This window comes from Snodgrassella communis, assembly GCF_914768045.1.
Classification (GTDB): domain Bacteria; phylum Pseudomonadota; class Gammaproteobacteria; order Burkholderiales; family Neisseriaceae; genus Snodgrassella; species Snodgrassella communis.
On the sequence record NZ_CAJZCD010000005.1, the window covers coordinates 1 to 57671 of the forward strand.

Genomic DNA, 57671 nt, shown 5'->3' on the forward strand with positions numbered 1-57671 from the left:
TATTGGTACAATCATAAACGGTTACATTCGTCGTTGGGCTATTTGCCTCCGGTAGAATTTAACAAACGGCTACCCCTTAATTTTGTTGTTTGAATAGGTGTTGCCATTCCAGTAGGTGGTCTCGCCGTTTACGGTTTTGCTGATACGCCGACCAAACGGGTCATATTTGTAGCTGGCTATTTCTCCGCTGGTGTTGCTGACTTTACTCAGTCGCTCTGCGGCGTTATAGCTAAAGTTTCAACTTTAAATTAAACATTTAAAAATTATCCCGCAATATAGTAAATATTGCGGGATAATTATATTTAATTTTCAACTAAAATATACATCTCTTTAATCTATTAAAAGTTTTTCTTTTTAATAAGTTAAAATTAGGGTTTGTTTCAGAATAATGAATTAAACCGGCAACATCAGTATCTATCATTATTCCAACTTTACATAAATATATCCATTATTCATAATAAAATTTAAGAAAATAATCTTTTTAATCAAATAGCATAATAATAGACCAGTCATTTCTCCTTCTAAACTAAATGTATTTCCTACCTTTATTTCATTATCATCTGGATAATTCATTTTATCTCCTGTTATAGTCACTCAACAATATTTATAAAAATTAATAATTATATATTAAATTAATACTTAATTATTTTTAACCCGATCTTTTTTATTATCCTGTCAATTTTTCTTTTTAACAAAATCTTGTTCTTTTGAATCAAAAATTGGTGTGTTAAATCATATCCAGTAGTAGTGATACAGCCCAATGATGGGTAAGTCAATATACATAGTTTTTTTTCTTTAAGAATATTATTTATTAAGTACATATAATTGTTAAATGATTCAATTTTCCTAGGTCTTTCATCAATTATAGCTATTACATTTCCTTTTGATAATTTAAACAAAATTTTATATATAAAAACAAATTTTCTTTTGATTCTATTAAATAGAATTTTCTTCTCTATATTATTTCTAGTATCTGCATAAGAGACTAAATATGCATTAATATATTCTTCTTCATTCAGAATGTGATCAAAAATAGAGATACTAAAAATAAAATAATCTTTTAATAAGAAATCAAAATTTTGAAAATCAATTTTTATTAATTTATCAATTGCATTTTTCATTCTCTTAAATATTTCCCTTCTTTACTAAGTGTACCAATTCTAACACCTTTTTTATTATATAGCTTCCAATAACTTCCACCATGTCCCCTATCTCTAGCCTTATCTGGTGAAATTTTCCATCCTGTTTTCGGGTCAGTATAATCGTCACCTTTTAGTCTTTGATTAAATCTTTTCAAATCAATTTTATCTCTTTTTCTTAATTTCTTTTTATAGTCTGTATATTTATCATCATCAGGGTCAGGCGAATTTGGTGCTCCTTCTATATTTGCATCATTTATTTCAACATAGCAACAATCAATAAACCCACTTTTTTTAAAAAGTAGGTTTATTGATTTACTAATTTGTGAGATATATATTTTTATCAGTATACATTAAAATCTATATCAGCACTGATACTTGCTATGAATTTCAATACATCGGGTTTTAACCGCATTACAGGATATTCATCATTTTCCAAACGAATAACTACATCAAAAAGCATATCTATATTTAGCTCAGACCTTATTCGATTTAGAATATCTTCTTTATCTTGTATTAAACCAATTATTTTTTTTAATTGGATATTAATATCGTCTGATTTTTCATAGCCAGTGTCTATAGACCACATTGTTTCTACTGCCGGCCAATTTTTTCCTTCAGGAACAATCCCCTTGATTATTGTACTATTTGGAAGAACATTTAAAAGATCTGTTATAGCACTCGGTTGAAAATGTTCACCATAAATGTCAAAAGCAACTTTCACGGATGTCGTTTCCATATTTAAATACCTTTATAAAATATAACCTGTAGGGATGCCACTTTCTTTACTTCCTTTATTTCTTTTTTCTTAAAATCCACAACTTTCCAGATTTTTTATCGACATATATATCATAGCGTTTAATCTCTGCGTTGCGTCCTAAAAATTCCTGTTTTATTTCATGACCATTATGACCTCTTTGCTTAAGATATTTGTCATCAACTTTTTTAGGTCTTTAGGTTTATCCTCTCCATTATCCTGATCATCAGGATCAGGCGGATTTGGTGCCCCTCCTATTATATTATGGCTACTTGCGTCATTTATTTCTACATTTTCATCTCTACAGTCATCATCTGCCTTATCATTAAATATTGGGGGTGTAATTAAACTTTTAGCACCCCATCTGATTGCTTCTTTTGCCAGATATCTGCAAGCTGGATTGGCTGCACATAGTCGTATCCCTGCTGTTGCAACTCCTGCTCCTGCAACTACCGCCGGAGCAATCTCCCCAGTCGGATCACTGTATACCAGTGGATTCCCACCTACATAACCATAGGTGTTTATTCCTCCCGCCAGCCCTATCGGATCACTCTGGATATACCGCCCAGTCTTCGCATCGTAATCACGGAAGTAGTTATATGACAGTCCGGTCTCTGCATCGTAGTATTGTCCCGGAAACCGCAGGTTCATGGTGATCTGGTTGTTTGCGTCCAGTTCGCTGTTGCCAAATGCATCGCTATTGATTTTCCAGCTCTGTTCTCCGGCGCTGTTTATGGCCAGTTGCGGGGTGCCCAGATGGTCGCTTATCAGGTAGTGATAGCTGGCATTTTTCAGGGTCTGACCTTCGCTCAGATTAGCCTGCCATAAGGGGCTGGTACCCCAATCGCTGTCTGGCTTCCAACCGTACGCTACGCGCATTTTGCCATTCTGATCCAGTTCGGCTAGCAGGCCTTCGCTGCTGTAGATATAGTAGGTGGTCTCGCCGTTTACGGTTTTGCTGATACGCCGCCCAAACGGGTCGTATTGGTAGCTGGCTATTTCTCTTGTGTCGTTGCTGACTTTGCTCAGGCGTTCGGCTGCGTTGTAGCTGTAGCTGAGTTTTTTATTGCCACTTTCTTCTGTGGACAGTTGACCATTGGCGGTATAGGTTAAGCTGGTCTGTTGTTTGCCTTCTCCCCATTTGATTAGCTGGTTGAGGTCGTTGTACTGCCACTCGCCTGCCTGCTGGGCGCTGCCTATGCGGTTTCCGATGGCATCGTAGCTGTAGGATTCGGCGCGCTGGTTGGTGGTTTCGCTATCCGGTTTGACTTGGGTTAGTCTGTCCAGTGGGTCATACTGGTAGCTGCTGCCGCCTTTTTCGGTCTGGATGCGGCTGATGTTGCTTACTTTGTCGTAGCTGTAGTTACGTTCCAGTAAGGTCTGCCCTTTGCTGCTTAGTTTTATTTGTACTGGCCGCTGTAAGGCATCGTAGCTGTTGGTTTGTTCTGCCTGTGGATAGGTGATGCTGCGGGGTTGGTTCCACTGGTAGTTACGCCAGTTGATTTCTTCTCCGTTGGGCAGTACGGTTTTTTGTAGTTGGTCGTTGGCATAGCTGTAGCTTGCGGTGCTGTTATCTGGATAGGTGATGCTGGCCAGATTGCCATCGGTATCGTAGCTGTATTTGAGGGTTTGTTTGAGGTTGCCATAGCTGATGGTTTCCTGCACTACTCGGCCTAATGCATCGCGCTGATAGGTGAAGTGGCTGTTGGTGTGGCCACTCTGCTGTACGTCTATCAGTTGGTTGTTGGCGTTATATTGGTAGCTGACTGTCTGTTCAGCTGTGTCTTGTCCAGCGGCGATGTAGTTTTGCTGGCTGATGTTGCCGACAGCATCGTATTGATACTGTATGCGATTGCCATTGGTCTGTTTCTGTTCTATCAGCTGGTTGGCTTGGTTGTAGCTGTATTCAATATTGTTGCCCAGTGTTTTGGTTTCTTTGATCAGGTTGTTGTTCTGATCATAGGTGAAGTGATACTGGTTGCCATTGGGGTCGGTAAGGCCGGTGAGGTTGCTGAACAGGTCGTATTGGTACTGGGTTTTTCCAGATAGTGCGTCTATGTTTGCGCTAAGCTGTCCTAGGGCGTTGTATTCGCTCTGGCTGGTACGGTTGGCGGCATCTGTCTGGCTGATGAGCTGTCCCAGTTGGTCGTAGCTGCTATGGCTGCTCAGTTGGGTGTTGTTGTCCAGTAGCTGGGTTACGCTGATGGTGTTACCCATGTTGTCGTAGGTATAGTTTTCGCTATAGGTCGGGTAGTTGATTTTGGTCAATAGGCCGGCCTGGCTGGTACCAGCGGTACTATATTCATACTTAAACTGATTACCACTGTAATCCGTCTGTTGAGTTAATCTACCTTTACTATCATAGCTTTTAATTCTTTCTAACCCAGATGGTATTATTTTCTTTACTGGTCTATTCGATATATCATAATAATAACTAATAGTTTCACCTAATGCATTAATTTGCTTAATTTCTTCCCCATTCTGATTAAATGAGTAAATATATTGAGTTAGATTATTCAAAGGGTCAACTACTTTGGTAACCCTCCCCATCATATCCCGAGAAAAACTAGTTGTATGATTCAAGGGATCTGAAATAATGGATAGATGACCAGCTGCGTCATAACCCAGTTGCCATTTCTGCTGTAATGGGTTCTGTATTTGGGTTGGCTGTCCCTGGATGTTGTAGCTGTAGTGGTATTGCTGCCCTTTGCCGTCGGTATAGCTGGCTATGTTGCCGTAACGGTCGAAGCTCTGTTGCAGGCTGATGCTCTGTTTGCCGCTGGCTATGGTGGCTTTGGTCTGCTGCCCCAGACTGTCGTACTCGAAGTTGACTACGCGCTGTTCGGGTTTGCCGGCTGCATAGGTGATTTTGGTCGGCTGGTTGGCTGCGTTGTATTCAAAGGTGATGCTGTCGCCTTTGGCGTTGGTCTGTTTTATCGGTTTGTTGGCCTGGTTGTATTGATATTCTTCGGTGGCTCCATTTGGATAGGTGATTTTAATCGGGTAGTCGGCCTGGTTATACTGGGTGGTGGTTACTTGTCCACGTTCGTCGGTGTATTTGACGATGTTGTTGGCACTATCGCGCTGATAGCTGGCAGTGAGGTTGCCATTGATGCTTTCGCTCAGTACGCGCCCGTTGCTGTCAAATACGGTGACGGTTTTTTGGCCTGCCGGATCGTTTACGGTGATGGTGTATTGTTTGTTTACGCGGTTGTATTCGGTGTTGTAGACGGTTACTGCTCCGGTTTTGCTGGTGATTTTGCCTACCCGCGCCAGTTTGTTTTCATGATCGGCTGCGCCGGTGCTGACTACGGCACTGTGCGAGACAACGCCTCCGGCTTTGCCGCTGCTCATGGCTATTCTGCGGGTGGGTACGGACAGGACGTAATCAATTTTGATAACGCCGCCATCGGGATCGGTGCGACTGGTGAGCTGGCCGTTGTTGTCGTAACCATACTTCCACACATTACCCATAACATCGGTAACCTGAGTCAGGCGATCTCCTGACCAGTTATAGCTAATTTAAATACTCTGTTGATTAATAATAGAATTTTCTATTTTTATACAGTACTATTTTAGGGGATAGGGCTAATATATAAGTTACAAATTATTTATTATTCAAACTAAAATCCCAGTACTTAAGTACTGGGATTTTAAAACTACTAATTTTTATGTTTCTTTTATATAACGATCAAGATCACAAGATCCTGGAGATTCTTCAATATATAATCTTTCACAAGATGGACATTTATAGACTTCAAAACTCTTACTGTTAAAAGCACTTAAAAAATCTTCTGATGTAAATTTCTCATTCTTAGACCATGTATCAATTATATTCCATAAATCATTATCAGAAATTAAATCATAAACGAAATCTTCCTCCAACGTATGAATACGCATAATAAATCCACATCTACACTGAACTTTTGGCATATACTAATCCTCATCCTTTAAGACTCATATCAATTTATAAACTAGGCCATTATTGTTCATTAGAGTTGTTCATGATAAAAGCTCATATAAAGTTCTGTGACAATAATTTTAAATAGCTTATATCATATTAATCCCAGTTTTAAACTGGGATATGCCTAAAACATGTATTAAGATTTAATTTATTAATAACTCTGATTTCATTCTATTTGTGATATGGTAAGAGCTCCTGGTTGAATTGTTGCCGGCAGTTTATGTATTATATGTCTCACATCCATTGGTAATTCTAACAATGTTAATGGAGTAGTTGGTTTCGCTACTAAAAAATAAGTATTTGTTTCAAAGTCAATATCATAGCTAAATAAACCTTTCGATGCAGCTTCAACATACGAATGCAAACAAGCTTTTTTTCTTTCTTCTATATCTTTAAGTAAAAATGCACCAGGTTCAGTAAAATCAGGTAAATGACTTTCTATAATATCAACTTTACAATGATTATCTAAATTATCGAAATAATCGAATAATTTATCATAATTAATTTTAGATTTTCTTACTGTTTTAGGAACTGCACATGTACCTCCTGAAGTAAAATGGGCTAAATAGTTGTTATTAAATACAGCATACCAATCTAAATCCCATATATCCCATCCATCCCATCCATCAACAGAATTTTCTATAATTTTCATATTCATAACTCAGGTCCAAACATAGCTGTACAATTATCACACCGTTTTACAGGCTTCAATTTCCTAGGGCGCCAAGCCCCAGAAATATCAATGTCCTTTGCTTTAAGCCGAGGGTTTTGTAGCATTAAGTCATTAGCAGCACGAAATTCGGCGCAACGCCCTACTATGTTACCACATTTAGTTTTTGTTCCCAATCCTCCCAATTTATCCGCCATGTCTTTTAATTCGGGAGCTACTTTTTCTGGGATATCGCCATTTGTATTCAAAGCATGTTTTCCTGTATTTTTATCCACGGCTACAACTACTGCTGCAGGCTTTTCTTTAGTATTTTTTACATAATTTAAAAATTCTTTATTTGCTTTCCCATAACCTCTATAAATTTTTACAGCACGCCCGAACCCAAATGCAGCACGCCCTAACGTAACTGCATCCTGTGCCATACCAATATAAGTACAATATCGATATGCATCTGAGCATTTGTCTACACCACCTACATTAGTTTTATCTCTCAACCATTCGGTTGCCCCAAAGCTCATGTAGTCCCAATATCCTGCAAGACAATCTACAAGTCCTTGAGAGGGCACCCAACCAGTAGTATCGTAAATAAATCCCCAAGTGTCATCCATACTCCATAAACCATATGGGTCGGCATACTTCAATGGATTAGCATTGGCATAGCCATACAGATTCAATCCTCCTATTACACCTAGTGGATCTGCTTCTATATAGCGACCTGTCTGCGGGTTATAATGTCGGGCTAAGTTGTAATATAAGCCGCTTTCCTGATCATAATACTGCCCAGGTTGACGCAAATTCAGGGTAATCTGGTTATCTGGATCCAGTTGGGTATTACCAAAGGCATCGGCAATACCTTTCCATGTCTGCTGCCCTCTTGAGTTTACTGCCAGCTGCGGGGTACCCAGATAATCGGTTATCAGGTAGTGATAGTCTGCGTTTTTTAAGGTTTGGTTATTGTCCAGACTGGCCTGCCACAATGGGCTGGTTCCCCATACGGTATCCGGCATCCAGCCATACGCTACTTGCATTGTGCCATTCTGATCTAGCTCGGCTATCAGGCCTTCATCGCTATACAGGTAATAGGTAGTTTCACCATTTACTGTTTTGCTGATGCGGCGGCCAAACGGGTCGTACTGGTAGTGTGCTTTTTCTGTATCATTGTCCTGAATACTGATCAGTTGATTGATACTATCGTACTGATAACTGCGCTGTTTACCATTTAGCTGTTCGCTAATTAAGTTGCCGGTGGCATCATAGCTCAGTGCTGTCTGCTGCTTACCTTCGCCCCATTGGGTTAGCTGGCCATTGCTGTTGTATTGCCATTCTCCTGTCTGATGGGCACTGCCGGTACGGTTACCGGTGGCATCATAGCTATAGGATTCTACCGGCAGGCCTTTTTGTTGCAGGCTCTGATCCGGATTGATTTGGGTTAAGCGATCCAATGCATCATAGCGATAATCGATAATACCTTGTTCAGTATTACTCTGAATAATATTGCCAGATTTGTCGTACTGATAGTCACGCTGGAGCAGAATTTTGTTATCTGCATTGGTAACCCGTATGCTCAGTGGCTGCTGTAATGCGGTATAGCTTATGCTGGTTTGGCTGCCCGGAGTGGTAATACTTTCAGGCTGATTCCAGCGATAACGATCCCAGGTTATTTGTTCGCCATTGGGTAGCTGTACTTGTTGCAGTTGTCCCTGTGCATAATGATATTGAACTACGCTGTTATCTGGATAGGTAATGCTGGCCAGATTGCCATCAGCATCATAGCTATATTTTAATTCTTTGCTTATTTTTTGGTTATTGCTCTGATAGGTAATGGTTTCTTTTATTCTGCGACCAAGTTTGTCCAGTATGTAGTTAAAGCTGCTTTGGGTATCGCCACTCTGGTTCACACCGGTAAGCTGGCCGGCATCGTTGTAACTATAAGTAATGCGCTGGACAGCAGTAGTCTGGTCTTTGACAAAATGGCTTTCTTCAATCAGGTTGCCTGTTTGATCATATTGATACTGTATTTCATTGCCATTGGCATCTTTTTGCTTGATTAGTTGATCAACAGCATTATAGGTGTATACTTTCTGATTACCCGATGCTCTGGTTTCTTTAATCAGGTTACCCTTGTTGTCATAGCTGAATGTATAGCTACGGCCTGCTGCGTCAGTAATGCTGGTAAGATTACCTGATTCATCCCAGCTATTGGTAGTTTCGCCACCCAATGCATTTATGGTTTTGATGATATTGCCATAAGCATCATAATGGTTCAATACGGTGCTGTTATCAGGATTGGTAATACTGACAGGTAAACCCTGTTTGTTATAGCTGATGCTGGTCATCAGGCGGGTATTGTTATCCAGTACTTGACTGATGCTGGTAGGCAAACCTATTGCATTGTAGTTATATGTTTCGGTATAGGTTGGATACAGGGTTTTAACAATCAGGCCGTCTAGACCACTGCCTTTGCTACCATACTCTACGGATGTGATGTTGCCAGCCGCATCTTGCTGGCTTTTGGGTCTGCCCTGTTTATCATAGTTTTGTTTAACTTCTAAACCAGACGGTGATATAACACTGACGGGCTTTCCAACCAGATCATAGTTATAGGTGTAGGTTTGATTCAGTGCATCGGTAGCTTTTATCTGCCAGCCCTGACTATTGTACTGATAGCTGTAGCTGGTGGTATTACCCAGTGGATCGGTTATCTGTGTAATCCGCCCAAGGGCATCACTAGTATATTTTGTTATCCGCCCTTGTGGGTCGATAGCTTGCTCGGGAATACCAGCTGCATTGTAGTGCAACTGCCAGATATTATTTTCTGGTGTTTTAACACTGGTTACTTGTCCCTGAACATTATGGGTAAACTGATAGGTGTTGTCGTTAGCATCGGTGTAACTGCTGATATTGCCATACTGATCATAGGTTTGTTGCTGTTTTATCTGCTGTTTTTCACCTATTTTTATGCTAGTCGCCTGGCCATACTGATCATATTCCCACGAGACAATTCGTTGCTCAGGCTTTCCTTTAGCCAGAATGGTTTGAGTCAGTTTGTTCTGGTCGTTGTATTGTAGTTTGGTTATATTGCCGGCAGCATCAATATAATCTGTTAGCATGCCTTTGCTATTATATTGGAAGCTTTCACTGCTGCCATCGGCTGCTGTAACTTTGATTGGCCTTTCTTCACTGTCCTCCTGAACGGTGGTTGCAATACCACGTTCATTCAGTACTTTTACCTGTCTGGTAGCCGTATCTCTTTGGATACTCTGTTTCAGTTCGTTATTAACTGTCTTCGACAGTTGGCGACCTTGTGAGTCAAATACACTAACGGTTTTGATGCCAAGTGGATCAGTAACGGTAATGGTGTATTGTTTGTTAACACGATTGTATTCGGTGTTGTAGACGGTTACGGCGCCAGTCTGCGCTGTAATTTTACCTACGCGCGCCAGTTTGTTTTCATGATCGGCTGCGCCGGTGCTGACTACGGCACTGTGCGAGACAACGCCTCCGGTTTTGCCACTGCTCATGACCATTCTGCGGGTGGGTACGGACAGGACGTAATCAATTTTGGTGACGCCACCATCGGGCTCAATTTTGCTATTGAGCTGGCCATTGTTGTCGTAACCATACTTCCACTTGTTACCCATGACATCGGTAACTTGGGTTAGCTTGTCACCTGACCAGTTATAGCTCACGCTACGCCCGCTGCGGTCGGTGGCTTTGATCAGGTGTTCTTGGTTATCATAGTCAAGACTATAAACCAGCTCACCGTTGTGGTCTTTAATGGCTTTGCGTCGGCCATCTTTATCGAGCTCAAAACTGACTTTGACATTACTGGCATTGCCATAGTCCAATGGTCTCCCCTTGCTGTCATAGTTAATCCAGTTGCCTTGCGGATCTGTCCAGCGCCAGCCGTTATCTGTTTTTCTGATTGATGCCTGATAATAGGTGTACAGATCAACCGTACCACTGCGCTGGTATAGCGTACCAGCGCGATCAATAGTTTTGACGCTGCTATCGAGTGGATCGAGTACGAAGCGTAGCTCTGCCCACGCCGGATTAAGGTACCAGCGTCCGTTTTCCCAGGTACGGTTGAGTTTAACTTCGCCACCGAGTACCTTCACTCGCATGTCAATATTGTTTTCGGTATATTCGGTATTTGGTAATCTGACTTTGGCATAGACCATTTGCGGCAATACCACCAGTAGCATGAAAATAATGCTACAGAACCCGAGCAATCTGTCTATCCATCTGCTCCGGTATCGTTTAGTGTTTTTTACTTTCACGATTTGACCCTTTGTATAAAATTATTTGATATTTAATTCGCCGTAATTAGTTAGATCCACTACCTGCACCTCCTGAGCTACATGGTGCATCTGGTGTACAGCCTGGAGTAATAGGCATAGCTGCTGGTGAACCGGCACCACTGCTACCAAAGCTGCCGCCACCACCGCCTAGTGAACCACCGCCAGCCCAACCCCAGCTGGTACTTTTGGTAGAACATTTTTTACCAGAGTACTGATAGAAGCGTCCGCTGCTGCTGCCTTTGGAAATGTCTCCACTAGGGCATTCACTTTGGTGTGTTTCCGTATAACTGGCTTCGTAAGAAGTGCAATCATTCTCATCATCTGCCGGATCTGACGGTGCTGGGTGTAATGGATCTGACGGTGTATTAACTCCAGTCCCTGAAGATGACGATGGTCTTGGATTTATAGCAGTAACTTTATAATCAATAATTACTTTTTCTTTTGATTTAAGCTCACTAGGCACTTTTCCAAAAAATTCATACTTGAATCTGGAATCTGTTTGAGGCAGATTTAAAATGACTTTATCAGCCTGTACCAGTCCATAATTACTTACTGTAATCTGACCGGTTTTTTCTTCTCCAACCTGCATACCACCAAGGTTGATGGATAGTGGTTCCAACAGGATTACCGGCGCTGGTACCTGTGTATTGAATGAGGCATTCACGTTAATGTCATAGACATCTTTTATGGTGGTTTCGGTTACATTAAATTCAACATTTACTGTTTGGTATTCCAGAAAAACGTGCTGATTGGTGGTGCTGTCGGGCTGAATGACTATACGGCCACTGGCATCCATATGATTAGGTGCACTAACCCGATAGCGGTAGATACCTGCTGGCAGTTTACTTAATGAGGCAATGCCATCTTTATCAGTATTAAGGGTATACTGTTCAGTTAATACGCCATCATTCTGCAATTTGATGGTTGCCCCTTTAACGCCTTTAATTGGCTGGCCTTGTGCATCCAGTGTGGCTGTATAAATATCAGCCACATCAAACTGGACAATGCCTTGTCCACTCTGGGTAACAGAAATGCTTACCGGAATGGTGCCGGAAAGTTTGCCGCCTGTAGACACTCGGATGATAAAGTTGTAGATGCCGTCTGCAATGCTGTTATCTGGTTGTGCCATGATTTGTACGGGGACTTTTTCATCTACCGCAATGGCGTCAATATTTTTATCACTGGCAATAAATACCCAGCTCGGTGCAGGATTACCCTGTTTATCTACTAGCTCTATCTGAACATTTTCAGCTTTCGCCAAACCCTTATTGCCTACGCTGACATTGGCTGTGGTACTTGTATTCTGCTGTAAGCCTGTCTGAATATAGCTTGGAGATGCATACAGATCGGGCATGGGCTGGCCAAGCTGATAATTAATCTGTAATTTACCCCGTATCAGATCACCTGAATCTTCGGCAAACGCAACCAGATACAAGCTGCCTTTTTCTGCAGCACTATTATCTGCAGTAAATTTAATTGTTGTAGTGCTGCTTTGGCCGGGCGCAATATCTACTGCTTCAGTCTGGATATTGATGCCTTGTGGTAACACGCCATCTGGCTGATTCTCAGGCGCAAGCACCCAGCGCAATTTTTTCGCACCGGTACTGGCTGTAGCATTAACTTGTATCGGTGTGGTAATAGTACGCGGTGCTTTAAGCTGATAGCCCTGAATATTAAAGGCAATCCGGTTAATGGCAAAGCTGCCCTGATGGGTAACAGTTTTTTCATCAGGGTGAATAATACCTACCTGATAAGTTCCCGAATCAGACTCCTGAGGAGTAAAGGTATAGGAAAAATGGCCATTTTCATCTGTGGCAACCGCCATTTTTCGCTCAAAGCCTTTTACATTCAATACCAGCTTCAGCGGAACATTGGCTGCGGCCGTATTATCAGCACGATACAGTGCCTGACCAGTAATGGTAACTGGCTGCGGGCCATAGCTGACAGCCGGGCTGATTGTGGTAATTTTACCGGTATAAGGTGTAGGTGGTGGTGCCGGCGGTTCTATTTTGACCTTGACGGTGCGTGTACTGGTAACTGTTTTGCCACTGGTATTGGTGACTTTTGCTGTTAGTTTATGGCTACCGTTATCCTGCATGGTAAGTGGCCAGTGTGCCTGATAGGGACGTTCTGTCAGTGTGGCAAAACGTTTGTCATCAACCAGCAGCTCAACTTTTTCGATACCTAACTCATCTGCTGCATCTACCTGAATATCTACCGGAGCGGCAAGGGTTTGATTATCGCCGGGTGTGGTAATGATACCGGTAGGTGTAGGCAAGGCAAAATCAAATGATACTGCTGCGCTGGGTTCACTGTGGCCATAATCATTTTGCCCTACGGCATGCAGGCGGTAACTACCTTCTTTGTTTAACTGGACATCCTGATTAAAATAGCCTTGGGCATCTACGACAACAGGCTGACCAACTGCTTGGTTATTCAGATATAACTGTACTTTACTACCAGATTCGGCTGTACCCCGTACCTTTAATTGGGCAGTTTTAACCTTTGTCTGGGTAACCGGACTGATCAATACTGGTGGTGTAAGAACAATAGCTGCAGCCTGAGTGTAGCCAGAGCTGTTACCGGCTTTATCAATCGCATTCAGACGGGCATATAAGGCACCAGTAGATGGCATATTATCAATCTGCACACTATTGGCTTGAACATTAATGTCTTTATCTACCAATGGCTGATTAAAATCGGGATTATTTGCTATCTGTAGATGTACTGAAGCAATCCCGCTCAGGTTATCGTTGCTGGTGTAACTAATTCGAACCGCACTGTCATTAACGCGATTAAATTTATTCAGCTCAATATCTGGCTTGGTAGTATCAATCGTGGTAGTGCCAGATCGTACAGACCATGGCTCCCATGTACCGCCGTTATTAATACTTCCCCTTACTCGGGCACGATAAGATTTGCCATTCTGCAAGCCATCATTGAAAGTAAACTGATTGACATTGTTCAATATTTCTTTATGAATGGAATTACCAGAAGCATCTTGAACTTCGATTTCCCAAGTATTAAGTGTATCAATTTTATGCCATGACCAAGCTGGTGCCTGATTGCTATAGCGGGCAGCTGGTTTTGGCGCCGGTGGCGTTAACCCCGAGATATCAATAAATTCATATTCGGCATTTTCATCTTTACTGTAATCGGTTAAATCACCATTAGGCGTAAATAAAATTGCCTGTTCTGGTTTGATTGTATCAGCCTTATTGCAACCTATCTGCACATTGCTTGGCCGCATACCCTGTATACCAATGGTGGCTTCTTTGCCTTTACTGCGATCATCATTTAATGAACTGTATTGATATTTGATCTGGTTTGAGCCTTCATACAAAATAGCCTGAAATGTGCCCATAGGTAGATTGGAGCCATAAAAATACTGATTTGTCCATTGAACAATTAGCTTTCTTTCAGGCGCTTCACCCTGAGTTTCGTACTTAATGGTTCCTTTAGTTTTCCCGGCAACATTGGTTCTTAAATCATCCCAGAATACATACAACGTATTATTCAGTGCCGGCAGGCAATAATTGCTATAACTGGTTGTTGGATTTTCAAATTGCAATAATCCATTAGTGCTGACATAAAATTTATTATAATTTTTGCCATAATAATTAAAATCAAAGCCTATTGGTAATGCACCACTGACAATATCGTCACCATTCAGACGCGTGTCGGTACCTGCATAGCTTGATGCATAGGCAATTGTACATAATGCACAAAAAATCATTACATATGGTTTTTTCTGCTTATTTTTATGCTTTTGTTGTTTTTTCCGGTTTAAACTGGGAAACCGGTTTTTCCAGTATTGATAAATATTCATTGTGTGCCCCTCATTGGTCAGAAAGCTCCTTAAATAAGTTATATGGTCAACCGGCAAGGTCTGGATAGGCTCTGTCCGGCATGTTTGCTTAATTTTGTTTGTTGTTGTACATAGTGCTGATAAGCAGTTATTCCCCCTCGCAACCAAATGATATTGGCCGAATCGGCAAAACTGATTTGCTGTTGCAATCTTTTTAAAGTCTGCTCATCTGGGCTAACCAGTACATAGCGGATAAAATCATCACTGCTTTTAGCGTTATTGCGGATAAACTGCTTTAGTGCTGATGCTGTTATTTGTGTTTGTGCAAATTGTTTAACTGGTTGTTCTGGTAATGTCGCTAACTGTTCAGCATTCAGGCCTAGGGTAATAATCTGCCAGTGAATGGTTTTGCCTCCGGATAAAAACTCTTCCGCAGTAATTTCCTGCTGGCGCAACTGTGCGGGCTGGTGTAATTTTTGCCACTCGTAAATACCACCATTTAATGCAAAAATATGCTTAAAACCTTTTTTTCTTAAACGGTTAATGGTTTGATTAACTGATAGCTGATCAAACCCGCTTCCAACCAGAATAACGGGTTTATCAAACAAAAATTTGGCGCCAGACAATTGGTGGAGCGGAATCGCCAGCATATCCAGCCGGGATTCTTCGTTCTTATTACCAGACCGCACATCCACCCAGATTGCTTGCTGCAACTGCGGCTGACTCAACTGCTGTATGGTTAGCCAGTTTTTTTTATCTAGCGGCTGTTTATTCCGGTTATCAGGCCAGCTTATGGCTACAGGCAATATTGTCGAATCAGGCTCATTATTTTGGCAGGTAGTAGCATCCTGCGCGAATATCTGGGCGCTAACAAAAACTAATAATCCGAAAAATACAATAATCTGTTTGAATTTCAGCATATCTATATCTTTTTATTATTTATTTATGATTCCTAACTAGTATCCGGCCAAAGATAAAGCCTTTGTATACACAAGAATATGAACATATATTCGCTATGTTTCAGTTCTTTATACCCATATTACATATAAAATATTAATCATCTCATAACCAGACTGATTATTATGCTAATAGAGTATACAAAGTAGATTATCCGCACTTTGGAAACAATAAACAGTCTGTTAGCTGTAGAAAAATTTAGCCAGATAATTATTTATCCAATATAACCTTTTGATTAACAATATTATAAAATTCATTTAGCATAATAAAATTCATTCCAAATACTAATACCAAATGCATATCGGAAAGTATTGAGGTAAATCAATAAATTTTCAATTTTCCATATAGTATTTAATTACTGGGTTAACCTGATTTCTCTATATTCAAATATTAATCAAATTGCCAGAACTTTCATTCTATAGCCTTAACAGTATGTACATTGCCAGTATTGGCAATAAGGCGTGTCTGTTTTTACTTTATTATCCACTTCAATTCATTCTGCTTACCATTGCAGTGTAATGAGCCTGTAATTTCGAATAATAATAAAACGCCTTTTTCAGCTATCAGCACTATCCGCACTTGGCTAACACATGCTGTACTGAAAAATTAAATTTAATAGAATTCAACATCAGAATATTTCAGAGCTTTGTATTTTGCGCTCAATCTTCTTTTTATGTCTGAATCCAAACTGGGTATCGACCGTAGCTAATTAATATAGCATTACAGCACCAATTTCATTTTTACTTAATAGCAATAATTTAATCTAAGTTGTTTATGAATATTATCATACCTTATTCTTTATAAGCAAATTATTTGCACTAACTGATTTAATAAATTAAAAATCCTCGAATCCTCCAGCTTACTCACAATAAAAATACTTGGCCGTGTGATTTGTTGATTTTAATCACTTAAAACGATTACTAGTCTACTACATGCAATAATAAGTTTCTGGCTATTTTATCTGTCACTCAACAAATATGGATAATACCAACCAATTATTGCTTTTATCTGGATTGGTAAGTTAGAGATAGTGCAGAATTTCTTTATACCATTGGCATGGTAAAAAATATTTACTTTATCAGTTAAAGAAAATTGGTCAGCTTGATGCTTTGCAAACAGATTAGTTACTGTATGCGTATTATCTGTTAGCACAGTATGCTTAATTTTTCTGGCTATAGTATTAGCCAGAGCAGATAAAAGCCTTATATGTTTTAGTAAATAATAACAAATCAGAAAGAAAGGCCACAGAAAAAATTTATTTCCGTGGGCTGTTTGAATTCTATAATGCTGTTTGTATTACCTGACAATATAATGCTGATTATGCACGCTGATATCAGGAATCCGCCGTTGAGATTGAAAAATATCATAAGCAGGTTTCAACTCCTGCCAAAAAGCATAGTGTGCAGAACCTTGATATTTTTTCATATTGGCCGTATGCATTTTGAACGGAAAAATATGTATTGGGACTTATGTCTGACCACTACTTAATGCCTGACTGACCAATGCATAGATTTCTTCTATACCTTTATCTGTCATGGCATAACAGCCAATGGAAACACATTTGCCATGTATCATGATATAACTGCCTGTATAACCTTTTGACCTATCGTAGGTATTCGGATAGCCAATATTAAACGCCAGATGATAATTGCTGTTTGGATTAAGCAGATTTCTCTGAGTAGCATAAAATCCTTCCGGACTTTTGCCATCTCCTTCCGCTTTTTTAGGCCCTAAACCACCAGAGAAAGTACATATTTTCCATGTTTTAGATAATTGGTATTGCTGATTTTTATGTTTATACCAGATTTCCAGTATACTTTCCTGTTTGAATAGTCTCAAATAAAGTTGATCACCGGGAACCGGAAAATTAGTGCTGGCAATTTGTGTCTGATTTATAACAGGATGGGTATTGCCAAGGTTGTTTAATATATCATTATTAGTGTATTTTGTATCCAAGTACGCTGGCTGATTTTTCAATATAAAGCAAATGCCGACAATTAAACTAAGCAGACAACAGATAATATTGTAAATAAAAAATTTTTTATATCTAGATTTAATACCAACTTTTTTCTTTCAGAATAAATTAGCAACCAACAATCCAATAAAAGCGGCAATTAAAAATATCAGGCTGGATAGGCAAAACAGATTTCCGATTAATCTCGACATATCTTTTTCTCGCTATCTGAACAAGATCAGTGGTAATCATGTTTAATCATTTATAAACAAAAATTTCTATTAGTTCATGCTGCAATATTGCCTATATATTATAAAAGCGAATAAATGTAAATACTATTGATATAGAATCTGAACTTAAATTAATTTAATTGTAATTTTACACTAATCTATCGGTACAATTGATGTAACGGTTTTCTGAATGCATTTTTATAAAATGATGGTTTATCAATTAATTTTTATTGTTTAATCAGCTATCAAGTGTTGATCAATTAAATAGTAAAAAACTGGCTGCTTTTTGAGCAGCCAGTTTACTTTACTTGGTTACTTCAGTATCCACGCCACTGAATTTATATAAATCACTACATTTTCATCAAGTACCGTAAAAACGGCGACATTAGCACTGATTTTACGGTATGAATTAAAATGCTTTTATTCGTAGCTTGCAACTGCCTAGTAACCAATCACTACTAACCTACTTCGCAGATGGCTTAATTGGCTATTTTTCACATCTCATGTACTGACACAGGAAGTGTAACCGAATTATTACTTGTATCCGGATCGGCGAGCTGGCTCTGCGCTCGGGCAGTAAAATCACCCTTACCATCGGCTCCAGTTACCTTTATTGTTAGCAATACAATAGCCGCTTCGCCTAATGGCAGCTTATTAACCCGCTTCTCTGCCTTATTGTAATTGCCCATCAGTACTTTCTGGCTGGTTATTTGCAGATTAGAGCCTAAAACAGGTTGCAGATAAATATTGTGTGCATCCATTGGCCCTTTATTGCTGATAGTTAATAGTAACTGCACACTATCATCAGGTAGTGTAGGTATCCGCCGCAGTTTTTCAACTTCCAGCGCAATATCAGCTACACCTGATTGGACAGCAACGCTAACCTGATTATTATTTAAATCGGCATCTTCAGTCTCACTATTTACCCGAGCAGTGAACTGGCCAACTTTTTCGGCACCAGTTATTTTTACTGTTAGCAATAGTTTAGTACTTTCGCCAGATGCAAGCTGATCAATCCGCTCATCCTGAGTATTATAACTGCCCGCTATGATTTTCTGACCTGTAATTTCAAGATTATCAGATAAATTAGTCTGCAGATAAATATTGCGTGCGCTGCCTGTGCCCTGATTGGCAATAGTTAGCAATAACTGAGCCTCATCTTGTGGCAATACAGAATCCCATTGTACTATTTCAATATTCATTGAAACATCTGCTTTACCAGCTTCAGAAGGCTGATTAGCTTGTTGCTTGGCAAACAGATTATTTTCTGCATGCATATTGTCTGTTAGCACAATATGTTCAATTTTTCCGGCTACCGCATTACCTCCGGCACTGCCCGCAATGGCGGGGCCATCAATCATACCTTCTACATCGGCAACCCAGATGGAATAGTCGCCAGCCAGTAATTTATCGAAAATAAATTTACCAGAATCATCGGTATAAGCAACCTGATCAACTCTGTTGCCAGCGTTATCCTGACCAGACAAAACAACTTTAATATGATCAAGCCCCGGTTCTTCATTATTCAGCAGACCATTTGCATCCAGATCATTGTAGACTTTACCAGCAATCATGCCCTGAGCCTGAACACTATCATGTGCAAATAAATTATATTTTCCGGTTGAATTATGATCAAATACATTCACATAATAAGACCAAGACAGATCTTTATTACGCGATTTGGATAACCAAACATTATCATTTAATAAATGTTTGCCATCCGAGCGTACAACATCTTTCGGCTGCTTGCTACCCTGAAAAGGATCAGGGACTTTAGCATAGACAAACCCACTGGTAGCTGGAAAATCTAGCTGATAGCTACCACTGACTGTTTTTAAAGCAGCGTGATTACTTTGCTCAGTTACTTCTGTATCTACACCACTGGATTGGTACAGGCGCACTACATCACCATCAAGTGCCAGAAAATCAGCAATATCATCACTATCAGGTAAATCAACTTTTACATCATGAATTAATGTGTGCGTATTCGTGGCTTTTAACAGGCTGGTAACTGCACCACCTAAAGTATCGGCATGGGTAAATGTTGCCTTAAAATCAGTAAATGTGCCAGACAGACTGGCGGTCATATTCCAGCGACCAACAGTAGCTGCATCCGCACCGATATCGCCAAAATTCAGTAACAGACTCTTGCCAGCAGGCTGATTTCCAATATAACTGCCTAAAATACTGAAATCAACCAGTAAATTCTTTTTATTTTCCACAATTTTAGGCTGAGCCGAATCAATCATGGTTTTATAGGAAATACCTTTACCCTCATTTTTGACGCGTACACCCAAAGTAAATGGAACGGGCGGTTCCTCCTCCGCAGTAAAAGGATCATCACCATAAACTTCACCTGGCAAAAAATAATCCAGTGTCAGCAATGGCTGTGGTTTCACTACAACGTAATCAGGCGCAACATCAACCGTGGTTTCCTGACCATTTAGCTCATAGGTAAGTCTGGCACCAATATTGTAAAGTGTGTCTTTATCTTTAGCCGCTCCATATGCCGGTATAATCAGCCAGTGAATATCTGCATTGGATTTTGCGGTTATCACACCTGTTCCGCTGATATCATTCACTCCGGAGAGGGAGTTAATACGATAGAAAAATTTGGCTTTACTATCCTCAGTTTTCTGAGTTACTTCAACCGGCTGATTATCCTTATCAGTAAAAATCAGCTCAACCCGGATATTTTTCAGCTTATCATCCAGACCATTTTTAATTAGCATTCGTGCATCAAAAGCCTGTCGCTCAAAAGACAGTTTCTGCTCAATCACGATTTTAACTTCTGCACACTCTACATCTTGCGCGAATACTGAACTGGCTGGCATTATGCTACAGAAAAAAAATGCCAGAAGAGTCAATATATGGCAAAACGCTTTGCAATATTTCAATAACGTACCCTTCATTATTTAACCTTTATATATCATTATTTATCTTATTGAATTTACAAATAACATAACCATTACCGAAGTATCATTGGCACATTTATCTGTTTACTCTCCCTTTAATGTATTATTTCGAGTTAGTTTCAATTTATATTTAAATCTCTTTTATTCTTCATCTGCTATATCCATGTATTATTGTGTTTAAGAAAATTGATTTATTTAGGTATTTTTATATTTAAGTAATCAAGGTCGCATTAATTCATAATGAATATTAGTGTAGTGAGTTTTCACATCAGACTATACCGACATTAAGCATTGGCAAATTTCCAATATGCTAAACGATATTACCTCACTAAAGATTACCTATCAGTTAGCTAAACTCGTTTACAGACCCAGAAGCCAGCACAATGGCAATGCTGCTGGCAAAATAAATTTACCTGAAATTGGTATATAAAATAACAACCAAAGCTTGATTAAGGCGCGTTAGCTGTTCAAATTATGTGCTTTAATGCAGCTAATAAAAATAAAACTGTCTGCTCGTTTATGCCATGCAATGAGCAATATAAGGGTTATTCCATTTTTAATCAGAATAAAAACGCATTTTTTAGCTTCGGCTTAATAGCTGGCATCAGTATATTTTTCTTAACCATCGACAAGTGCAAAATAACGGTTTGTTTAATCTGAGTTTAAATTAGACTTTCGAGTAAGTTTTCTCTTTATGTAGAAAAAATAATAAATTACTCACTTACCTTTCAGCACAACCCACTAGTCGGCAAATTACTCGCAATCATTTTGCCATAACGATAATTTTATCTGTAGATAGAAAAGCTATTTATAAAATTTTCTGGCACTATTTAGTTACTTAATATTAAAAATAACAACTGTATCTATAAATCAATATATTTCATTAAGGTATAAAATATCGTAAGTTAAGCAATTTACCTGAATTAAAGCGGCTTGAATTAACCAGATTCATGCTTAATATTATCTTTATCAATTATCTATATTAACTCCATTTCTCGTTATTCGCTTTTCCATACCATCCAAGATACTAACCATTATTGAAAAAAATGTTTAAAACATATTTTTGTACGGAAAACTGATATTACGCTATTAAATTTTAAAAAATTTTTTTAACTATACTCTCTTTTAAGCCTAATTTGCAAGTTTTAATCTGGATAAACTGCTTCAGATGTTGTTCGGTTACTGTATTATTTAAACCAATTATTAGTAATGTTACCATTTATATGGTTTTTTACGATAAGTTATTAGCTTGGGTGATAAATGAAGTAATACTATTTCTTGAATGATAATTTAGCATTGTTAAATCGATAATAATCATTAAATATTATTACATATTTAACAGATTATATTAACGGCACTATACTTAATTATGTTATTAGAATAACCATTTCTGACAACAAAAATGGCATTAATTTGAACCAATAAAAAGTATAATCGCAGACACTAACAATTGAATTCTGAATCAGACTTCCCTGTGGCGCCGAAGTCGAATCGATATGTCAAATTAATATCAGTATAATTAGAAAAAAACAGCATACCCCGCGCAAAACCCGCACAATAGTTTTAGCAAATAAAAAATTATACGCCCGCTATCGCCTAATTATCCTTTCTAATCAATATTTTATTTAGCAAAGGTAAGCGGAATCGAACTACTGACCTCTTGCATGCCATGCAAGGTATATTAAATTTAATTTTTTATTAATCAAAGTGTTAGCCTCTTGCGACTATTAACACTATTATTTTAAACCATTGTATATACGTGCATTACCAGACGGTACTGACACCATATTGACACCAGATTGGCACCATAATTTTACTGGCAGTATGAGCCAAATTGAACACTTTTAACTGCAAAAACAGCTTAGCGTAACTATCTTCTAAACTGAGCTTGCTACGATTCAGTTGTGGTGTTCTCCCCCACAACTGAATTTCTACCCCATACAATATAAGCTCAAAACATTTCAACCGTTGTGAAGATCACAATGGTTGATTCTTTACTTACAAGCTTTACTGAATAGCTTTTACCAGCGCGCTATGCCGCCTTGCGCAGTCGTTATACTTCCCTACCACCCCAACTGCCCACGGCAAGATGTCTGCGCCTGTAGACCCGTTTAACGGGCTTAATTCAGGACATGGCTCGACAAGGTTGGCTGGAATGCTAGCGACTGCTGATTGCTTCGTTGATGATGCGCACCCCTGAAGCATCCAGACACACATTAGTGTACACAGGAACTTTAACAATCTTTGTAACTTGTGCTTGTCGTTCATCTTGTTTTACCTCACTCTTCGCTTTCTGTTTCTCGTATTCTTGGCTGGCTTTGTTAGCCGCCTCCTGCTGTTTGTCCAAAGCTGCCTGATACTGCCGCCGAACTTCTTCCGCGCCCTTGCTATAGCCTTTCTTGTATTGCTTGCTGCCGTAGCTAAGTGCTGCAAACAACACCATCAAGGCAAGCAAAGCCCAAGCGCCTACTGCTGGGTAATTAATGTTTTTCATTGCTATACCTCAAAGTGCGGATAATCTTTAGTCTTTACCCAATCCCCGCCCCATGCCATTTTTACGCCTAATTCTGCTGCGGCTCGTTTCATGGCGTCGGCAATTACCCGGAATTTGTTTAAATCATTCCAATCTACCGGATACGGCACTAAATCCACCGCTTTGCCTGTGGTGTGCTTACTCACAAACGGGTTGTTGAGCCATGTAACTTTGCTCAAGCTTGGCTGGGCATATTTTGCCGGCACGCCTTTGACGGAACATTGCTGTGCTGTTCGCCCCTTGCCGTAGTTAATGCAACATTGTTCACGGCTGCGCAAACCCTCAGTTACCATAAAATCCTGTTTGGTGATTTCAATGGCACGCTTAACTACCTTAACCAGATTAACATCTACTCCTTGCAGATTTCCTAATGAACGTTGGCTTAATTTGTACATTTAAAACCTTTCATACATAAAAAAGCAGCCGTAATGGCTGCATCGTCGTTGTTATACAAAATCACTACTATTTAATTGCGCTAATCATTTCAGGCAGTCGCCATGTCAGAACTAGCAGCAGCAGAATTACTGCTGCTGTCCACATCGTTTTTCGCAACTCTTTAGGTGTAAAATTAATAACTTCCATAAAAACTCCTAGAAACTTAAACGTAAATCGTTTATCATTGACCATGTTGTTTAAAGCCTCATTTGAATAACAAAGCCCCCAAGGAGTTCGAGTCCCTGAGGGCAATTTTTTTATATTAAAAAAGCCAGCACGAGGCTGGCTTGATTTAATAGATTTAAATTACTTTTTTTTCTCTTTTAATGGTTTCTTTTTCCATCTTTTAGCTAAACATTCAAACTCCTGAAACATGGTTTGAATTTGTTTTTTATTTCGTAATTCAGTAACGAATCCACTCAGATTATCCCAATCTCTCATATGCATAGAATATTGAAAGCTTTTATAAATCTTTTCATCAAGAGCCCCTCCCAATATAGCTACAGACATAAATTCTCGATGGTTTAGAACTTTTAATATTGCTGCTCTATCCTCAGAAAATTTTTCATCTTCAGATATATACGCAGCATATATACATTCCTTATTTTGTTTAGCTAATTGATTAACACGAGAAACAGCTTTTTGAAGTTCAGAATTATTTCTTTCTGCAACTATCATATCTATAGTTCCTCGTTTTTTCGCGTTTTTCGTGTTCGTATATATACTCCATGCAGCAACAATAACGCCGATTGCAGTAGCGATCGGCGATATTAATTGCGCCCATTGAGGGACGTCAGTCATTACCATCCCAACCGTCTCGGTAAATTCTTTTCATAATAAGCTCCTTATAAATTTATTACACTTCTATAAAATTTTAATTTCAGGTGGGACTAGTCGCTTTTAAGTGGGTCTAGGTGTGTTTACTTTGGTAAACTTATTATGAACAACTAACAGCAATAAATCAAGCAATAAATGTAATAGTTACAATATTTAAATTCATTAAATTCATTCATTTAAGTAAATTTGATTAGTGTGATATAAAAAAATAACAATAAAAAACCAGCACATATGTACCGGCTTTGAATCTGTTACATAATCAAATAATAAATATGAAGCTTTTAATCAGACTAGGAGGGAAATCTCTTAGAGCTAGGCTGAGAGCTACTGCGGGCGTCTATTTATCGCTGTAATGTCCTTTGCATTGGATGATTTAGCAGCGATCATCAATTATCCTGTAAACAAGTCTGTTTTTATCATCTATACGTCTACTCCAGAAGCCTGACAAATTTTCTCTAAGAGCTTCTGGCTTGCCTATACCCTCGTATGGATTACGGGCTATATCATTTAAAAGCACATTAATTTTTTTTATTGTTTTGCGATCTTGGTTTTGCCAATATGTATACTCCAGCCAGCTTTGTGGTGTGAAGTCAAAGTTCATTTTGCAATTCATCCAGTGTTTTGCTAATCACCTCACCTGCGTTCAGTTGCGCAATAGAAACTTTCAAGGCTTCCTGATTTTTGGGGCTGTAGAATGGGTCTAAGTCAGGTCGGAACGGGAATCCTCTGTCATTAACCATTTGCTTTAAAAATACTCTGACCGCCGTTGTTAAATCCATTCCTAAATCATTAGCAATCTGCTGCGCCTCGTCTCTCAGTTTGTCATCTATGCGTATTTGTAAATTTGCCATATACAATACCTTTTAAAATCATTGTTCATTCATTTCTATCTCATTACTACTGTAATATTATTTTAGAAATTTCGCAATTGAAATGAATGCGGAATTAGGTTTTTCGATTATGGTTGCTCATTTCTCCGCTGAAATCTAATCTTGAAATTTGCTACGTGTTCAGATATTAAGCCAGTATTAGGCTGGCTTAATTTGTACATTTCAAAACCTTTCATATATAAAAAAACCAGCCGATGGCTCATCAGCCGGCATTGTATAAATTAATATAATTCAATTAATTACAATTAAAATAACCGCAAAAACAGGGTGTAGCCGGCATCCTATTTCTGCCTGTCGTCTGTATCACCAATCATCTTTTCTGCCCTGTTACAAACCGCATTGATCAGCTTTTGTGCCAGCTTCGGTGCTGTGGCCTTGAATGCGTCCAGCAGAGACGTGGAGGCCATACCAGCAAATACACCAGCACCTGCAAATAGCCAAGGGTGGTTCTGCGTGAAGAAATATTCCGTTAATGCTGCCGCAAAAACCATGCCTATAATGATGAATGTAACGGTTAGTACTGTCCCATAGCGTTTGTAATCAGATACCACCAGCGCGCCTAGAAAGCCGCCAGCAAGGGCGAAGCAATTGGCTAATGTGAAAGCCTCGTTCATCATTCACCGCCTTTTTTGTCTTCTACCTGTTTGGTGTGTTTGATTAGATTCCTGCCGGCAAGGGCGCAGATGATGGCAATAACAGGATAGGTGGTCATGCCTGTAGACAAAGGCGGGTATGCTGCGATAAATGCTCCGGATATAACCACCCAGATTAATGCCGACCAGATCAGGAAACAGCCAGACAGGATATTGCTGCGGCTGGAATGAAAAAAGGCAGCAAATAGCTGCCCTGCTGCCACAATTACCAGAATGGCCACGAATATTTTAGGGTGAAGATGCAGGAATTTTTCGTATAAGTCCTCTTTAATCATCTCTTCGCCATGCAGTGCAAATACTAGTGCAAATCCCAGCATGGCAAATCCGCTTAGTACTTCGATTATTCGTGTGCCGGTACCAAATAACCAATCTTGGCATTTATCCGGTAAAAAGCGTAAATCAAGCAACCAGTGCAACCACTTAAATGCTTTAAGCATGATGTACTTACTCCATAAAAATACCGCCAATAGGCGGTTAGTTGTTTAAATAAAAAAGCCAGCACTAGGCTGGCTCAGATTTGTTACATAATCAATTAATTCTTTTTGCCGGGTTTTCCGACACCTTGATTTCCATTTCCGATGGCGTCATTTGGGTCGTATTCATCGCCTTTATCTATTGGAATAGATGGTATTGGTTGATTCGGGTCAGATGGGTTAATTTCCGGCGGATTTTTTGGTTCAACTACATTTATACCCATACGCATTAATAAGCCACCGGCTTCGTCATCTATATAAATTACGCCACCATCAATCGAATCATCATACTCTTGTGCATTCAGAATATTGTTAAAATCAAACATATTCAACGGATGTCTGAACACTTTCGCATGGGCAACACCTCCGTTGAATGCGTATAGTCTTTCTTCTGGGTTTGGATAACGAAAATCTGATGAAAAAAGACAGAAATAGGCCAGCGATTTCAGCGGTGTTATGTTTACTTTCATTAGTAGGGGGAAATTTCTGCGGCAAATGCTGTCTAAGCCGTATCCGTTTTCGCCTTGGAAATTAAGCCCTATGCTTGTCCATAGGTCGTCTCCGTTCAAATAGATGCCTGTTTCTGTTTTATTAAATTGTGGATTAACGCCAGCAGGAATGTAATAAGTCACAATTTGCTGATTGACAATCGCTATAATCAGTTTTTCACCAGTATTTGCCTCGTAATCTGTATCTTTACTTCCATATAATATGCATAAAATCATGGGGGAATCAGGGAATTGGCCGGGCTTGATGCGTATTGCCAAGCTGTTGCCATAAAGCTCCACGCCCGGGCTTAGTGGCATTTCTGCACTCATTGGATATTCTGATTTATAGTTATAGAGTAGCACTCCGTCATCATTATTGTGAATGCGACTAAATGCCGCTCTTGCCTCAGTAGGTTGCGGCGACAACAATCTGCCGTTTATTTCATTTTTCCATATGGTATTGGTTATTAATTTTTCGGCAGTAAAGGGTAAATATACAACTGGTTCGGGCAGGGTTTTGCCCAGACATTTGTAATAAATCCAACCATTATGCCCATAGAATTTGAACAATAAACCCATTATTTCACCTCATCGGCATTTTGAAAAATTAAATCAGGCGGGTTGCCATTCCAGTAAGCGCCCTCCTCGAATTCAATCAATAGCTCATCTCCGTCACCCATGTTGCGTATAACGATGGCGGTAAGGCGGTCTCCATCCGGCAGAAATTGCGAGCGACCATTCTGATAATCAATTTCTAATACCATTTTAAATCTGTTTGTGGACGCTTCTCTGTCAATGGTATAGGTGTTAATCTTTTCTTTATTAAAGCTGCCGGCAGTTGGGGCGCATGTTATTCGGGTGCCTTGTTCCCAAGCCTTTATGGTGCTTGCCTCCATGCCTGAACGCTTAATTTGCAGATACCCGTTAAAATTTACGACATCGATTAGTTCGAATTCAGTTGCGTCTCTGTTTTGCAGTGTCAGGCGTATATAGTGTTTGCCATCGGCAGGGAGTGCGTTACGCAGTTCTTGTGTTGATTTATCGCCCAGTGCCAAGATGCTTTGGTTTTTATTCTGCTCAAGTGCTGCTGTTAACTGTGAACTAAAATTATTTAAATAAATTCTCATAATCTATTCTGTTAATGTAGGGTTGTTAATATTGTATGATTCAGCTCTAAACAGATATTTGAGCCGCCCTCGTCATACCGAACTGTTTTGTCTGTGTTTCTAACTCGGAAGTAAATGGGTATTAATTCTCCGCCAGTTAATGATGCGCCAAACGATATGCTGCCACCTGCTTGGGCTTTATTTAAGGCTGCTTTGCTCAGGGCAATCTTGACGTCATCAGGTGTTAAACGTGCGCCTAGATTCATCCATGTGATGTTTTTATCGAAAATGCAGACACCGCTGTCGGTAGGCCACTGCGGTTCGCTGTGGCCACTGGTACCGGTGGCTTTACATTTGTACATTAAGCCGTTTGATACGCTCGGTTCTATAATGGTGCCGGTATAGTACTCAGTATTTGGCTGCCATTTTTTTATGTTATCAATCAGTGATAGTTTAATTTCTGGATCGGATACGGGCTTTAATGTGTCATGTGGGTTGAAACTGCCAAAATAGAAGGTGAAATCCAGAATTTCAGCACCCTCAAATCGAAAAATAATAGGTTCGTCAATTCGCATGAAGATTCCATTTTTTTTGTAATACATGCTAAAGCTCATGTTTATGCTCCATTAAAAAAGCCCTTGGCTGGGGCTTGGGTAAGTAAGGTGGCGAAGTTAGTCAGGTGATGTTTTCATGGGCTGGTTAATTCTGTAATACGTAATCTTCTCTGCTGATGCTCCAGCTTTTTTTGCCCAGTCTGTCACTGGTTAGGACAAAGCCTTCGTTGCTTTGTGCGATGTGATACTGGTTGCCGTTTATGTCTTGTAATTCAAGGCTGCCTGATTCCTGTAGTTGGTCGGGCAGTAAATCTTGGCTTATGGGGTGGACTGGTATGAATTTACCTGCTCTCGGGTCAAATCTGAGGTCTATAATGGCACTATCGGGGAAGATGTCGACGCTCCACAGTCGGGTCATGCCTTTTTCAGACAGGGTGATGAAAAGTTCATTCTTTTCTTCGCCGGTTTCGTTGCCCTCTTCGTCATATTTATTGCGGTAATAAAAGGATACGTCCTGTTCAAAATACTGCTGTGCGCCCTCTGAATAGTCGAATGAATGGATGAAGTGGTCACCAAATTTAACTTTAGCAATGTTATCTTTGGTTATTTCTTCATCCCGGGTAATGTCCGCGCTTTTGAGGGCGTAATCTTTAACCAGACCGGCACCGCGTATCAGATCATCCGCAAATTTCCAGCGCGATTCATATACTCGGTAATTATCCGCGGGTAATCCCCAGTAAACATCTCTTGCGTCAAAGGTGTGGTTATATGCGGAACCGTAAAGAAACGGGTTTTGCGGTGTTTTCCATGTGTAAATTTTTTCCCCGCCCTCGGGAATTTTTTTACCTGCATACTGTTCGGTATTCCAAATCAGGCTGTTCAATTTAGAGGAGTTTGGTTTTTTCTCGGTGATGAAGCTGTTTGTTTGTAGAGATAAGAGGTATATCTCCAGCATTGTATTGCGGGTGTATTTGCTATCTTCGTTTATGTAGAGACAGACAAAATCAAAAATCTGTTTCACTGCTTTTTTGTATTGGTCACGATTGCTTTCCAGTAAGTCTGCTTTTATCGGGACGGTTGTAAAAAATGCTTTGGCATTTAATGGTTTGGTCTTCAGTATTTTATAGACTACATTTTGAAGTGTATTATCTTTCTGCCTCAAGTCGTTAATGCGCATAATACGCTTTGGCATACCCGGTAGGGTTAAGGGGGTGTTTAATATATCCAGACTCAAAAACCAGCGAACGCTAAAGAAGTCGTTGCCTTGCGTAAGTCCTGCACCGGTTAATACGGCTTCATGATTATTTTTAAGCTGTAATTTGTACCATATGTAATCACTGAATTTTTTTACGTTGCTGTCTTTACAAATTTCTGCGCCGGGGTCAAGAAATATGCGCACCTGCCGGCCGCTATTAATGTCAAACAGTCCTTCAATCGCGCGGGCTACGTCAATCGATGGGTTGCCGGTGCTGTCGTTAAATTGCAATAATCCATAGATATCAAGGCATTTGTTGCTTTCTTGCTTGTCCCCACCATATGGCATCATGGATACGCCGGCACCGCCAAGCAGTCGCGGGCGGTTAGGGGTACGCTCATAGCCGGGGCGGTATTTACCAAACAGTTTACGAAAATCTTCTTCTAGGCTCATGTTCGATACTCATTTTTTAAGACAGGTTAACCGGGGGAATGGCTCGTTATGCGGTATGGCCAGATTAAGTGTCTGGCCGGCAGCGTTAACGTCCAAGGTGTCGGTACTTTTTTCTTCTATGTCAGGCAGGGGCACTCTGAATGCGATGCCGCGCTTCATTTTGTTTCCTTTGTATACATAACCGGTTTCTTTTCTTACATAGCCATTGCATTCATAGAGTTTGAATTTTGGCTTGCCGATTATGATGGCGTTGCCTTGGTGCTCTTCTTCCTTTTCGTCTTCATCTTTATCAGCATTCGGGTCTTGCTCTATCACTTCTACGCCATACGGGACGGTATAGTCTTTCAGGATGAAGTTCTGCTGATATGCTTCACAGGGCAGTTGCGGCCGCTTCGCTGGTGGCTCTGCTTCGCTGAATGTCTGTTTGCGGCTGCCGGGATTGATGAAGAATTTCCCGGTCAGGGTGGTTTTGCCACGCTTGCTGGTAAAGTCCCAGCTATGGCTGTATGCGGCTATTTTGACGTTGGCGTTAAAGCGTTTTGTTGCGATATGCGCGGTATGGGTCAGGCTGGCAAAGGGTAGGAATTTGCAGTCCATGGTGATGCTGTTTTGCCGGTGGCTTTCGAGCATTTTGGTGTAGCCTATCTGTACGGCGACCCGATAGCCGTTGGCAAATTCGCCCGCAATGATGTTGTCGATGTTGGTTGTGTAGTCACCATTGGGCTGCTTTGTTCCTTTTGGTCTTTTGTAATGCTTTTCACTGCCCCAGTTTCGGGCGGTCTTATCATTATCGCTTTCGTGCTTGATGCTGTAGATAACTTTTTCTTTTTTTTCGCCATGAATGGCAATGGATTCCTGATTCTGTAAGACGATGCTGTACTTTTCGTCAATTGCCTGTTTCCAGCGACGCATTGCTTTCCATGAGGCAGCCAGTGCGTATAGGTTGCTATCGCTGCCAATCGGAATCTGTACTACGTTGACGATATCATGGCCGTTTTCGTCTTTTTCTCCGGTTGGCTGGTAATCGTATTTGTAGTCGGCTGCTTTCCATCTGATGCCATTATAGATGCCCGGTGGCGGGGTGCCTTTAACCCACCATTCTCCGGTTGTCCAGCCACCACCATTGGCTGCGCTCAGTACATCGGCCAGTTTCGGTGCCGGGCCCTCTGCTGCTACGCGTATGATGTAGTCAAAATCGCTCATAAAGTTAAGGTAGCGATAGCTGAAGCTGATTTCTCTGTGGATGAGGCGGTCAAACTGGTGATGCAGTTCGATTTCTACCCGGTTGACGATGGAAACGGCGCTGCTCATTTCTAATGCCATATTGGCTTCGTAAATATCGCAAGCATTCAGTGTCCAGTCAGGCACTGTTTTAGGCAGCCATGAGGTCAGATGTGCTTTTCCCTGTGCATCAAAATCAAATGATGCGGGTATGGTGCTTAAGCGGTCAGTGAGCTGTGCATTTTTGGTTTCGTAATTCTGTTCTTCACCAAAAATTGATGGCGACCAGTAACCTATGCTGTGAATGGTGTCGATGCTTAATGCTTCGACCGATTTGCTGCGGTCTTTGGTGGCGCTGAGTATGCGCAGACGGTCTGAATAGTCTATTTTGGGCATGTCTATGATGCCTGAGAATATCGGGTACAGGTATTTGTCTGTCTGTGCGTAAATGACGATCTGCCGGTTATAGTACTGGTACAGGTCAATTGCGCCACATGGTTCTCGCAGGGACAGGCTGGCTGTGGCTGATTCGTCTTCGGCAAAGTGAACTTCACAGGTGCGTACGACGTTACACAGTTCTATGCCGGCTACAAATATTCTGATGGCGTACTTTTCGCCATCAAAGCCTTTGGCGAAGCGGGCGCGCATATAGCGGTTTGGTACGGGGTTCAGTACCTGCTGGCCAATCTGTATTAATTCTGTGTCACTTGTGGGCTTAACCATCTGCGCGATACTTAGTAACTCGCCACTGTTATCAACGCAGACGTGACAGGCAAGTGCCAGTAATTCTCCGGTCTGTTGTCTGCTGTATGCTGTGCAGCCAATGCTGAGTAATTCTGTCCCTGTTTGCCCGGGTGCGGCTTGGGCGTTCAGGCTGATTTCTGTCGCCAGTAAGGTTGTATTAAGTGAAGATAAGCCCAGCATAAATAATCTTTCTATGGGTGTCCTGATTGCACGATTGTGTCGAGCATGGTTTCGCTTAATCTGATGCTGATACACGGGTCGCTGCGGTCGCTTCTGGCGTTTTTATCGCTGTTGCTTACGCGGATATAAACGGGTATGGCTTTCCCCCCTTGCAATTGGTTGCCCAAGCCTAATGCGGCGCCACCGATGGCGGTTTCTAAGCCTTGCTGGGTCAGGGATAGTTTTAGGTCGGCAGCTTTAAATTTTGCGCCCAGATTAGTAAATCTGGCACTGCCGGAAGTGCATTGTTTGTTAACGGCGATGCCCCAGACCGGTTCAGTTTTGCCGGTCTGCCCTGCCTGTACGCATTGATACATGTAACCATTAGCAACCGGCGGTTCTACGATTTGCCCGAAGCTATAGTTTTCTTCTGGCTGCCATGCTTTCAGACGGCTAAACGGAATCAGCATGATTTCTCCGGTTTTGGGTGTAAGCATTTCGTGGGTATCAGGGCTGCCAAAGTACAATACAAAATCATTTGTTCCTGTCCCGTTAAAGTCAATCGGATAGGGGCTGGCTGCTTCATGTGCCATGTTGGAATCTGTATATAGGGTGAATGCCATAAAAAAACCTTATTAAAAAACCGGCCATGTGGCCGGTGTTATCTCAAATCATTAGCAACGTCGTGTAATGTTCTTTTCCAGAACTCTTTAAATTGTTTGACGCCCTCTGGTGTATCAACGAGGGCTTTAAAGGTTACGTTTTTGTTACCATTGCTTAGCTCCACTTTGATTGCCTCGGTGACTTTAATCATGTCATTAATATCCTTGCCGCTGGCTTTGCGCTCGCCAAATCCGGCCGGCGGTGTCGGGGCAGTCATTTGGTTAACATCCGGTACGGCTGGCCGGCGACCGCTGCCAAGGGAAATGCCGCCTATGCCCGCCTCTTCCGCTCGCTTCTTTTTCCAGTAGGCTTCTTCGCGCTCGCGGTACTCTTTACTGAAGATGCTAATCGGTTTGTTGGCTGTGTCTGTGCGCCCGCCGTTCTTTAATGTTTCTGCTGCCTCGGATAAATCCTGTGCGGCCGATTTGGTATCTTTCTGCGCTTCATCAAATGCTTTAATCTGTCTGAGCATGGCCTCGGCATGACGCAACTGTTCCGGTGTGGCGCCATCCCTGCGCAGGTTGTATAGCTGGCGCTGCATGGCATCCATGCCCAGTGTGGCCACCTGTTCTTTTAAACCCTCCAGTGTGGTCAGAACAGATTTCTGTTTCTGTATCTGTTCGGTTAAGGCATTAAGTGCCTGCGCCTGCCGTATCTGCTCATTGGTGGCATGTGTCAGCCCCAGCCGGAAAGCAATCAGGCCGTTTTTACCGCCGAGAAGTTCGGCCTTGGCTTCCTGTGCCTGCTGTACCATGTCTTTCAGGGTTTGCTGATTCTGTGCCTGCTCCCGGTATAGTTTGCTTTGTGCCATGTACTGCTTGGCCTGCTCCAGTTGTGCGCTGGTGGCATTTTTGGCAGATAGCTGAAACAGTACCAATCCCTCTCTGCCACCCTGTAACTCTGCTTTGGCTTCATCGGCACTTTTGCCGAGTGATTGCAGGGTGTCAGATACCGATTTAATGTTGTCAATCTGCTTTTGCAGACTTTCGTTCTTCAATAGGGACTGGGTGTATTCGTTTAATTCCTTATCTTTACCTTTTAACTGGCCGGTGCCGGCTTTGGCCACCTCTGCGGCGACTTTTGCCGACATGCCGCCAGCCATTAACTCTTTCTGCTTTTCCAGCAGCTCATTGCTTTGCTTTTGCGAATCAATTAACTTCTGAAAAGCTGCGTTTACTTTGTTTACCGCATCAGTAGCTGCCTGTTCTTTTTCCTCCGCGGTTTCGAACAGTGGTACATTTTTGCCATAGGCGTTAAGCTCTTTGCCATACTGAGCCACCTGTTTGCGTAGCTGGTCTTGTTTGTATATTGCCTCCTCAATGGCTTTTGCGGATTTAGAACCCGGTTTTATATCGAGCAGTTTGAATATTTCATCTTTTGCCTGCTCCGCTGTTATTTCACAATTTTTTAATTTCTCTTCTATCTGCGCAATTTCTTTCCGCGCCATATCCAACCGCATTTGCGATACATCCGGTCTGTGAAACGGGGACGCATATGTATCCACGGATTTAGCGACCATTCCACCGATCGCCTTGTCTCTTTGCTTGATAGTGTCGTTATAGTTTTTTTCCGCCTGATTTCGCAGATGCGTTTTTTCTGTCGTATCCGCAGCGGCATATTTTTGTCTTAGCTCTTCTAAAGTCCCGATTTGTGTTCGCAGGGAATTGGTGGCGACATCAGTGGCTTTGCTGATTTCATAATAAGTAAACGCTGCCATTGCCAAACCGGCAACCAAACCAACCCAGCCACCTTTTGCCATACCAGCAACACTGCTGATTGCGCTTGCTGCTCCGGCTGCACCAGTGACTGCACCAGTGACTGCACCAGTGACTGCACCAGTGGCTGACGTGCCGGCACTGCTCGCCTTAGCTGCCGCCAGAAATTTAGCTGCGGCTGCCTCTTTCAGCATGGCTGCGGTAGATTTTTCTGATGCGGCAATTTCGGCGTATTTACGGATAATCACTGCCGTAATAGAGGCGGCATATTTTCCGGTATAGACAGCAGCCACGGTGCCAACAATGGTGGCAACCACGCCCAGATGATTCCCCAGCCACTCAAGCACAGCACCGGCTTTCTGGCTGGCACCGGTGGTTTCATTCAGTGCGCCGACAAAGGTCATGACTTGGTTTTTAAGGGTCGTCACCGACTGGCCAATGGTCTTGTCCATTTTGCCAAATTGCGCATCAACGGCTGTCGATTGTTTCAATATGGCATTGGCCACAGCCTCGGATGTCAGCTTGCCCTCGGCCGCCAGTGTGCGCAATTGCCCGACTGTAACCCCTAATCCTTTGGCTATTGTCTGCGCCAGCCCGGGTGCCTGCTCCAGTACGGAGTTTAATTCCTCACCACGCAATGTGCCTGATGCGAATGCCTGTGATAACTGCACCAGTGCTGCCGCCTGTGATTCAGCTGAGCCACCACCGATTACCATCGCTTTGTTGATGGTATCAGTCAGTTTTAACAGTTTGCTGCCGCTGATTCCGATCTGATTCTGCGACATGGCCAGCTTGTTATACAGTTCGGCCACGGTGCCCAGCGACTGGCCGGTTTTATTGGCACTGGCGATTAGCTGGCTGCGCACCTGCGTTAATTCGGCAGTGGAATCAATCACCAGCTTCAAGCGGTTGTTTACCGTTGTCCATTCATCTGCTATGCCAGATAGCTGCTTCACGCTGCCGATGCCCAGCATGGCTACAGCCAGATGCTTCACTTTAACTGCGGCGGCATCAAGCTTGGCATTAAATTCAGTCAGGCTTTTGACATCAACGTCGCCTACCTTTACGGCAACCGGATTCATTGAATCCATCTTTGCTGTCAGGGGCGCGGCGCGTTTAACTGGCTCCGGTGCGGCCGGTTGCGCTTTTCTCATTGCAGCAAGTGCTGCTTCTTCCGCTTTCAGCTCACGCGTCCTGATTGTAGCAAGCGATAATAATTCGTTTTGCTTACCAAATTTAATCAGATGGGCGTTTAAACCCGCAGAATTGTTCTGATACTCGTCGCCTACCTTTTTCAGTTCTTCCTTGTACTTGCGTACGGATACAGCGGTCTGTTTAAATGCGTCCACCTGCTCCATGGTGACGCCCAGATTTAACAGGGTCTGCGCCCTTGTTGCGATGGTGGCATCGGTTAAGCCATTGATACTGCGGGCAGATGTCTGATACGCACGCGTCAGTGCCTGAGCAGATTTTTTGGCCTGCTCTTCCGTGCTGCGTATACCGGCAATAAACCCGCGTGCGTCAAGGCCAAACCCTATGGTTAAATCATCAGACATAACTACACCTTTATTCCTACCATTTATCTAGCGGGCAATGCAATCCCCAGATTTTTGCTTTCGGCTTTATAAAACAGCCACAGCGAAGACATCGGTCAAGCATATGCACCGGCGCACCGGGCGGGGTATCTGTTACCCAGCGGTTGATTTCTGTGCATGTCGCACAAATAGCCTGTTTCCGCTCATAATTGCTGCTGCTGTCGCGCTGTGCCTGTGTGCCCTGATTACAATCGCATCCCATAAATAACCCATAAAAAACAGCGGCACTTGTCCGCTGTACTTAATCATCCAAACCGTCCAGAAACGCATCAATCTCATCTGCATCATCATCCGCAACATTGTGGCACTCAATTTCATCATCGGCCAAATCTGGCAATAGCAAATCATGCAGCTGTAATTCCTCATTGCCAGCAGCGCGCGCCGTAATTAACGTGTTATAGGCCAGATACTGCTCGGTGCGCCATTGTGGGAAACCAAAGCGGTGGTAATAATTCAGATAACGGTTAAATTCGCTTACCGGCCAGTCGTCAATCTCACTGGCCGGAATATGCAATAAAAAAGACAGTTCAATTATGAATTTTTCGCGTCTTGTGATTGCTTTTTTAGCCCTGCATCTCCGTTAATCAGGAAGAAATGATCCTGCACGGCAGCCAGTACTTTGCTAGGCAAATCAGCCAGAAATTCCAAATCTTCACGGTCATCCGGATAAAACATGGACTTGCCCTCCCGGTCAACAATCATCAGCGCTTTTTCACGCACACCGTTTAAACCATCGTCGTACCCACTTTCGAATTCACTGCAACGCTGGAAAAAATCGGTCATTTCGCGCACATTGAGCATCTTCACATATAGATGTTTATCGTACGGGGCAATGTCCGGTACCTCACTGATTACGTCCTTTCTCATGTATCGGCGTGCAGAATCGATAAAGGCTTTTTTGTTCGGGGTATCTGCTGTGCTGGTCATCTTATTTTACTCCTGTTGTGGTATCTAATTTACGGCTACGCCCGTTAATTTGCAGCTCCATGGCAAACTGCCACTTGTCGCCACTCTTGCCGTCCCAGTCCAAGCTGGTAATTTTTACCTGATAACCGCGCATATACTTACTGCCTCTGGGCTTCAAGGTAAAAAATATGGTTTCCAGCTCCTCGGCCATCTCTTCCAGAAAATCTTGCACTGCCTTGTCCGGTGTCCACAGACCAGACAGGCTGATGGTGCCCGGCTCTTTTTCCAGCTCAGTCACACTGCCCTCATCGCAGATGGTGGTCGCATCAATTGTTTTGGTCTTGAGTGCCGCTATCTTGACACTGGTGGCATCGCAAAAGAGGTAACCCTTGACGGTGGTAAATTTGGCATCGGTCACGGTACCGATATCCTCACCATTGAGCGTCATCAGCGCAAAGGTGTCTTCATTGCTTACGCTCACTAGGTAATAACCATTAATTGCCTCATTTTCAACGCTCTCAACCCAAATCACATCACTGGTTTTCAGGCCGTGCCCCACCGCAGTGGCAATGGCCGGTTTGGTATTGGACAAGGCGGTGATTTCCTTAGTTGGCGTCTCGGGTAAATCATAAAAATACGTGCGGCTATTAAAACTCATCCCACGCTTTGAACTTCTCTTAGCTACTGGTTGCCCTTGTGCTTTTGCCATAACAAAACTCCATAAAAAAAGCCACGGATAACCGTGGCCTGTATCAAAACAATTGTCAGTTAATCAGATAATCAAAAGTTGCCTGATACTTCTTTCTGTCAATATCGTAAGAAAAAAACGGTGCCGTTTTCAACTGGCAATCAATTTCCTCACTATCCTGTATTAAATCCATTGCCTCCTGCACACAATGCGCGCGCTCCTGCGGTGTATTGGCATAAATATCCACCTGCACCCGCGGATTAAAAGCCTGATAACAGTTTGTCGCCTCCACTTGCCCGGAAATAACGCTATAACGCATGGCTGGCCACATAGCCGGGTCAGCAGCATTGTTCTGCACCGGTATCAGGTCAGGATAAACACGCCCGCCACACAAATCCTTTATCAGGCTGTAAAAAATAGCTATTTCTTCCATTCTTTCCGCACTTCTGTCATCAATATCTTTGTAGCTGCCTTTTTCGCCTCTCCTCGCTTATTATCGAAAGCCGGACGCATAAACGGGTGCGGCTGTGGCATATTAATACCGTATTCTATAAAAGCAGCGATTTGCTTTGCGCCTTTGGGGATTTCTTTAGAATTAGAAACCGTTACAATATGCTTGGAAGTCAGTCCACGCCGTTCTGATGCGGGTATGCGTTTCATGATAATGCTGCGCCCGACATGACCGGGCTTCACTACTGTACAGGTTTTGCCCCCCTTGCCGTCACTGTTATAAACCTTGTACGAGTTTGGTGCTTTGTAGGCGATGGCTTTCGCCTCGTCCCGGATAATAGCAGTCCCTCGGCCGGTAGCTTTTTTAGCCACCTCTTCCTGCACGGCGTTCCCCAGCTTCCGTAATCGTTTTTGCAGCTTATCTAATCCATTGATTTTAATATTGAACGACATAATTACCCCTCATTTATACCAGTCACGCAAGGCAAATTAATAACTTCCGGGTGAACCGAATCGGGTAACACCGCCTGAATATTGAAAATACTGCCTTTGTACATAATCCGGTATTCCGGCGTAATGTTGGCTGTCAGTTTGCTTGTGCGCACCTGTATCGACACGGTACAACTTGCCGAATCCAGCCCGTTCTTAACAAATTCACGCCCAGACAGATAGGACATGTTTGCCCATACCTTGCCAACATCAACCCAGTTTTTTTCAATATCTCCCAGAGTGCCCTTGCTGATTTCCGGGCGTTGAATCAATACCCGTTTATCAAGTTTGCCTGCCGCAATACTCATGAATCCCCCCACATAATCCGGTACGGCTGCAATAAAAACCCAACACCAAAAGGCAACCATGCGGCATTCATTGCAGAAACCGCCTCACGGTTTTTATACCAGTTGGCGGTTAGCAGCAACATTGCCATGTCGACTGCGGAGTTATACAACATGCCGGTTGGGTCTGTATCCGGCACTTCATTTTCGTACCAGTTGCGTCCGGTGAACTGTTTTACTGTTTCCTGCGCCGCTGCTAGATAAATTCTAAGCAAATCATCTTCGCTATCGTCATCAATCCGGCAATTATTACGAATATCATCAATACTAATCATAATCGCCCTCAGCCGCCCCGTAAGGGGCGGAATAAACGGTTTTGGTTTGTTTAGGAATTCGGCGGCGTAGTCTGTGCACCCTGCAATTTACCCGTTACAAATGCATCTTTCCGGTAAATAGCCAGTGCCAGCCGCTCCTCGCACAATATGGTTACCATATTACGAACAAAATCACTATCGTTATTAAAGGCGATATTAATACCCATCTCCCACCGGTCAAAGATTTGTGCCCCCATTTTGAAAGCACCAGTCAGAAACTCTCCTTGTGGCATAGACGGCGTGGCAACAACTGGCTGCCCCCATAATGTCGGGATTGTCTGCCCCTGCGGATTACCGATTACATAGCGGCCAATGTCATCCTTGGCCATTTCAATTTCTGCCCATTGCACCGGGTTAAGTACATGGCCGGTAGCACTGTAGCCAGACAATACCACCTGCAGCATGGCCAGACGTAACTGGTCAATAATGGTAAAGTCCTTAACGTTACTTTCATTTTTAAACTTTGTAGCGTTAGGTATCAGGCCATCTATCTCTACGCCACCACCGATGCCATTTAATAGCTGCTGCTCTTCCTTGAGTTTCAGGCCATACCGTAAACGGCCATCAATCATAGACTGCAAGCCGGACGCGTCACTCAATATCTGTCTGGTTGCTTTAAGCCAGTGGGCAATAGTTACAACCGGCACCGTTTCCTGCACATAGTTTAACTGTGATTCAGGCTTTACAGATCCCTCAGGTGTCACATTGGCGTTATTTTGAAAAGCTTCTTCTCTGGGTACAATTATCATGGCACTATCGGTATTACCCGGCGTAAGCAAATCACGCACCATTAATCGCTGCTCCGGCAAGGTGACAGCACTAACAGTATGCGGCTGTACTAATGCGCCGGCGCTGTAACTCATATAGTCTGAACCGCCTAACTCTTTAGTATTAATAGGAATGTGCAGCTTGTCGCCTTGGGATATGTTGGCGCAGCTTTTAAACTGTTCAGACTTAACCACCATGCCCCCCAAGGTCTGCTTACCTTGCGAGGTGACAGGATTGCGCGCTTGCGCCTGTTCCATATCCTGCACTTGCGACTTCAGGCCGTTAACCTCAGTCAGCAGCTTGTCAACATCGTTTTTGAGTTCTTCGGTAACTTTGTCACCTTTCGCAAGCTTGCCTTTAAGTTCCTCGCCAAGTCCCTTGACTTCGTCGACTGCCTTATTAACCGCTTCCTGCTTTTCTTTTAGTACTTTGGCCAGTTCAACTGCTTTGATTTCATTTTCATCAGCCATCTAGTTAGCTCCTAAAATTCGTATAACTTCGTCTATTTCAGACACGTGGTTGGTTGGTGTTGCCTTTTGTGACAACGAAAAAAAACCGCTGTCGTGAATGACAGCGGCTTGCTTTGCATTAAATCCGTTTTGCATTAACAGCGCTTTGAACTGTTCGGATGAGGGTAAGCCATAATCATACTTGACATAATCCACCCTAGCTTCTGGATTAGCTGGAAAAATAACGACGGATATTTCATATAGTTTTACTTCGATCAATCTGTTGGTATCCGCTTCACGGTCGTATTCCTGCCGTATGATTCTATAACCAATAGACAGGCCATCAATCGCCTTGGCCTGCAATAATGCATGTGTTTCCCGTGCTTTTCCTATCTGGTCGATCAGTAATTTACCCTCGACATACAGCCCTCGTTCATCTTCAACCAGTTTGGTATAGCAACCGATAGGTGCATTCCAGTCATGATTAAATAACACTGGCGGCATTCGGTTACGGGCTTCCCATTCCGCCAGCGACTTTGCGAACGCCCCCGGCACTACCACATCACCATAAGAATCTATATTGCCATTTATAGAACCGTAACCCGAAAAAAAACCGTCTTCTTTGACGGATTTAATTTCAAGCGGCATATCAAGACGTTTTGTCTGCATCATTCTTGCCTCTTTAAAGTTTCATTTGCTGCATGATTCAACGTACCCATATTTAACTGCACGGTTAATTCGTCTCCGCCCTCCACTGCCGGCAAGTCTTCAAGGTCGCGCACATGATTGCGTGAATAAATCCCGTTTTGCACCATTGAGGTATAAAAGCTGGCGCGGTTGGCGGGTGAAGCGCGCAATAACCCTTCGGTATTAAATTTGGGCGTATAAATCTTGCGCTCTGCTGGGCTTAACAATTTGCGCGTAATCGTCTGCTCAATCCGCGCCAGCTTCGGTACCATTACAAATGCCTGAAAACTTAACACTGTGTTTTCGTAACTGGATGCCCAGCTAGACGATTTACTGGTATGTCCAATTAATTGTGGTGGCACAGAAAAACAGCGGCAGATTTCCTCAATGCCAAACAGGCGTGATTCAAGCAATTGTGCATCAATCGGACTTAATGATGGCGACCGGTTTACAAGGTCAAAACCACCCTCAAGTATTGGTGTTTTCCCTGCGGCACTTGCCTCTGAAAACTCTTGCAGCCATTTGCGGGTTTTCTTACGCTGCTCGTCATTCAATATCGGCGCCCCGCCTTGCCCTGTACCTCTGTATACAAGTACATCGCGCCCTTTGAAGCGATTCTTGTAATCGTGTGCCGTAGTATCATTGGCTTCCATTTGCAATCCTAGGATTTCCGCGCCATAAGACAGCGGAGAAAGCCCGGTTATTCCGTCCATGGTGAAATCTTTCAGATGAAAGACATCCCGGTCGGGCAGTTTTCGCGTTCCGTCCCTTTCATTGTATTCATACACTACCGCACCCGTTTGCAGGCGGGTTATTTTCATTCTGGCCGCATCAAGCACTTCCAGCGATATAATCCGCTCGCCTTTGCGTTTGATTTCAGCAAACGCATTGCCATATATGTCTATTGAAGTCATCAATGCCTGCCAGAATTCGCATGGATTCATGTCGGCATTGGGCGCATAGCGAAAGATGTCATACAAAGGATGCTCAGTAGCAATATTTTTATCCGCAGTTCGTAAGGCAAAAGGCAGGGTAGATACCAGCCCGGAGCGTAAATTAATACATGCCCACACAGCCGAAAGTTTTAACGCTTTCTCTGGCGTCACCATGACACCACTAACCGACGATGCGCTATCAATTGCCGCGAAGCTCTCGCCTTTGCCTAGCTTTAACTGTGGCCTGAAAGCATTCAGAATGCGGCGAAAAAAGCCAGTATCCTGTAAATCAGCCATTGTTTAACCTATTATGTAATTGTCCAGAAAAGAATCAAGGCCGCCGTTATATCGTGAGGTCGGATTGGTCGCCATCACAGCCACAGCATCAAACAGCGCCATCAGGCTGTCAATTTTGGCAAAACCTGCGTACTGTTTGGTTACCTGAATACCGTTGCCCGACTGGATAACGCGGGCGTTACCAACATTCCAGTTCATCAGTGGCTGATTAGCGTGCCACATATTTCTGCTGGCCAAAGCGCGCTCCGTGGCTTTAATCGTGCCTGTCATTTTGAAGCCTTGTGATATCGCTTTAAACAGGCCATCAGCAGGAAAAGCGTAGCCACTGGCAACAAATTTATTATGAATGGTTTGCAAAACCGGTTCCATGCCATAGCGGTCAACCGCTATAGAATGCAACAAACCCGTTTCGCCGACTTTCAAACATATCTCAGCCACTTCTTTCAGGTCATCGCCTACATTTTGGCAAAAGGTCATGTCACCGTCTTTCACAAAACTATCCAGTTGGGGCAGGATATCCTTGCGATTACTCAGCACCGGTGGGTTTGCCCATGCATAACACCATGAAAGCCAGCGCTGAGTTTCTTTTTCCCGCCCAACCACGGCCAATCCAAACAGGTCATCATTACCACCGCCGTCAAGCCCTATTACCACCACCTCGCTGCGTTCCAGCAGCGTATCTAGCGTCAGCGTATCATCCGTCTGCGCCAGCCAGTAATCTGCACCACTCCAGCGATCTGAGCGTAAATTTAACCCGACTTCCTTGTTTAAATGCTTGGCCTCAAACTCAATAAGCGTTTCTTCGCCTTTCAGTTCGGCCTGTCGATACTCACTAATCAAAAAAGCCTCGTCTACTGAGTAGCCAAGGCTTGGGTTGGTTATATAGAAGTTTTCAGGCTTCTTATACGCGCCCGACTTAATAAGCGCAGCCGGAAACTCATACAAAACCGGCAAATAAGTCTTATCAACAATTTCTTTACCCTCGGCCGTCTTACCATCCCGTACCGAACGCGCATACTCCAGTTCCGTTTTAAACACACCAGCGGGCGGCTCTCGGGATTGTGTGGACAAAATAATTAAAAAACCATCCACTTTAGACATCAGGCCGCCGGTGGCTTCTTTAATTATGGATTCCGCATTCGCCATCGCGCCAAATAAATGATGCTCATCAATCAAAACAAAGGCGGCTTTCAGGCCGCCTGCTGTTTTATCGTCCGCGGCCACAACTTTCAGGGTTGACTTAGTAGCTAAATGCGTTATCGTCCTTGTATGCTTGGAAATGCTGTATTTGTCCTGCATTTCCGGGTCAAACTCAATCATACCCGCCGCAGGTTTAAACGAATTATCAGCTACTTCTTTCGTTGGCGCCAGAATGATAGCCTCAGCTAAATTACGTTCATTCAGTTCGAGAGCCGTTATCATAATTCCGGCAGCAATGGTTGATTTAGCGTTTTTCTTGCTAATCAACAGAAAGAACTTTTTGATTAGTCTACGCTGCGTATCTGGATCAAGCGCACCAAAAATCGCACCAACAAAATCAAACACCCACTGCGGCATTACATCACGCATTCTTGGCAATCCGGTCATGTCGGGCACTATTAAATCACCAAATACCTCAATCGCAATCTCTGCCACAATAGGGAATAGCGGCTCACTAGGCACTAATGACTGCCGGTTAACAATCCGCTCTTCCCAGTCAGGGCAGGCTGTCACCCAATCAGCCATTTATTTCACCTGTTTCAAACCTTTCTGCTCTAACCGCGCAGACAGTCCGCCAGCGCGTGATTTTTCAATGGCCACATCTCTGGCCGCCTCTTTCTTGCCGGTCTCGCCAATGCGCCCATGCTTATAAGGCATCAGGGTTTTAGCAGCATCAATCCGCAGCTTGTGCGGCCAGTTATCATCATTCATTACCATCACCAAAAACTGCAAAGGGTCATCATTGGGTGGTGATACAGACTTAACAGGATTAACATCCGTGTTAACATCATTGTTAACAATTTTGTTAATATTTTTGTTAAGTCTGTTTTGCTGTTTTTTCAGCTCCTCAATGCGTGCTAAAACAGCCTGATTTTTCATTAAACGACATGCGGCAGCGGCTGCACCATTCCTGCTGTAACCCGCATTAACACAGGCTTCCGTCTGATTTATCCCCGCGGCCACATTAAGTGCGAATAATTCCTGTTTATCATTAAGCGACATAGCAAATTGCCTATTTTTTTGAGCAGATTTTGTTAATTAACAGGTGTTTTCAGGCCATTTTTTTTATAAATGAGAGGGCGCGCGGTGTCAGCGTGTGATAGTAACCCAACATTACTACCACCCCTGCCTATTTTTTTGAGCAGTCTAAAAATAATAATAATTGCCTATTTCTTAAGCAATCCAGAAATAATAATAAATAGTTACTCAAGATTACTATTTCACATAAGAATATAAATCAAAGCAATAGCATAACGTAACTATCTCATGCGTAATAATCTAAACGGTTACACTCATCGCTTAATAGATTCACCATCCACGCTTGTATCGCTGCCGCAGTTCTTTGGTGGTTTTACGCTTATGACAATCCGCGCATAGTACTTGCAAATTACTATCATCATTACGACCACCTAACTCCAATGGAATGATATGGTCAACCTGTAAGCTGCCACCAATACAGCCACAGGATCGGCATCGAAAACCATCCCGTGCCAGCACCCTCTTCTTTATCTCCTGCCATCGATAGCCTCGTATGCGTTTTGTAGCCCCCGGTTTATCCCTGAGTACCGTGGCAGATGAACTGTTAAACTCAGGTAGGCTACTTTTAAGCGTTGGTATCTTCATATCTTCGTGTCAGTAGGTAGTGAATCTTATGAGCTGCGCTATGGCTTTGCAGTACTTCGGCAAGCGATGCTTCAAGACCATCTTTATCAATAACAGATTTAAACCAGCCACCATGCCTAATCACGCACGGATATCCGCCCTGTGATGGCTCAATATCTACCAGCGTCTTGCGTCCTCTAGCTTTACTTTTACTTCGCTTTATCGCAATCACTTTTAAATCAGATGGATTACCATAAGGCCGTCTGCCAACCTCTAACACCAAATTGCCCTTGCTGGCAGTATGTACCTCTTCACAAAACCGGGAAAGTACAGCATCAATTTCCGCTTCCTCTGCTGCCCTATTTCTGCATAAATTAATCCCGTTGTGATACGCCTGTGCAAAATCTATAGATTCGTTCATTTTAAACTCCAATAAAAAAAGCCCACACGCGCATGTGGTGGGCTTGTCTTAATTCAATACAGCGTTAGTTGTAGTCGTTACCATCAACCATATCTATTCCTTACTTGTATGTTAGTTATATTTTGGTTATAATTTAGTTATTAAAAAGTTATAACAACACCATGAACAAAATAGCTTACCAACCCAAAGCCCTTAAACAATTGCGGAAAATTCCTGATAGAAAACTCATCTATCGGAAAATTGAAGAGTTAACCAATATGCCAGAATGCGCAAATGTTAAAAAACTATCCAATCACCAATACGGATATCGTTTGCGGGTCGGTAACTACCGAGTACTGTTTAACTTTGATGGCATCATCCATATTATTTCAATTGAAGAGGTTAAAAAACGTGATGAACGCACATATTAATCCTAACTATCAAATCATCAACGACAAACAAGGAATGCCTCAGTTTGTTGTTGTTCCATATGAAGATTTCAGACAACTAACCAATCAACCTGTTATTAACCTTACAAACGCCATTCCAAGCGAAGTGGTAGGCATGGTAATTGAACAAGATTACACCCCAGCCCGAGCATGGCGCGAATATCTGGAATTAACACAATCAGAATGCGCTGAAAAGCTTGGCATGTCACAACCCGCCTATCTAAAACTGGAAGCTTCAGAAAAGCCCACTAAAGCAACTCGCACCAAACTTGCCACTGCTTTAGGTATTAATGAAGAACAATTAGATTGCTAAAATACAAAAGCCAGCGATTAAGCTGGCTTATTACTTAGTACTAACAAATTAAAATACAGAATCCACAATAAAAAACCCGCCAAGGAGCAGGCGGGTAAAAGATGAAATAATAAGTGTATCAACTAAAAAGGAGAACAATGCTAATAGCTTTCAATTAGGTGCAGCAAAGCTGCCACCGGCACTAAAAAGTATTAACTAATTGTTAACTAGAAATATACTAAATTTTCAAGCCATGCGCAAGGGTGAATTGTAAAAAAATTTATCAAAATCATCACATTTTTGCATATACGCCCAAAACAGCACCAAAGCCCTTTCCACCTGTTCAGCCCATGTCATCCTATTAACCATAGCGCGATGACGTGCAGAAATTGAACGGCGCTTAAAATAAGGACTTTTGCGCCCATACTCAATATTAAGCACATTAAACGCCTCCCGATTGTTTTGCGCCAGTAACGACAACGCACATCTTACCAACGCAAACACCTCAGGCTTATAGTGCACACCATCAAAAGCATAATCCCTGATTACCTTATCTTTCCCGTAACGCCATTCAGCACTCAGACAATGCCCCTGCCGCTTCCGGTCTGCCATAGTTCGCTCATACGCAGTCAGCACATCCACAGCAGTATCAATCTCAATTTTACTCATCATCAAACAACCCTTTAAAACTTCACTTCCCCAGAATATCGCATCATCATCGCGCGTATGGCGACTTAAAATCCCGCCGAACTCTTTCACCAGTAATCATACTGATTGCCTCCCTTTCGCGCTCATGGTACTGGCAGCTTTCACGGTCAAAAAACAGATTAACCATAGGCTGATAGCCCGAATCCCGTTGCTTTTGACAAATAAGCTTAGCATCCGGATCTGCCCCATATCCCGTCGCCTCACTATTGCGCCACACAACCAGAACATTATCAGCAAGATCAGTAATCCCCGCCGATCCCCTCACATCATGCTTATTTGGCGGCTTAGATTCATCACCATTGTCAGGCTTACGCGGGTGCGCAACCAAATGAATATGAATATTGTTTTGCGATTTAAAATCCCGCAGCATCTCCGCAATCTTCTTCTGCCGATCCACATCACTCTCAGCCACCCCCAACATCATCAAACTATCAATAACAAAATGCCGGCAGTTATATCGTTGCTTCGCATACTTAAAAACATTAAGCATCCGCTCCAGACTGGCTGCACCATTCACGTCATATATCCACAGCCCGCCAGATTCATTACCATTGTCTTCCGTACAACGCTCACCATTGATATTCATCCCCCCAGACAACAAATTCAACGCATCAGTTAAATCATCCTGATTAGGACGCTGTTTTCCACATACCTGCCTAACCATGCGATTTAATACCTTGTAGGGCTTCATCTCCCCCGAAAACAAACAAATACGTTCCTTTTGCCTCAGAATCATCTCACACATACAATACCCCAATAGCTGGCTTTTACCGTGGCCACTGTAACCAGTCCATACCGTCAACTGATCCATACCAAACTTAAAATCTTTCATCCCAGCAAATGGCGTAGTATTGCCCGTGGCCGTATCAAGTAACCCATTAAAATCCTGAAACAGAATTTCCGCATACTCAATGGCGTTTTTCAAATCCTCCGGCTTCTTATACTCAGCACCAACTATTGCATCCAGAACCCCAGCTTCACCAGCCTCACACAGACACTCATTAGCATCCTTAAAATCGCCCCAATCAACCAACTTGCACCGGTGTTCACCAAGCCGTTGCAACACCTCCACCGTAGCCAGCTGTCCCGCGTCATCATTATCCAAAGCCAGATAAATCACCCTGAACTGCTGCAACCGCTCCCAGTCGTATTCAATCCACTCCAGATTCTTCGCACCACTAGGCATCGACAAAGCCTTTACCCCAGACTGAAAAACACTCAGCGCATCAATTTCCCCCTCAGTAATCACAACCTTATCATCATCAGGCGTAATAACCTGCCAGCCAAACAAACACGGCTCACAGTTTGATTCCTGCCGCCAGCGGTTTTTCTCATCCCTCTTACGCCGTGGCGTCAGATACTTAACGTTATAAACAGCACCATCAACCATTAACGGAAAAGCAATCTCCCTGTCATGATTGGCTACACAGTAAGCCTTAAGCGTACTGCCATTAATGCGCCGCCTGTCAAAATAACCATCCGCCTGCGGCTCAATCACCGCCCCCAAACGCACAGACGGGCGCGTAAAAGACTTCTTACTGGCAACCGAAAACTTAGGAGCAAACTCAACCCCCAGCCACCTACAGGCATCCTTAAGCGCATCAACAAAGCTTAAACTCCTGCACGCAGCCCATAAATCCAGCAAATCACCACCCTTGTCCTGATCACTGAAATCTTTCCACACACCAGCTTTACTGCCGCATAAATGCACCTTAAGCGATTGCCCCTCCTCCCCATTAACCGAACCACAGCACCACTCATTGCCATTTTTCCTGCCATTGGGTAGCAGATACTCAGACACACTCAACGCCTTATCAGCCAGCAACTGCGATACCTCCCTAGCGTCCATAATCAGCTCCATTCCACAGACGCACAGTTTCCATAAACAACTCATTAGCGCTTGAGCTAGTGCCTACCTCTTCCCATCTCGGCGCGTTCCATTCCCCAGTTGTTCCAAGAACAGAAACAAACACCCTGCGCCCGCCAACATCTACCCCATACACCCGCAGATTCGGTTTTACCTCCACATAGCGCGCATTAGTACAATCCCATTCATTCCGGCGTTTATTGACACCCATCCTGCCAGCACCGTACTCCAGCCACTTTAAAACCCATCTGCGCCATGTAGCCTCCCAATTGCGCTTCTTCGAATCCTTAGCATCACCAGATAGCCAGTAATTCACAAACTTCTCAATCTCAATATTCAGCGCAGTCCCAACAAGCCCCTTAGCTGCCGCATAGTCCAGATATTTATCCGGCATTACCCAGTTTTCACACCAGCCACATTTCTTATGCAGCCCTATTGGCGCATACACCACACCACCATCATCAGCATAATCATCATTCGATTCTGATTGTTCACCATCCGGGACTAACTCAAAATCCTCAGAATCGCGGTGGCACTCTATCTCTGAATAATTCTCTGAATAATTCTTTGTATAAATCTCTTCCTTATACGAACTGTCACATGTCGCCACTCCCGAGTGTTGACATGTCGTCACTCCCGAATTGTCACATGTCACCACTCCCGAACTGCGACATGTCGTCATTCGGGAAATGTCATATTTCCCACCTCGGCAAAAGCGACCAAACACACCAGTAAATACACGATATTTAGGCTTGTCAGCTTTATCAGCATCAAAACACTCAGCCGCCTTTCTAATCGCAGCCTCATCAACCAGATAATAAGTTCTATGCTCAAGCTTCTTAATCTTGCGCTGGATATAGCCAAGGCTTTCCAGCAGCTTAATAGACTTACGTACCGCATATTCACTTAAATCCAGCTCACCAGCCAGTTCCTTAACAGACTTATAAAAAACCCTTGTTGCACCAGTACAACGTTTCCACCAATAGTGCAATTGATTTAAAACCAGCCCAGCCTTAATGTCGCCATTACATATACGCTTCAGACGCGGATTGTAGGCACATGTAACATCCCCGATAATATCGCCTATTTTTAAAGAGTTATCATTGACAAAATTTTCTACAGTAGTCATAATTACACCCGTATTTATATTAATGAATTGAATGGCTGCCCAACGGTCATTTCCTTAAAGCCCACTCTCGTGGGCTTTTTTTTATAACCATTCATCGCAAACCCATCTCCACTTCTAACGCCTCAACCACCTCAGTCGGGCGGTTTCGGTATATTTCACTTAGCACATCCAACAACCGATGCGCCTCCTCTTTCCTGCCGGCGCGAATCAGCTCCTTGAGCTGGCACCATTCATCATTGAATTTCAAATCAACCTCAGATTGACCATCTTGCAGATAGATTTGAGATGCTTTAATTGTCATCGTGGGCATCCTCCGGTTCTCGCTACCGTCTTGCACTCAATGCAGTGAAAAAGGGCTTAAGACGAAAAAAGGGGGAAAAAACGACCTTTCCCGACTCATAGGCTTGCCGTGCGATAAATGCAGGCACGTCCTCACTAGAAACGATCTCAATAAAATTAGAAGCCAACTCAAAGAACTCACTATCGCTGAAGCCAAGGCTGCAATTAAGAAAATGCGGTTTTAATTTTTCTACTTGATATCGAATAGCAGCGAGGCTAAATACAACCTCTGCTGCTTCTGTATTTTGATTATTCAAAATCTGGTTTGCTTGGGTTGTCATTCTTATTCTCTCTATCAGGAAACACGATTGAAATCGCAGAAATATTTGTTAATTTTTCAATTTCTAGAGCTTTCTTGGGTGGGACATTATTAATTCCTCTTAACCAACTACTAACCGCGCCCTTTGAAATTTTCAACTTTCTTGCTAGCTTCGCTTGGCTGCCGACTTTTTTAATTGCTTTCTGTATGTAAATATTCATCGCCACCTCATTAAGATTATTAGCAGCAAAGTCTATTTTAAATTGATTTAAAAGTCAATCTAAAATATACGACAAACTGTCTATTTTAGATGTACTCTTTACGTATATTAAAAATAGGATTTTTTTATGAAATATAATGTTGGTGCATGGGTAAAAGATGCTCGTCTAAACGCAGGACTTAGCCAAGAAAAATTAGCATTTTCATTAGAAGTTGGAGGGAAAGCGACAGTCTCTGCTTGGGAGAAGAATAAAAATTCACCTCCGTTTGAGATTATGGTTAAAATTTCTGATATCTGTTCTTATCCATTACCTTACATTGAACCAAAAACATCCTCAGCCTCACCAATATTGGAAATAAAGCCTAGAAATGGATTTATTCAGTTCAAGCTTCTCGATGTTAAGGCTGCTGCTGGAGCAGGGGCGATAAATAGCGATTTCCCTGAGCCAATTCAACTAATCGAAGTGTCGGAAGCTTGGGCAAGAAAATATATTGGTGGGAATTACAGTTCAATATCTATAATTACTGCGTACGGGGATTCAATGGAGCCCACATTTGAAAGTGGCGATTTGTTGTTTATTGATGGGACTGTGAATTTCTATTCTACTGAGGGTATTTATGTTTTTGCATCACCTATCGGGTTGAGTGTAAAAAGATTACAGCACTCAATTGACGGGTCTTTACGTGTTATTAGCGACAATAAAAATTACCCAGTTGATATTTTATCAGGGGACGAGATTGATTCAATTAAGATATGCGGAAAAGTTATTGCAGTTCTTCGTCTTGATAGAATCTAATAATTACCTAAACTTCAACTTTTTAATTATGGTATCTTCATTAACAAGAAAATCCAAGAAATTGTTGTGCGAATCCCAAAAGAAACAAAAAGACAGCTTTTGAGCTGTCTTAGAATAAAAGTGAGACAAAAGAGCTAGCCACAACGCCAGACTTTTCTCCCTAAAATCTCAAGTGTATTTGCTTGACTGTATGAAACCTTAATAGTCTCATAGTCACTATTTGAACTTATCAAGTCAATACCATCACCGGTCTGCCTAAGTCTTTTAATAAAAAAATTATTTTTATAAACAATAGCATATATTTCATCATCCACCAATTCGATATCATTAATATTTATCATTACAATATCGTTATTCTCTAAATGTGGAACCATGCTATTACCTTTAAAGCGCACAGCTCGCAAATCACTGGGTATTAAATTTTCAGATTTAAACCACACATTTCTAATTAACAAAGGTACCTCAGCCTCTTTTATAACCCATCTAGCATTCCCTTTACCTGCTGATAAATCGAAATCACACATCATGATCTGCTTGTGTGTACGAGTGGAATCAAAATTTTCTGTAAATCCTATACTATCCTCTGACGGTATAAATTCTTCCCCACACAGTAACCACGACACTGTTACACCTAAGACTTTAGCAACATCTTCCATGCGTGTCCTTTTTGGTGCAGTAGCTTCTGTTTCATCGTCATTTTCCCATAATTGGATAGCTGTAGGCGATAGACTTAACTTTGCTGCAAATTGCGCTTGAGTTAAACCTTTGGCAATTCTAGCTTTTTTAATACGAATGTGAATATTACTCATTGTTCTAACTATTCTCTTTTTAATTACGAATTATTAAACAAAATCTTAACCCTTACAATTAATACAATCTTAAATTTTACACAAAGAGAACTTGTTATAAAAAGTTATACTAGTTATATGCATAAAGAAAAACTATTCATTAACACGCTTAAAGAATATATAAATACAAATCAATAACATATATTATTTTTCGTTTTTTAAGTCAATTATTTATTGACTTATATGGTAAATTATAGATAGACTAAGTCCATCAAAGTTAAACAACTTCACCGCACCGGCTCAGGGCAGCGGAATATAAAAGCCCGAGGCAAGTTAAGGAGCTTGCTGGCAAGCCGTTAAGCCCTCGCGGGCGGCCGGAACAAAACCAGTAAGCTCGCCGAAAAAGTAGGCTTTAATGTAGGGCTTACAGACAGACAAGTCTAAAAATCCAAAGAACTTTATGAAAGGAGAACGACTTCAAACACCAACTTTGACATATATTTGAATGTACAAATACTTAGATATATTAATAGGCTAAAGAAAAAGCCGATTCTAACGAGTCGGCTTCATTGTTTGGCTTAGTTTTGACTGTCATTATTTGCTTCTGATATTACGTGTTCAAAATGATATTCAGGTAATTCTCCAGCAAATAAGGCTGCAAAATATTCAGATAATCTTAGTTTTCGTTCTTCCGAATATTTTCTGCCTGGGGTCATTCCCAACATTGCTAAGGCAGACAAACGTGCCGGATGAGAAAGGAGACCAATTTCATCTGTTTCGCGTTTAGTTGAATCCGCCTGATGGTTTACAATCTCTTCATCACTCATGCTACCCATCTTTTTATACAATTTATAGTATAGGCAGTAGTTATCTTTTGCAGCCTGTGCTTTAGCACTAGGAGTATAAATGATTTGAATTGCAGTTATAACTGCTAAAAATATGCCAGAAAAAGTGCCATTAACTAAACCTCCAATACTTCCAATTGCTGTCATACTTGATAGTAGAAGGAAAAATGAAATTAACTTATCTATTCTACCGAAAAATTTATACATTAATTTTTCAAAGCACAAAGAATAAGCTACTTCAAGTTCTAAGTCTGGTCGGTTCTGTACTGGGTTGGTCATTTATGTTCCTTTACTTTTTGTTTGTACCTCCATTTTGGGAGGTACCTGTTGGCACTGGTGCTGGAGATTTTGGCACATGTCCTTTAACAGATGATGGAGCTGGAGATTTAAGGGCATGGTCATAAGCCATTTTATTTTTATCATTACTCATGATAAATACCTCATTTTGCTAGGTTGTTTGTGGAAATTCAATTCTAGCAGAAATCACATACTGAGTGACTAAAAGAGTGACAGCTCGGAAAGACGAGCAATACATCTAAGTTTAAAAATCGCAGCCGATTCTAACGAGTCGGCTTTAGTTTTTGAATTTAAATAAAATTAAAGGAGTTAACAATGAACGATGAAAACAACACCAATCCGGAACCTGCTGGATTTTGGGATGAAATGGCGCAAATGGTTAGCGAATGGGATTTAAGCCAATTCCCCATGCAAACCAAACCACAACCAGAAAAACGGCTGGCTAATAATGAGCTGGCGGATGTCGCTTATGAAGCCTTTAGCCAGCTATATCATACAAAATATGATATTTGTTTAATAAAAGTAGCAAATGAGCTTGTTAAAGCCATTGTTTTAGGTGGCCATTACGGGCAGCAGACCGTAAGCCAGATATTAAGCCATCTGCCACCAGCAGCTAAAAAAATGGTTACTGAGTATGTTCAAAGCAATGCAAACTAGGAGTTACCCATGAAACCTAAAATACATCTTCATGAATTAAAAAATCACCCTTATGGCAACCGTATCTGCTGGCAGCATAGACCAACGGGTGCGCTGGTCGTGAGATATGGCATATTACTATACGAGGTAATCGTCCCTATCAAATCGTCCCTAATAAATACCGAGAAACATTACGGCGTGGGACATCTCAGAAATGCCCGAACCATTATCAGACGCCACTGGCTGGAATGTATATCAAAACGCAATACACCCCAGCAAAAAACAAAGTATTTAATAGCAACAATCTCAAATGGTCACTTTATTTATTGGATTGCACAATCCAATTAATTCCATAAGCATTGAACTTAATCTATTGATAACAGGAGTACACAGCAATGCAAGTAGAAAACAAATTTCGCGCCCGTTACCATAATGAAATAGCCAGCTTAATGGATAACGCCGAGTTGCTTGCCATCATACAGGATCTTGATGAGAGTCCAGATGAAACACTAAAACGGATCAGCAGAAAAGATTTAGGATATCTGAGTGAATATTGTTTTCATGTGTTAGACACTACAACGTTTATTATGGAAACATTATCTAAATTAGCTGATGGCTATAGAAATAATAATATCACTCGGGAGCTAAGCCAAGAGGACTTTTTGAGATTTACCAGCACCTTAGCAGCACTATCAGGCGGGATTAATAGCTGTGTTGGTTACATGCATCAGACCATAACATACCTGCTGAATTATGAACCTAGCAGCACCTCGAGCTAAGTTAAATTTGGCATGTTTTAAAAATCAGTGGGGGAATAAACTTCCCCCGTTTTTTGAATATAAATATCATTATGAAAAAAAATGCACTGCTAGCCACTTGGGTGGCTTTTTTTATTGCTGGTTGTGATTATGCAGAAGAGAGAAAAAGCAGAGTAGCGGAACGGGCTGGTAAAGATATTATGGAAACACAGGTTGTATTAGATGATGGACGCAAAATCACTTGCCTTGTTTACAGCGGCTGGTATAACGCCCCACCAATACAACCGCCCTATCCCACTCCTAGCGAATTTACTAACAACAGGCAACTTAAATCATGAATGTTATCGTTTGCGGTGGTCGTATCGTTTCTGGTGATGGTTTTCGCCGTATCGTAGCCAGAACATTACTATCAATACACACTAGTACCCCTATTGATACCCTGATTGATTCTGGAGCCTCTCACGGTGCGGTTTACTTAGCACGGGAATGGGCAAAAGTGCACCATATCCAGACCAAAAGCTTTACAGCCTTGCCTAATCCACACGGGAACCATTGCGGGCACATGCGTAATAAAAAGATGATTGATTACGCCCTGCACCACAATGCCCCTAAAGGTAGCCAGAATCATACCATGCTGGTAATTTTCAAAGACAAGCATGGCCGTGGTACTAAGGACATCATTAAACAGGCTAAAGAGGCAAATATTCTTGTTTGGGTAGTTGATTTAGAAAATGAGGCCAGCTAAATGCTGGCTTTTTTATTACAGAATACCAAGGACGAATAACATGAAAGTTACAATTAAATGGATGAAAGAATTAAACGCCAGTGAAGATGATCTTGCCACTTTTGAAGAATGTATCCCTACAGGTGAAGCTGATCAAATTAGTACACAATAGCTACTTAACAAGCAAATCCCAGTCTGCATCAGGCATTGCTTAACAATACACACCTCAACTGAATTTCTACCCCATACAATATAACCTCAAAAATAGTTAGATGCAGTTGTGTGTGTGATGTATAAGCCTGAGCATTACAAAATTCTAGCATTATTTTATTATTTGATTCTGTTACGCAATCAACCACTCTGTTTTGACTTGCTCGCAGGTATAGTTCAGTTATGATTAGAGAACTGTTCGGTTTTTCCGAACAGTTTAGTTTAAAGATTTCCTAGTGTTGTGATAAGATTCGAAAATAACACAAAGGGAATATTATGGCATTAAAAAACCTATATGAATTGTTAAAAATTAAACCGGCTTTAATGGGGGAGTACTAAAAATGATATTCCCGAATCTGTATAAGTTACTTGGATTACCATATAAAGTAAGTGAATCAGAAATATGTATCGCATTGGCTGGATTATACAAAAAGAAAGCTGATAAAAGATTTATTGAGTCGGTGCGTAAAATCCTACTTGATGCTGACCAACGAGTGAAATATGACGGAAAATTGTGTGAACTCGGATTAGCAACTCCGAGAGATTTCATTACTAATGCAATGCCAGAGGCAATAAATGTTAGGCAAAAACAAAATAATCCTATATTAGATTTATACAGTAGTTTTGTTGCTGTAGACATTGAAACAACGGGGTTAAGTCCAGATACAGATGAAATCGTTGAGTTATCAGCTATTAAATTTGTAAATGGTGTTGTAGTCGATAAATTTACCTCATTAGCTAAGCCATCCAAACGCATACCAGAACGAGTTATCGCTATACATGGCATTGATAATGATATGGTAAAAAGTTCACCACCCCCGATAGAAGTAGTAAAAAAATTTTGGTCATTTGTGGGAAATGAACCCATTGTTGCTCACAATGCAAAATTTGATATGAGTTTTATCCATAATTCATATATACACGCTTCAGAATTTATTTCACGGGGCAGCATAGTCCGTTCGCATCCGGTATTTGATACTTTACCATTATCCAGATATATGTTTCCTGATTTATATAATCATAAATTAGGAACGATAAAAGATTATTTAGGTATCGAATCAGTATCTCATCGTGCTGAATCTGATGCTATTGCAGCCGGTAAGGTATTTTATGCCACTAAAAATGTGATGGATAATTGTAGACAACATATAGATTTCCTTAATAAATCTGATGAAAATTTACATAACAGTATCATAAAAATTTTATCAGAATATGGCATTAACACTGATTATATTTTACATAAAAATGCTGGTAGAGGTTTGCGGTCAACCAGTTTTTATTACCCAATTTATCGGTATCAAGTCTCCAGTAAAAACAAATATGTGCTAACTAATAGTAGCCGAATATTTCTAAAGAGATTGGGAGAAACTGTACGAAATAGTTTAAAGAGTCAATATGAGGAAAATAAAGTCATAC

Annotated in this window: 61 protein-coding genes (1 of these 61 running past the window's edge); 9 read left to right on the forward strand and 52 right to left on the reverse strand. The window is 41.9% G+C overall.

Annotation, left to right across the window (positions count from 1 at the left end):
* Nucleotides 1-420: 420 nt before the first annotated feature.
* The 43 genes from MJ761_RS06035 to MJ761_RS06235 all read right to left on the reverse strand — a co-directional run bounded on the left by MJ761_RS06035 (nt 421) and on the right by MJ761_RS06235 (nt 45959).
* Nucleotides 421-573, reverse strand: coding sequence for a hypothetical protein (locus tag MJ761_RS06035; RefSeq protein WP_176715112.1), 153 nt, complete (start codon nt 571-573; stop codon nt 421-423).
* A gap of 59 nt (nt 574-632) precedes the next feature.
* Nucleotides 633-1121 (reverse strand): hypothetical protein, encoded by a 489-nt coding sequence (locus tag MJ761_RS06040; protein ID WP_093093797.1) that lies wholly within the window; start codon nt 1119-1121, stop codon nt 633-635.
* The gene (locus MJ761_RS06045; protein ID WP_218060238.1) at nt 1118-1297 is read right to left on the reverse strand and encodes a hypothetical protein; all 180 of its coding nucleotides are present in this window, start codon (nt 1295-1297) and stop codon (nt 1118-1120) included. Before MJ761_RS06045 ends, MJ761_RS06040 begins: the two co-directional genes overlap by 4 nt.
* A 185-nt stretch (nt 1298-1482) precedes the next feature.
* Entirely contained in the window at nt 1483-1878 is a 396-nt protein-coding gene (locus MJ761_RS06050) for a DUF4279 domain-containing protein (protein ID WP_093093801.1), read from the reverse strand.
* Nucleotides 1879-1933: 55 nt separating this feature from the next.
* Nucleotides 1934-2035 (reverse strand): hypothetical protein, encoded by a 102-nt coding sequence (locus tag MJ761_RS10960; RefSeq protein ID WP_369796865.1) that lies wholly within the window; start codon nt 2033-2035, stop codon nt 1934-1936.
* Nucleotides 2032-5418, reverse strand: coding sequence for an RHS repeat-associated core domain-containing protein (locus tag MJ761_RS06055; RefSeq protein WP_338054954.1), 3387 nt, complete (start codon nt 5416-5418; stop codon nt 2032-2034). The genes MJ761_RS10960 and MJ761_RS06055 overlap by 4 nt, the downstream gene beginning before the upstream one ends.
* Nucleotides 5419-5565: 147 nt before the next feature.
* The gene (locus MJ761_RS06060; RefSeq protein WP_093093805.1) at nt 5566-5829 is read right to left on the reverse strand and encodes a hypothetical protein; all 264 of its coding nucleotides are present in this window, start codon (nt 5827-5829) and stop codon (nt 5566-5568) included.
* 197 nt (nt 5830-6026) lie between these two features.
* The gene (locus MJ761_RS06065; protein ID WP_093093807.1) at nt 6027-6518 is read right to left on the reverse strand and encodes a hypothetical protein; all 492 of its coding nucleotides are present in this window, start codon (nt 6516-6518) and stop codon (nt 6027-6029) included.
* The gene (locus MJ761_RS06070) at nt 6515-10735 is read right to left on the reverse strand and encodes an RHS repeat-associated core domain-containing protein (protein ID WP_093093809.1); all 4221 of its coding nucleotides are present in this window, start codon (nt 10733-10735) and stop codon (nt 6515-6517) included. The genes MJ761_RS06065 and MJ761_RS06070 overlap by 4 nt, the downstream gene beginning before the upstream one ends.
* Before the next feature lie 121 nt (nt 10736-10856).
* Nucleotides 10857-14660 (reverse strand): Ig-like domain-containing protein, encoded by a 3804-nt coding sequence (locus MJ761_RS06075; protein ID WP_093093811.1) that lies wholly within the window; start codon nt 14658-14660, stop codon nt 10857-10859.
* 38 nt (nt 14661-14698) lie between these two features.
* Complete coding sequence (locus MJ761_RS06080) at nt 14699-15559, reverse strand: rhodanese-like domain-containing protein (RefSeq protein WP_093093813.1); 861 nt, start codon at nt 15557-15559, stop codon at nt 14699-14701.
* A 1504-nt stretch (nt 15560-17063) separates the two neighbouring features.
* Nucleotides 17064-17552, reverse strand: a complete 489-nt coding sequence (locus tag MJ761_RS06085) for a L,D-transpeptidase family protein (protein ID WP_218060239.1) — start codon at nt 17550-17552, stop codon at nt 17064-17066.
* Between the two features lie 722 nt (nt 17553-18274).
* The gene (locus MJ761_RS06090) at nt 18275-20614 is read right to left on the reverse strand and encodes an SdrD B-like domain-containing protein (protein WP_176715113.1); all 2340 of its coding nucleotides are present in this window, start codon (nt 20612-20614) and stop codon (nt 18275-18277) included.
* 2088 nt (nt 20615-22702) lie between these two features.
* A complete protein-coding gene (lysC, locus tag MJ761_RS10965) occupies nt 22703-22963 on the reverse strand; it encodes an Rz1-like lysis system protein LysC (protein WP_420853894.1) in 261 nt (86 codons plus the stop codon).
* Nucleotides 22854-23189 carry a hypothetical protein gene (locus MJ761_RS06095; RefSeq protein ID WP_093093720.1) on the reverse strand — a complete coding sequence of 112 codons (336 nt, stop codon included), beginning with the start codon at nt 23187-23189 and terminating at the stop codon, nt 22854-22856. Before MJ761_RS06095 ends, lysC begins: the two co-directional genes overlap by 110 nt.
* Nucleotides 23190-23191: 2 nt before the next feature.
* On the reverse strand, nt 23192-23623 hold the full coding sequence (locus tag MJ761_RS06100; protein ID WP_093093722.1) for a M15 family metallopeptidase: 432 nt from the start codon (nt 23621-23623) through the stop codon (nt 23192-23194).
* Nucleotides 23624-23969: 346 nt separating this feature from the next.
* Complete coding sequence (locus MJ761_RS06105; RefSeq protein WP_093093728.1) at nt 23970-24464, reverse strand: DUF4760 domain-containing protein; 495 nt, start codon at nt 24462-24464, stop codon at nt 23970-23972.
* A 409-nt stretch (nt 24465-24873) separates the two neighbouring features.
* Nucleotides 24874-25101, reverse strand: coding sequence for a Txe/YoeB family addiction module toxin (locus MJ761_RS06110; RefSeq protein ID WP_176715110.1), 228 nt, complete (start codon nt 25099-25101; stop codon nt 24874-24876).
* Nucleotides 25091-25351, reverse strand: coding sequence for a type II toxin-antitoxin system RelB/DinJ family antitoxin (locus tag MJ761_RS06115; protein ID WP_051608391.1), 261 nt, complete (start codon nt 25349-25351; stop codon nt 25091-25093). The genes MJ761_RS06110 and MJ761_RS06115 overlap by 11 nt, the downstream gene beginning before the upstream one ends.
* Nucleotides 25352-25671: 320 nt before the next feature.
* A complete protein-coding gene (locus MJ761_RS06120; protein WP_141683464.1) occupies nt 25672-26007 on the reverse strand; it encodes a hypothetical protein in 336 nt (111 codons plus the stop codon).
* The gene (locus MJ761_RS06125; RefSeq protein ID WP_100098627.1) at nt 26004-26480 is read right to left on the reverse strand and encodes a hypothetical protein; all 477 of its coding nucleotides are present in this window, start codon (nt 26478-26480) and stop codon (nt 26004-26006) included. Before MJ761_RS06125 ends, MJ761_RS06120 begins: the two co-directional genes overlap by 4 nt.
* A gap of 95 nt (nt 26481-26575) precedes the next feature.
* Complete coding sequence (locus MJ761_RS06130; protein ID WP_093093642.1) at nt 26576-27583, reverse strand: hypothetical protein; 1008 nt, start codon at nt 27581-27583, stop codon at nt 26576-26578.
* Nucleotides 27583-28131 (reverse strand): hypothetical protein, encoded by a 549-nt coding sequence (locus tag MJ761_RS06135; RefSeq protein ID WP_093093644.1) that lies wholly within the window; start codon nt 28129-28131, stop codon nt 27583-27585. The genes MJ761_RS06130 and MJ761_RS06135 overlap by 1 nt, the downstream gene beginning before the upstream one ends.
* A gap of 11 nt (nt 28132-28142) precedes the next feature.
* Nucleotides 28143-28685, reverse strand: coding sequence for a hypothetical protein (locus MJ761_RS06140; RefSeq protein ID WP_141683459.1), 543 nt, complete (start codon nt 28683-28685; stop codon nt 28143-28145).
* Between the two features lie 124 nt (nt 28686-28809).
* Nucleotides 28810-30312, reverse strand: a complete 1503-nt coding sequence (locus MJ761_RS06145) for a hypothetical protein (protein WP_093093648.1) — start codon at nt 30310-30312, stop codon at nt 28810-28812.
* A 9-nt stretch (nt 30313-30321) separates the two neighbouring features.
* Nucleotides 30322-32457 (reverse strand): hypothetical protein, encoded by a 2136-nt coding sequence (locus tag MJ761_RS06150; RefSeq protein ID WP_093093650.1) that lies wholly within the window; start codon nt 32455-32457, stop codon nt 30322-30324.
* Nucleotides 32458-32468: 11 nt separating this feature from the next.
* Nucleotides 32469-33059 (reverse strand): hypothetical protein, encoded by a 591-nt coding sequence (locus tag MJ761_RS06155; protein ID WP_093093652.1) that lies wholly within the window; start codon nt 33057-33059, stop codon nt 32469-32471.
* A 38-nt stretch (nt 33060-33097) separates the two neighbouring features.
* Nucleotides 33098-36370, reverse strand: a complete 3273-nt coding sequence (locus MJ761_RS06160; protein ID WP_093093654.1) for a tape measure protein — start codon at nt 36368-36370, stop codon at nt 33098-33100.
* Nucleotides 36371-36386: 16 nt separating this feature from the next.
* On the reverse strand, nt 36387-36611 hold the full coding sequence (locus MJ761_RS06165) for a hypothetical protein (protein ID WP_093093656.1): 225 nt from the start codon (nt 36609-36611) through the stop codon (nt 36387-36389).
* A 39-nt stretch (nt 36612-36650) separates the two neighbouring features.
* Nucleotides 36651-36923, reverse strand: a complete 273-nt coding sequence (locus tag MJ761_RS06170; protein ID WP_093093658.1) for a hypothetical protein — start codon at nt 36921-36923, stop codon at nt 36651-36653.
* A 17-nt stretch (nt 36924-36940) separates the two neighbouring features.
* Nucleotides 36941-37336 (reverse strand): hypothetical protein, encoded by a 396-nt coding sequence (locus MJ761_RS06175; protein WP_093093660.1) that lies wholly within the window; start codon nt 37334-37336, stop codon nt 36941-36943.
* A 1-nt stretch (nt 37337) separates the two neighbouring features.
* Nucleotides 37338-38024 (reverse strand): phage tail tube protein, encoded by a 687-nt coding sequence (locus MJ761_RS06180; protein WP_093093662.1) that lies wholly within the window; start codon nt 38022-38024, stop codon nt 37338-37340.
* 55 nt (nt 38025-38079) lie between these two features.
* Complete coding sequence (locus MJ761_RS06185) at nt 38080-38436, reverse strand: hypothetical protein (protein ID WP_037492029.1); 357 nt, start codon at nt 38434-38436, stop codon at nt 38080-38082.
* Nucleotides 38424-38906 carry an HK97-gp10 family putative phage morphogenesis protein gene (locus MJ761_RS06190; protein ID WP_093093664.1) on the reverse strand — a complete coding sequence of 161 codons (483 nt, stop codon included), beginning with the start codon at nt 38904-38906 and terminating at the stop codon, nt 38424-38426. The genes MJ761_RS06185 and MJ761_RS06190 overlap by 13 nt, the downstream gene beginning before the upstream one ends.
* 2 nt (nt 38907-38908) lie before the next feature.
* Nucleotides 38909-39250, reverse strand: a complete 342-nt coding sequence (locus MJ761_RS06195) for a phage head closure protein (protein WP_176715108.1) — start codon at nt 39248-39250, stop codon at nt 38909-38911.
* A complete protein-coding gene (locus MJ761_RS06200) occupies nt 39247-39561 on the reverse strand; it encodes a head-tail connector protein (RefSeq protein ID WP_093093668.1) in 315 nt (104 codons plus the stop codon). Before MJ761_RS06200 ends, MJ761_RS06195 begins: the two co-directional genes overlap by 4 nt.
* Nucleotides 39562-39611: 50 nt before the next feature.
* A complete protein-coding gene (locus MJ761_RS06205; protein ID WP_093093670.1) occupies nt 39612-40838 on the reverse strand; it encodes a phage major capsid protein in 1227 nt (408 codons plus the stop codon).
* Nucleotides 40839-41489 carry an HK97 family phage prohead protease gene (locus MJ761_RS06210; RefSeq protein ID WP_093093672.1) on the reverse strand — a complete coding sequence of 217 codons (651 nt, stop codon included), beginning with the start codon at nt 41487-41489 and terminating at the stop codon, nt 40839-40841.
* A complete protein-coding gene (locus MJ761_RS06215; RefSeq protein ID WP_093093674.1) occupies nt 41486-42736 on the reverse strand; it encodes a phage portal protein in 1251 nt (416 codons plus the stop codon). Before MJ761_RS06215 ends, MJ761_RS06210 begins: the two co-directional genes overlap by 4 nt.
* A 3-nt stretch (nt 42737-42739) precedes the next feature.
* Nucleotides 42740-44461, reverse strand: coding sequence for a terminase large subunit (locus MJ761_RS06220; protein ID WP_093093676.1), 1722 nt, complete (start codon nt 44459-44461; stop codon nt 42740-42742).
* Complete coding sequence (locus MJ761_RS06225) at nt 44462-44938, reverse strand: terminase small subunit (protein ID WP_093093678.1); 477 nt, start codon at nt 44936-44938, stop codon at nt 44462-44464.
* Nucleotides 44939-45244: 306 nt separating this feature from the next.
* Nucleotides 45245-45559: an HNH endonuclease gene (locus tag MJ761_RS06230; RefSeq protein WP_093093680.1), complete on the reverse strand. Its 315-nt coding sequence runs from the start codon at nt 45557-45559 to the stop codon at nt 45245-45247.
* Entirely contained in the window at nt 45540-45959 is a 420-nt protein-coding gene (locus MJ761_RS06235) for a hypothetical protein (RefSeq protein WP_093093682.1), read from the reverse strand. The genes MJ761_RS06230 and MJ761_RS06235 overlap by 20 nt, the downstream gene beginning before the upstream one ends.
* A 161-nt stretch (nt 45960-46120) precedes the next feature.
* On the opposite strand from MJ761_RS06235, the gene MJ761_RS06240 reads away from it, so the two are divergent.
* Nucleotides 46121-46369: a type II toxin-antitoxin system RelE family toxin gene (locus MJ761_RS06240; RefSeq protein WP_093093684.1), complete on the forward strand. Its 249-nt coding sequence runs from the start codon at nt 46121-46123 to the stop codon at nt 46367-46369.
* A complete protein-coding gene (locus MJ761_RS06245; protein WP_093093686.1) occupies nt 46353-46700 on the forward strand; it encodes a helix-turn-helix domain-containing protein in 348 nt (115 codons plus the stop codon). The genes MJ761_RS06240 and MJ761_RS06245 overlap by 17 nt, the downstream gene beginning before the upstream one ends.
* 225 nt (nt 46701-46925) lie before the next feature.
* On the opposite strand, the gene MJ761_RS06250 is transcribed toward MJ761_RS06245, so the two are convergent.
* The 6 genes from MJ761_RS06250 to MJ761_RS06275 form a co-directional block, all read right to left on the reverse strand.
* Entirely contained in the window at nt 46926-47438 is a 513-nt protein-coding gene (locus MJ761_RS06250; protein WP_141683460.1) for a hypothetical protein, read from the reverse strand.
* Nucleotides 47395-49236 carry a DnaB-like helicase C-terminal domain-containing protein gene (locus tag MJ761_RS06255; protein ID WP_176715109.1) on the reverse strand — a complete coding sequence of 614 codons (1842 nt, stop codon included), beginning with the start codon at nt 49234-49236 and terminating at the stop codon, nt 47395-47397. Before MJ761_RS06255 ends, MJ761_RS06250 begins: the two co-directional genes overlap by 44 nt.
* The gene (locus MJ761_RS06260; RefSeq protein WP_093093692.1) at nt 49226-50383 is read right to left on the reverse strand and encodes a winged helix-turn-helix domain-containing protein; all 1158 of its coding nucleotides are present in this window, start codon (nt 50381-50383) and stop codon (nt 49226-49228) included. The genes MJ761_RS06255 and MJ761_RS06260 overlap by 11 nt, the downstream gene beginning before the upstream one ends.
* A gap of 91 nt (nt 50384-50474) precedes the next feature.
* Complete coding sequence (locus MJ761_RS06265; protein WP_141683461.1) at nt 50475-50693, reverse strand: hypothetical protein; 219 nt, start codon at nt 50691-50693, stop codon at nt 50475-50477.
* A 13-nt stretch (nt 50694-50706) separates the two neighbouring features.
* A complete protein-coding gene (locus tag MJ761_RS06270; protein ID WP_141683462.1) occupies nt 50707-51003 on the reverse strand; it encodes a hypothetical protein in 297 nt (98 codons plus the stop codon).
* Complete coding sequence (locus MJ761_RS06275) at nt 50972-51202, reverse strand: transcriptional regulator (RefSeq protein ID WP_093093698.1); 231 nt, start codon at nt 51200-51202, stop codon at nt 50972-50974. The genes MJ761_RS06270 and MJ761_RS06275 overlap by 32 nt, the downstream gene beginning before the upstream one ends.
* A gap of 126 nt (nt 51203-51328) precedes the next feature.
* Here MJ761_RS06275 and MJ761_RS06280 point away from each other — a divergent pair, with 126 nt between their 5' ends.
* Nucleotides 51329-51997 carry an XRE family transcriptional regulator gene (locus tag MJ761_RS06280; RefSeq protein ID WP_093093700.1) on the forward strand — a complete coding sequence of 223 codons (669 nt, stop codon included), beginning with the start codon at nt 51329-51331 and terminating at the stop codon, nt 51995-51997.
* A 134-nt stretch (nt 51998-52131) separates the two neighbouring features.
* Here the strand turns inward: MJ761_RS06280 and MJ761_RS06285 are convergent, their stop codons facing one another.
* From MJ761_RS06285 to MJ761_RS06295, 3 genes are all read right to left on the reverse strand, one after another.
* Nucleotides 52132-52806 (reverse strand): XRE family transcriptional regulator, encoded by a 675-nt coding sequence (locus tag MJ761_RS06285; protein WP_093093702.1) that lies wholly within the window; start codon nt 52804-52806, stop codon nt 52132-52134.
* A 557-nt stretch (nt 52807-53363) separates the two neighbouring features.
* A complete protein-coding gene (locus tag MJ761_RS06290; protein WP_093093704.1) occupies nt 53364-53909 on the reverse strand; it encodes a hypothetical protein in 546 nt (181 codons plus the stop codon).
* Between the two features lie 10 nt (nt 53910-53919).
* Nucleotides 53920-54060, reverse strand: coding sequence for a hypothetical protein (locus MJ761_RS06295; RefSeq protein WP_155266288.1), 141 nt, complete (start codon nt 54058-54060; stop codon nt 53920-53922).
* A gap of 182 nt (nt 54061-54242) precedes the next feature.
* Here MJ761_RS06295 and MJ761_RS06300 point away from each other — a divergent pair, with 182 nt between their 5' ends.
* The 6 genes from MJ761_RS06300 to MJ761_RS06325 form a co-directional block, all read left to right on the forward strand.
* Complete coding sequence (locus MJ761_RS06300; RefSeq protein WP_093093706.1) at nt 54243-54584, forward strand: hypothetical protein; 342 nt, start codon at nt 54243-54245, stop codon at nt 54582-54584.
* Nucleotides 54585-54593: 9 nt separating this feature from the next.
* Nucleotides 54594-54911 (forward strand): hypothetical protein, encoded by a 318-nt coding sequence (locus MJ761_RS06305; RefSeq protein WP_141683463.1) that lies wholly within the window; start codon nt 54594-54596, stop codon nt 54909-54911.
* 47 nt (nt 54912-54958) lie between these two features.
* Nucleotides 54959-55342, forward strand: coding sequence for a hypothetical protein (locus MJ761_RS06310; RefSeq protein WP_093093708.1), 384 nt, complete (start codon nt 54959-54961; stop codon nt 55340-55342).
* A gap of 71 nt (nt 55343-55413) precedes the next feature.
* Entirely contained in the window at nt 55414-55659 is a 246-nt protein-coding gene (locus tag MJ761_RS06315) for a hypothetical protein (RefSeq protein ID WP_093093710.1), read from the forward strand.
* A complete protein-coding gene (locus tag MJ761_RS06320) occupies nt 55656-56066 on the forward strand; it encodes an SLOG family protein (RefSeq protein WP_093093712.1) in 411 nt (136 codons plus the stop codon). Before MJ761_RS06315 ends, MJ761_RS06320 begins: the two co-directional genes overlap by 4 nt.
* Nucleotides 56067-56596: 530 nt before the next feature.
* Nucleotides 56597-57671: the 5' portion of an exonuclease domain-containing protein gene (locus tag MJ761_RS06325; RefSeq protein WP_093093714.1), read on the forward strand. The gene runs 215 nt beyond the window's last position; the window shows 1075 of its 1290 coding nt (coding positions 1-1075); it begins with the start codon at nt 56597-56599; its stop codon lies off the right edge, out of view.

Bases quoted from the DNA above. Each gene is read 5' to 3' on its own strand.
- MJ761_RS06035 (WP_176715112.1), bottom strand. From the start codon at position 573: ATGAATTATCCAGATGATAATGAAATAAAGGTAGGAAATACATTTAGT.
- MJ761_RS06040 (WP_093093797.1), bottom strand. From the start codon at position 1,121: ATGAAAAATGCAATTGATAAATTAATAAAAATTGATTTTCAAAATTTT.
- MJ761_RS06050 (WP_093093801.1), bottom strand. From the start codon at position 1,878: ATGGAAACGACATCCGTGAAAGTTGCTTTTGACATTTATGGTGAACAT.
- MJ761_RS06060 (WP_093093805.1), bottom strand. From the start codon at position 5,829: ATGCCAAAAGTTCAGTGTAGATGTGGATTTATTATGCGTATTCATACG.
- MJ761_RS06065 (WP_093093807.1), bottom strand. From the start codon at position 6,518: ATGAATATGAAAATTATAGAAAATTCTGTTGATGGATGGGATGGATGG.
- MJ761_RS06070 (WP_093093809.1), bottom strand. From the start codon at position 10,735: ATGCTACTGGTGGTATTGCCGCAAATGGTCTATGCCAAAGTCAGATTA.
- MJ761_RS06075 (WP_093093811.1), bottom strand. From the start codon at position 14,660: ATGAATATTTATCAATACTGGAAAAACCGGTTTCCCAGTTTAAACCGG.
- MJ761_RS06080 (WP_093093813.1), bottom strand. From the start codon at position 15,559: ATGCTGAAATTCAAACAGATTATTGTATTTTTCGGATTATTAGTTTTT.
- MJ761_RS06090 (WP_176715113.1), bottom strand. From the start codon at position 20,614: ATGCCAGCCAGTTCAGTATTCGCGCAAGATGTAGAGTGTGCAGAAGTT.
- lysC (WP_420853894.1), bottom strand. From the start codon at position 22,963: ATGAACGACAAGCACAAGTTACAAAGATTGTTAAAGTTCCTGTGTACA.
- MJ761_RS06095 (WP_093093720.1), bottom strand. From the start codon at position 23,189: ATGAAAAACATTAATTACCCAGCAGTAGGCGCTTGGGCTTTGCTTGCC.
- MJ761_RS06100 (WP_093093722.1), bottom strand. From the start codon at position 23,623: ATGTACAAATTAAGCCAACGTTCATTAGGAAATCTGCAAGGAGTAGAT.
- MJ761_RS06105 (WP_093093728.1), bottom strand. From the start codon at position 24,464: ATGACTGACGTCCCTCAATGGGCGCAATTAATATCGCCGATCGCTACT.
- MJ761_RS06110 (WP_176715110.1), bottom strand. From the start codon at position 25,101: ATGAACTTTGACTTCACACCACAAAGCTGGCTGGAGTATACATATTGG.
- MJ761_RS06115 (WP_051608391.1), bottom strand. From the start codon at position 25,351: ATGGCAAATTTACAAATACGCATAGATGACAAACTGAGAGACGAGGCG.
- MJ761_RS06120 (WP_141683464.1), bottom strand. From the start codon at position 26,007: ATGATGAACGAGGCTTTCACATTAGCCAATTGCTTCGCCCTTGCTGGC.
- MJ761_RS06125 (WP_100098627.1), bottom strand. From the start codon at position 26,480: ATGCTTAAAGCATTTAAGTGGTTGCACTGGTTGCTTGATTTACGCTTT.
- MJ761_RS06130 (WP_093093642.1), bottom strand. From the start codon at position 27,583: ATGGGTTTATTGTTCAAATTCTATGGGCATAATGGTTGGATTTATTAC.
- MJ761_RS06135 (WP_093093644.1), bottom strand. From the start codon at position 28,131: ATGAGAATTTATTTAAATAATTTTAGTTCACAGTTAACAGCAGCACTT.
- MJ761_RS06140 (WP_141683459.1), bottom strand. From the start codon at position 28,685: ATGCGAATTGACGAACCTATTATTTTTCGATTTGAGGGTGCTGAAATT.
- MJ761_RS06145 (WP_093093648.1), bottom strand. From the start codon at position 30,312: ATGAGCCTAGAAGAAGATTTTCGTAAACTGTTTGGTAAATACCGCCCC.
- MJ761_RS06150 (WP_093093650.1), bottom strand. From the start codon at position 32,457: ATGCTGGGCTTATCTTCACTTAATACAACCTTACTGGCGACAGAAATC.
- MJ761_RS06155 (WP_093093652.1), bottom strand. From the start codon at position 33,059: ATGGCATTCACCCTATATACAGATTCCAACATGGCACATGAAGCAGCC.
- MJ761_RS06160 (WP_093093654.1), bottom strand. From the start codon at position 36,370: ATGTCTGATGATTTAACCATAGGGTTTGGCCTTGACGCACGCGGGTTT.
- MJ761_RS06165 (WP_093093656.1), bottom strand. From the start codon at position 36,611: ATGGGATGCGATTGTAATCAGGGCACACAGGCACAGCGCGACAGCAGC.
- MJ761_RS06175 (WP_093093660.1), bottom strand. From the start codon at position 37,336: ATGACCAGCACAGCAGATACCCCGAACAAAAAAGCCTTTATCGATTCT.
- MJ761_RS06180 (WP_093093662.1), bottom strand. From the start codon at position 38,024: ATGGCAAAAGCACAAGGGCAACCAGTAGCTAAGAGAAGTTCAAAGCGT.
- MJ761_RS06185 (WP_037492029.1), bottom strand. From the start codon at position 38,436: ATGGAAGAAATAGCTATTTTTTACAGCCTGATAAAGGATTTGTGTGGC.
- MJ761_RS06190 (WP_093093664.1), bottom strand. From the start codon at position 38,906: ATGTCGTTCAATATTAAAATCAATGGATTAGATAAGCTGCAAAAACGA.
- MJ761_RS06195 (WP_176715108.1), bottom strand. From the start codon at position 39,250: ATGAGTATTGCGGCAGGCAAACTTGATAAACGGGTATTGATTCAACGC.
- MJ761_RS06200 (WP_093093668.1), bottom strand. From the start codon at position 39,561: ATGATTAGTATTGATGATATTCGTAATAATTGCCGGATTGATGACGAT.
- MJ761_RS06205 (WP_093093670.1), bottom strand. From the start codon at position 40,838: ATGGCTGATGAAAATGAAATCAAAGCAGTTGAACTGGCCAAAGTACTA.
- MJ761_RS06210 (WP_093093672.1), bottom strand. From the start codon at position 41,489: ATGATGCAGACAAAACGTCTTGATATGCCGCTTGAAATTAAATCCGTC.
- MJ761_RS06215 (WP_093093674.1), bottom strand. From the start codon at position 42,736: ATGGCTGATTTACAGGATACTGGCTTTTTTCGCCGCATTCTGAATGCT.
- MJ761_RS06220 (WP_093093676.1), bottom strand. From the start codon at position 44,461: ATGGCTGATTGGGTGACAGCCTGCCCTGACTGGGAAGAGCGGATTGTT.
- MJ761_RS06225 (WP_093093678.1), bottom strand. From the start codon at position 44,938: ATGTCGCTTAATGATAAACAGGAATTATTCGCACTTAATGTGGCCGCG.
- MJ761_RS06230 (WP_093093680.1), bottom strand. From the start codon at position 45,559: ATGAAGATACCAACGCTTAAAAGTAGCCTACCTGAGTTTAACAGTTCA.
- MJ761_RS06235 (WP_093093682.1), bottom strand. From the start codon at position 45,959: ATGAACGAATCTATAGATTTTGCACAGGCGTATCACAACGGGATTAAT.
- MJ761_RS06240 (WP_093093684.1), top strand. From the start codon at position 46,121: ATGAACAAAATAGCTTACCAACCCAAAGCCCTTAAACAATTGCGGAAA.
- MJ761_RS06245 (WP_093093686.1), top strand. From the start codon at position 46,353: ATGAACGCACATATTAATCCTAACTATCAAATCATCAACGACAAACAA.
- MJ761_RS06255 (WP_176715109.1), bottom strand. From the start codon at position 49,236: ATGGACGCTAGGGAGGTATCGCAGTTGCTGGCTGATAAGGCGTTGAGT.
- MJ761_RS06260 (WP_093093692.1), bottom strand. From the start codon at position 50,383: ATGACTACTGTAGAAAATTTTGTCAATGATAACTCTTTAAAAATAGGC.
- MJ761_RS06265 (WP_141683461.1), bottom strand. From the start codon at position 50,693: ATGCCCACGATGACAATTAAAGCATCTCAAATCTATCTGCAAGATGGT.
- MJ761_RS06270 (WP_141683462.1), bottom strand. From the start codon at position 51,003: ATGACAACCCAAGCAAACCAGATTTTGAATAATCAAAATACAGAAGCA.
- MJ761_RS06275 (WP_093093698.1), bottom strand. From the start codon at position 51,202: ATGAATATTTACATACAGAAAGCAATTAAAAAAGTCGGCAGCCAAGCG.
- MJ761_RS06280 (WP_093093700.1), top strand. From the start codon at position 51,329: ATGAAATATAATGTTGGTGCATGGGTAAAAGATGCTCGTCTAAACGCA.
- MJ761_RS06285 (WP_093093702.1), bottom strand. From the start codon at position 52,806: ATGAGTAATATTCACATTCGTATTAAAAAAGCTAGAATTGCCAAAGGT.
- MJ761_RS06290 (WP_093093704.1), bottom strand. From the start codon at position 53,909: ATGACCAACCCAGTACAGAACCGACCAGACTTAGAACTTGAAGTAGCT.
- MJ761_RS06295 (WP_155266288.1), bottom strand. From the start codon at position 54,060: ATGAGTAATGATAAAAATAAAATGGCTTATGACCATGCCCTTAAATCT.
- MJ761_RS06300 (WP_093093706.1), top strand. From the start codon at position 54,243: ATGAACGATGAAAACAACACCAATCCGGAACCTGCTGGATTTTGGGAT.
- MJ761_RS06305 (WP_141683463.1), top strand. From the start codon at position 54,594: ATGAAACCTAAAATACATCTTCATGAATTAAAAAATCACCCTTATGGC.
- MJ761_RS06310 (WP_093093708.1), top strand. From the start codon at position 54,959: ATGCAAGTAGAAAACAAATTTCGCGCCCGTTACCATAATGAAATAGCC.
- MJ761_RS06315 (WP_093093710.1), top strand. From the start codon at position 55,414: ATGAAAAAAAATGCACTGCTAGCCACTTGGGTGGCTTTTTTTATTGCT.
- MJ761_RS06320 (WP_093093712.1), top strand. From the start codon at position 55,656: ATGAATGTTATCGTTTGCGGTGGTCGTATCGTTTCTGGTGATGGTTTT.